This is a genomic window from Telluria sp. RB2R28 (genome assembly GCF_059685835.1).
This window is the reverse complement of record NZ_JCASIK010000001.1, coordinates 459,950-514,285: the sequence shown is the minus strand read 5'-3', so window position 1 is coordinate 514,285 and position 54,336 is coordinate 459,950. Positions and strand designations below refer to the sequence as shown.

59 protein-coding genes (2 of these 59 only partly in view) are annotated in these 54,336 nt (G+C 63.5%); 30 read left to right on the top strand and 29 right to left on the bottom strand.

The annotated features are described in order from the left end of the window. On the bottom strand, positions 1-433 hold the 5' portion of the coding sequence (locus tag AC56LV_RS02250; protein ID WP_499555702.1) for a transporter. The gene continues 362 nt to the left of window position 1, outside the view; only the first 433 of its 795 coding nucleotides appear in the window; the start codon lies at positions 431-433; the stop codon falls past the left edge of the window. A gap of 316 nt (positions 434-749) precedes the next feature. Then, a complete protein-coding gene (gene rpoD, locus AC56LV_RS02245) occupies positions 750-3,488 on the bottom strand; it encodes an RNA polymerase sigma factor RpoD (protein WP_499555700.1) in 2,739 nt (912 codons plus the stop codon). 555 nt (positions 3,489-4,043) lie between these two features. Here rpoD and AC56LV_RS02240 point away from each other — a divergent pair. From AC56LV_RS02240 to AC56LV_RS02225, 4 genes are all read left to right on the top strand, one after another. Then, positions 4,044-4,574: a ProQ/FINO family protein gene (locus AC56LV_RS02240; protein ID WP_499555698.1), complete on the top strand. Its 531-nt coding sequence runs from the start codon at positions 4,044-4,046 to the stop codon at positions 4,572-4,574. Continuing rightward, a complete protein-coding gene (locus tag AC56LV_RS02235; protein ID WP_499555696.1) occupies positions 4,571-5,212 on the top strand; it encodes a 3'-5' exonuclease in 642 nt (213 codons plus the stop codon). The genes AC56LV_RS02240 and AC56LV_RS02235 overlap by 4 nt, the downstream gene beginning before the upstream one ends. A 61-nt stretch (positions 5,213-5,273) precedes the next feature. Beyond that, a complete protein-coding gene (locus AC56LV_RS02230; protein ID WP_499555694.1) occupies positions 5,274-5,984 on the top strand; it encodes a c-type cytochrome in 711 nt (236 codons plus the stop codon). Then, positions 5,984-7,258, top strand: a complete 1,275-nt coding sequence (locus tag AC56LV_RS02225) for a cytochrome c (RefSeq protein ID WP_499556767.1) — start codon at positions 5,984-5,986, stop codon at positions 7,256-7,258. The genes AC56LV_RS02230 and AC56LV_RS02225 overlap by 1 nt, the downstream gene beginning before the upstream one ends. Before the next feature lie 12 nt (positions 7,259-7,270). Here AC56LV_RS02225 and AC56LV_RS02220 read toward each other — a convergent pair whose 3' ends face one another. Both AC56LV_RS02220 and AC56LV_RS02215 read right to left on the bottom strand, forming a co-directional pair. Further along, entirely contained in the window at positions 7,271-8,392 is a 1,122-nt protein-coding gene (locus tag AC56LV_RS02220; protein WP_499555693.1) for a type IV pilus twitching motility protein PilT, read from the bottom strand. 72 nt (positions 8,393-8,464) lie between these two features. After that, a complete protein-coding gene (locus AC56LV_RS02215; protein ID WP_499555691.1) occupies positions 8,465-8,947 on the bottom strand; it encodes a DMT family transporter in 483 nt (160 codons plus the stop codon). A 195-nt stretch (positions 8,948-9,142) separates the two neighbouring features. Between AC56LV_RS02215 and AC56LV_RS02210 the strand changes: the two genes are divergently transcribed. Then, complete coding sequence (locus AC56LV_RS02210; protein WP_499555689.1) at positions 9,143-9,916, top strand: head GIN domain-containing protein; 774 nt, start codon at positions 9,143-9,145, stop codon at positions 9,914-9,916. A 37-nt stretch (positions 9,917-9,953) separates the two neighbouring features. Here the strand turns inward: AC56LV_RS02210 and AC56LV_RS02205 are convergent, their stop codons facing one another. Together AC56LV_RS02205 and AC56LV_RS02200 are read right to left on the bottom strand one after the other, a co-directional pair. After that, positions 9,954-10,442 (bottom strand): copper chaperone PCu(A)C, encoded by a 489-nt coding sequence (locus AC56LV_RS02205; protein WP_499555687.1) that lies wholly within the window; start codon positions 10,440-10,442, stop codon positions 9,954-9,956. A 40-nt stretch (positions 10,443-10,482) separates the two neighbouring features. Then, positions 10,483-11,025, bottom strand: a complete 543-nt coding sequence (locus AC56LV_RS02200) for a YaeQ family protein (protein ID WP_499555685.1) — start codon at positions 11,023-11,025, stop codon at positions 10,483-10,485. Positions 11,026-11,152: 127 nt separating this feature from the next. Here AC56LV_RS02200 and AC56LV_RS02195 point away from each other — a divergent pair, with 127 nt between their 5' ends. The 7 genes from AC56LV_RS02195 (at position 11,153) to AC56LV_RS02165 (ending at position 19,113) form a co-directional block, all read left to right on the top strand. After that, on the top strand, positions 11,153-12,184 hold the full coding sequence (locus tag AC56LV_RS02195; protein ID WP_499555683.1) for an NADP-dependent oxidoreductase: 1,032 nt from the start codon (positions 11,153-11,155) through the stop codon (positions 12,182-12,184). Between the two features lie 153 nt (positions 12,185-12,337). After that, positions 12,338-12,682 carry a KGG domain-containing protein gene (locus AC56LV_RS02190; RefSeq protein WP_499555681.1) on the top strand — a complete coding sequence of 115 codons (345 nt, stop codon included), beginning with the start codon at positions 12,338-12,340 and terminating at the stop codon, positions 12,680-12,682. Positions 12,683-12,821: 139 nt separating this feature from the next. Next, complete coding sequence (locus AC56LV_RS02185; RefSeq protein WP_499555679.1) at positions 12,822-13,355, top strand: YgjP-like metallopeptidase domain-containing protein; 534 nt, start codon at positions 12,822-12,824, stop codon at positions 13,353-13,355. A 165-nt stretch (positions 13,356-13,520) separates the two neighbouring features. Beyond that, the gene (locus AC56LV_RS02180; RefSeq protein WP_499555677.1) at positions 13,521-14,813 is read left to right on the top strand and encodes a hypothetical protein; all 1,293 of its coding nucleotides are present in this window, start codon (positions 13,521-13,523) and stop codon (positions 14,811-14,813) included. A gap of 5 nt (positions 14,814-14,818) precedes the next feature. After that, on the top strand, positions 14,819-15,259 hold the full coding sequence (locus AC56LV_RS02175) for a phosphate ABC transporter substrate-binding protein (RefSeq protein WP_332529913.1): 441 nt from the start codon (positions 14,819-14,821) through the stop codon (positions 15,257-15,259). 7 nt (positions 15,260-15,266) lie between these two features. Beyond that, the gene (locus AC56LV_RS02170; RefSeq protein ID WP_499555674.1) at positions 15,267-18,026 is read left to right on the top strand and encodes a bifunctional diguanylate cyclase/phosphodiesterase; all 2,760 of its coding nucleotides are present in this window, start codon (positions 15,267-15,269) and stop codon (positions 18,024-18,026) included. After that, the gene (locus tag AC56LV_RS02165; RefSeq protein WP_499555672.1) at positions 18,007-19,113 is read left to right on the top strand and encodes a diguanylate cyclase domain-containing protein; all 1,107 of its coding nucleotides are present in this window, start codon (positions 18,007-18,009) and stop codon (positions 19,111-19,113) included. Before AC56LV_RS02170 ends, AC56LV_RS02165 begins: the two co-directional genes overlap by 20 nt. Positions 19,114-19,136: 23 nt before the next feature. Here the strand turns inward: AC56LV_RS02165 and AC56LV_RS02160 are convergent, their stop codons facing one another. The 5 genes from AC56LV_RS02160 to AC56LV_RS02140 form a co-directional block, all read right to left on the bottom strand. Beyond that, a complete protein-coding gene (locus AC56LV_RS02160; protein WP_499555670.1) occupies positions 19,137-19,733 on the bottom strand; it encodes an LOG family protein in 597 nt (198 codons plus the stop codon). Positions 19,734-19,744: 11 nt separating this feature from the next. Further along, a complete protein-coding gene (locus AC56LV_RS02155) occupies positions 19,745-20,440 on the bottom strand; it encodes a TetR/AcrR family transcriptional regulator (RefSeq protein WP_183550752.1) in 696 nt (231 codons plus the stop codon). A 91-nt stretch (positions 20,441-20,531) separates the two neighbouring features. Then, the gene (locus AC56LV_RS02150) at positions 20,532-21,389 is read right to left on the bottom strand and encodes a response regulator (protein WP_499555668.1); all 858 of its coding nucleotides are present in this window, start codon (positions 21,387-21,389) and stop codon (positions 20,532-20,534) included. Between the two features lie 29 nt (positions 21,390-21,418). After that, positions 21,419-22,402, bottom strand: coding sequence for an esterase/lipase family protein (locus AC56LV_RS02145; protein WP_499555666.1), 984 nt, complete (start codon positions 22,400-22,402; stop codon positions 21,419-21,421). Between the two features lie 94 nt (positions 22,403-22,496). Next, on the bottom strand, positions 22,497-23,276 hold the full coding sequence (locus tag AC56LV_RS02140; protein ID WP_499555664.1) for an RNA methyltransferase: 780 nt from the start codon (positions 23,274-23,276) through the stop codon (positions 22,497-22,499). 181 nt (positions 23,277-23,457) lie between these two features. On the opposite strand from AC56LV_RS02140, the gene AC56LV_RS02135 reads away from it, so the two are divergent. From AC56LV_RS02135 to AC56LV_RS02120, 4 genes are all read left to right on the top strand, one after another. Continuing rightward, entirely contained in the window at positions 23,458-24,237 is a 780-nt protein-coding gene (locus tag AC56LV_RS02135; protein WP_183553544.1) for an inositol monophosphatase family protein, read from the top strand. Positions 24,238-24,483: 246 nt separating this feature from the next. Beyond that, entirely contained in the window at positions 24,484-25,860 is a 1,377-nt protein-coding gene (locus AC56LV_RS02130) for a DEAD/DEAH box helicase (protein ID WP_499555662.1), read from the top strand. 558 nt (positions 25,861-26,418) lie between these two features. Continuing rightward, on the top strand, positions 26,419-27,258 hold the full coding sequence (locus tag AC56LV_RS02125) for a hypothetical protein (RefSeq protein ID WP_499555660.1): 840 nt from the start codon (positions 26,419-26,421) through the stop codon (positions 27,256-27,258). Positions 27,259-27,269: 11 nt separating this feature from the next. Beyond that, positions 27,270-27,938 (top strand): hypothetical protein, encoded by a 669-nt coding sequence (locus tag AC56LV_RS02120; RefSeq protein WP_499555658.1) that lies wholly within the window; start codon positions 27,270-27,272, stop codon positions 27,936-27,938. Positions 27,939-27,988: 50 nt separating this feature from the next. Here the strand turns inward: AC56LV_RS02120 and AC56LV_RS02115 are convergent, their stop codons facing one another. The 4 genes from AC56LV_RS02115 to AC56LV_RS02100 all read right to left on the bottom strand — a co-directional run bounded on the left by AC56LV_RS02115 (position 27,989) and on the right by AC56LV_RS02100 (position 31,112). Continuing rightward, complete coding sequence (locus AC56LV_RS02115; RefSeq protein ID WP_499555656.1) at positions 27,989-28,543, bottom strand: hypothetical protein; 555 nt, start codon at positions 28,541-28,543, stop codon at positions 27,989-27,991. Between the two features lie 114 nt (positions 28,544-28,657). After that, positions 28,658-29,545, bottom strand: coding sequence for a M90 family metallopeptidase (locus AC56LV_RS02110; RefSeq protein ID WP_499555654.1), 888 nt, complete (start codon positions 29,543-29,545; stop codon positions 28,658-28,660). Between the two features lie 2 nt (positions 29,546-29,547). Next, the gene (locus AC56LV_RS02105) at positions 29,548-30,294 is read right to left on the bottom strand and encodes a glutathione peroxidase (RefSeq protein WP_499555652.1); all 747 of its coding nucleotides are present in this window, start codon (positions 30,292-30,294) and stop codon (positions 29,548-29,550) included. Between the two features lie 215 nt (positions 30,295-30,509). Beyond that, on the bottom strand, positions 30,510-31,112 hold the full coding sequence (locus tag AC56LV_RS02100) for a winged helix-turn-helix domain-containing protein (protein WP_183550722.1): 603 nt from the start codon (positions 31,110-31,112) through the stop codon (positions 30,510-30,512). Between the two features lie 525 nt (positions 31,113-31,637). On the opposite strand from AC56LV_RS02100, the gene AC56LV_RS02095 reads away from it, so the two are divergent. Together AC56LV_RS02095 and AC56LV_RS02090 are read left to right on the top strand one after the other, a co-directional pair. Further along, entirely contained in the window at positions 31,638-32,666 is a 1,029-nt protein-coding gene (locus tag AC56LV_RS02095) for an OmpA family protein (RefSeq protein WP_499452995.1), read from the top strand. A gap of 86 nt (positions 32,667-32,752) precedes the next feature. Further along, positions 32,753-33,667 carry a YihY/virulence factor BrkB family protein gene (locus AC56LV_RS02090; RefSeq protein ID WP_499555650.1) on the top strand — a complete coding sequence of 305 codons (915 nt, stop codon included), beginning with the start codon at positions 32,753-32,755 and terminating at the stop codon, positions 33,665-33,667. A 37-nt stretch (positions 33,668-33,704) separates the two neighbouring features. Here the strand turns inward: AC56LV_RS02090 and AC56LV_RS02085 are convergent, their stop codons facing one another. From AC56LV_RS02085 to AC56LV_RS02075, 3 genes are all read right to left on the bottom strand, one after another. Next, the gene (locus AC56LV_RS02085; protein WP_332529896.1) at positions 33,705-34,961 is read right to left on the bottom strand and encodes an AI-2E family transporter; all 1,257 of its coding nucleotides are present in this window, start codon (positions 34,959-34,961) and stop codon (positions 33,705-33,707) included. 45 nt (positions 34,962-35,006) lie between these two features. Next, on the bottom strand, positions 35,007-35,321 hold the full coding sequence (locus tag AC56LV_RS02080) for a BON domain-containing protein (RefSeq protein WP_183550710.1): 315 nt from the start codon (positions 35,319-35,321) through the stop codon (positions 35,007-35,009). A gap of 78 nt (positions 35,322-35,399) precedes the next feature. Next, complete coding sequence (locus AC56LV_RS02075; RefSeq protein WP_499555648.1) at positions 35,400-35,951, bottom strand: hypothetical protein; 552 nt, start codon at positions 35,949-35,951, stop codon at positions 35,400-35,402. A gap of 248 nt (positions 35,952-36,199) precedes the next feature. On the opposite strand from AC56LV_RS02075, the gene AC56LV_RS02070 reads away from it, so the two are divergent. Together AC56LV_RS02070 and AC56LV_RS02065 are read left to right on the top strand one after the other, a co-directional pair. Then, a complete protein-coding gene (locus tag AC56LV_RS02070) occupies positions 36,200-36,658 on the top strand; it encodes an outer membrane lipoprotein (protein WP_499501662.1) in 459 nt (152 codons plus the stop codon). Between the two features lie 111 nt (positions 36,659-36,769). Continuing rightward, on the top strand, positions 36,770-37,120 hold the full coding sequence (locus tag AC56LV_RS02065; RefSeq protein WP_499555646.1) for a hypothetical protein: 351 nt from the start codon (positions 36,770-36,772) through the stop codon (positions 37,118-37,120). Positions 37,121-37,148: 28 nt separating this feature from the next. On the opposite strand, the gene AC56LV_RS02060 is transcribed toward AC56LV_RS02065, so the two are convergent. The 7 genes from AC56LV_RS02060 to AC56LV_RS02030 all read right to left on the bottom strand — a co-directional run bounded on the left by AC56LV_RS02060 (position 37,149) and on the right by AC56LV_RS02030 (position 41,701). After that, entirely contained in the window at positions 37,149-38,291 is a 1,143-nt protein-coding gene (locus tag AC56LV_RS02060) for a DUF3616 domain-containing protein (protein ID WP_499555645.1), read from the bottom strand. A gap of 192 nt (positions 38,292-38,483) precedes the next feature. Continuing rightward, positions 38,484-38,879 (bottom strand): hypothetical protein, encoded by a 396-nt coding sequence (locus AC56LV_RS02055; protein ID WP_499555643.1) that lies wholly within the window; start codon positions 38,877-38,879, stop codon positions 38,484-38,486. 23 nt (positions 38,880-38,902) lie between these two features. After that, positions 38,903-39,289, bottom strand: coding sequence for a phage holin family protein (locus AC56LV_RS02050; protein ID WP_499555641.1), 387 nt, complete (start codon positions 39,287-39,289; stop codon positions 38,903-38,905). Between the two features lie 13 nt (positions 39,290-39,302). Next, the gene (locus AC56LV_RS02045) at positions 39,303-39,647 is read right to left on the bottom strand and encodes an ElaB/YgaM/YqjD family protein (protein ID WP_332529889.1); all 345 of its coding nucleotides are present in this window, start codon (positions 39,645-39,647) and stop codon (positions 39,303-39,305) included. Positions 39,648-39,713: 66 nt separating this feature from the next. Further along, positions 39,714-40,247, bottom strand: coding sequence for a ferritin-like domain-containing protein (locus AC56LV_RS02040; RefSeq protein ID WP_499555639.1), 534 nt, complete (start codon positions 40,245-40,247; stop codon positions 39,714-39,716). A gap of 37 nt (positions 40,248-40,284) precedes the next feature. Next, positions 40,285-41,208, bottom strand: coding sequence for an OmpA family protein (locus AC56LV_RS02035; protein WP_499555637.1), 924 nt, complete (start codon positions 41,206-41,208; stop codon positions 40,285-40,287). Between the two features lie 103 nt (positions 41,209-41,311). Further along, on the bottom strand, positions 41,312-41,701 hold the full coding sequence (locus tag AC56LV_RS02030; protein WP_183550666.1) for a DUF4398 domain-containing protein: 390 nt from the start codon (positions 41,699-41,701) through the stop codon (positions 41,312-41,314). Positions 41,702-41,911: 210 nt separating this feature from the next. On the opposite strand from AC56LV_RS02030, the gene AC56LV_RS02025 reads away from it, so the two are divergent. From AC56LV_RS02025 to AC56LV_RS02015, 3 genes are all read left to right on the top strand, one after another. Beyond that, on the top strand, positions 41,912-43,981 hold the full coding sequence (locus tag AC56LV_RS02025; RefSeq protein ID WP_499555635.1) for an AsmA family protein: 2,070 nt from the start codon (positions 41,912-41,914) through the stop codon (positions 43,979-43,981). A 119-nt stretch (positions 43,982-44,100) separates the two neighbouring features. After that, positions 44,101-44,427 carry a BON domain-containing protein gene (locus AC56LV_RS02020; protein ID WP_499555633.1) on the top strand — a complete coding sequence of 109 codons (327 nt, stop codon included), beginning with the start codon at positions 44,101-44,103 and terminating at the stop codon, positions 44,425-44,427. Between the two features lie 20 nt (positions 44,428-44,447). Next, positions 44,448-44,669: a YMGG-like glycine zipper-containing protein gene (locus tag AC56LV_RS02015; protein ID WP_332529884.1), complete on the top strand. Its 222-nt coding sequence runs from the start codon at positions 44,448-44,450 to the stop codon at positions 44,667-44,669. Between the two features lie 101 nt (positions 44,670-44,770). Here AC56LV_RS02015 and AC56LV_RS02010 read toward each other — a convergent pair whose 3' ends face one another. Next, positions 44,771-45,499, bottom strand: coding sequence for a Crp/Fnr family transcriptional regulator (locus tag AC56LV_RS02010; RefSeq protein WP_499555632.1), 729 nt, complete (start codon positions 45,497-45,499; stop codon positions 44,771-44,773). 185 nt (positions 45,500-45,684) lie between these two features. Between AC56LV_RS02010 and AC56LV_RS02005 the strand changes: the two genes are divergently transcribed. The 4 genes from AC56LV_RS02005 (at position 45,685) to AC56LV_RS01990 (ending at position 47,790) form a co-directional block, all read left to right on the top strand. Next, positions 45,685-46,383, top strand: a complete 699-nt coding sequence (locus AC56LV_RS02005; protein WP_499555630.1) for a glycine zipper 2TM domain-containing protein — start codon at positions 45,685-45,687, stop codon at positions 46,381-46,383. Positions 46,384-46,555: 172 nt separating this feature from the next. After that, positions 46,556-46,780 (top strand): hypothetical protein, encoded by a 225-nt coding sequence (locus tag AC56LV_RS02000; protein WP_499555628.1) that lies wholly within the window; start codon positions 46,556-46,558, stop codon positions 46,778-46,780. Between the two features lie 86 nt (positions 46,781-46,866). Then, positions 46,867-47,013 carry a lmo0937 family membrane protein gene (locus AC56LV_RS01995; protein ID WP_005671362.1) on the top strand — a complete coding sequence of 49 codons (147 nt, stop codon included), beginning with the start codon at positions 46,867-46,869 and terminating at the stop codon, positions 47,011-47,013. 108 nt (positions 47,014-47,121) lie between these two features. Beyond that, complete coding sequence (locus AC56LV_RS01990) at positions 47,122-47,790, top strand: YiaD family glycine zipper/OmpA-like lipoprotein (protein WP_499501654.1); 669 nt, start codon at positions 47,122-47,124, stop codon at positions 47,788-47,790. Between the two features lie 71 nt (positions 47,791-47,861). Here AC56LV_RS01990 and AC56LV_RS01985 read toward each other — a convergent pair whose 3' ends face one another. Then, positions 47,862-48,698: a branched-chain amino acid aminotransferase gene (locus tag AC56LV_RS01985; RefSeq protein WP_499555626.1), complete on the bottom strand. Its 837-nt coding sequence runs from the start codon at positions 48,696-48,698 to the stop codon at positions 47,862-47,864. 196 nt (positions 48,699-48,894) lie between these two features. On the opposite strand from AC56LV_RS01985, the gene AC56LV_RS01980 reads away from it, so the two are divergent. Further along, positions 48,895-51,093, top strand: a complete 2,199-nt coding sequence (locus AC56LV_RS01980; protein WP_499555624.1) for a site-specific recombinase — start codon at positions 48,895-48,897, stop codon at positions 51,091-51,093. After that, complete coding sequence (cls, locus tag AC56LV_RS01975; protein ID WP_499555623.1) at positions 51,090-52,478, top strand: cardiolipin synthase; 1,389 nt, start codon at positions 51,090-51,092, stop codon at positions 52,476-52,478. Before AC56LV_RS01980 ends, cls begins: the two co-directional genes overlap by 4 nt. Positions 52,479-52,495: 17 nt before the next feature. Here cls and AC56LV_RS01970 read toward each other — a convergent pair whose 3' ends face one another. Continuing rightward, positions 52,496-53,332 (bottom strand): metallophosphoesterase family protein, encoded by an 837-nt coding sequence (locus tag AC56LV_RS01970; protein ID WP_499555621.1) that lies wholly within the window; start codon positions 53,330-53,332, stop codon positions 52,496-52,498. 11 nt (positions 53,333-53,343) lie between these two features. After that, positions 53,344-54,093 carry a phosphatase PAP2 family protein gene (locus AC56LV_RS01965; RefSeq protein ID WP_499555619.1) on the bottom strand — a complete coding sequence of 250 codons (750 nt, stop codon included), beginning with the start codon at positions 54,091-54,093 and terminating at the stop codon, positions 53,344-53,346. Between the two features lie 140 nt (positions 54,094-54,233). On the opposite strand from AC56LV_RS01965, the gene AC56LV_RS01960 reads away from it, so the two are divergent. Further along, positions 54,234-54,336 carry the start of a hypothetical protein gene (locus AC56LV_RS01960; protein ID WP_183550633.1) on the top strand. Its footprint extends 110 nt past the window's final position, so 103 of the gene's 213 nt are visible here — the first part of the coding sequence; the start codon lies at positions 54,234-54,236; its stop codon lies beyond the right edge, outside the window.

Below are 54,336 nucleotides of genomic sequence, written 5' to 3'. Positions count from 1 at the left end.
AGGCCCGCGACCCGCTGTCCAGGTCGGCATGCAGCAGCACACCGACCGAAGGCCGGCCTGGCGCCTCGTCCTGCACATGCCACTTCACGCCCAGCGCAGTGTCGGCGTAGCCGGCTGTCGTGCCATCACTGCCGGCGTGCTGGACCGTGCGGCCGTCGGTCTCGAGCCGCAGTTCAAGCACGTCGCCCACGCCATAGCGCAGCAGCGTCGGCATGCTGTAGGTTCGTGCGCGCACGCCGTCGGTCTTGTCCCGCTCGACCAGCACGCTGGTCTCGATCTGGAACCGGCCGCGGCCGACCACATTGCTGGACTCGACGAAATCGGGCCGGTCGGTAACGATCCCGTCGTCGGCAGCGGTGGCAGACAGCGGGGCCAGCAGTGCCAGGCTGGCAAGACAGGTAAAGGTGAGGCGTGGGTATGGGGAGCTAGGCATGTTGCGGTCTTTCAGGAAAGGAGGTCTGCACCTGGAATGCAGATCGAGTATTGCAAAAATTTGCCGGCGTAGAACACATGTCTGCATTTATTTCTTGTGTTCAACAAGTGATGTGTATTGACAGCCACGGCGTGCTTGAAACCGAGATAATGAACTGCGGTTTTTGAAGAACGGCGACGTATTCTGGAAGGTCGTTCGCAAAAATAGCGCCACCGCAAATGGGGTCGACAACGGGGGGTCGACAACGCGAAAAAAAGCCGCCCGGCGCGAACCGGGCGGCTTTCATGTCGACAGCGTCGACGCGGCATCTGCCAGCTTACTGATTGTGCAGGAACGTCTTGAGCTTGTCCGAGCGCGACGGCTGGCGCAGCTTGCTCATCGCCTTGGCTTCGATCTGGCGAATGCGCTCGCGGGTCACGTCGAACTGCTTGCCCACTTCTTCCAGCGTATGGTCGTTCGACATCTCGACGCCGTAACGCATGCGCAGCACCTTTGCTTCGCGCGGGGTCAGCGAGTCGAGCACTTCCTTGATCACGTTGCGCATCGATGCGTGCAGCGCCGCGTCCAGCGGGGCCAGCGTGGCGTTGTCTTCGATGAAGTCGCCCAGCTGCGAATCGCCGTCCTCGCCCATCGGCGTTTCCATCGAAATCGGCTCTTTCGCGATCTTCATGATCTCGCGAACCTTGTTCTCTGGCATTTCCATCTTCAGGGCCAGCGTCGGCAGATCCGGCTCGCTGCCCGTTTCCTGCATGATCTGGCGCGAGATGCGGTTCATCTTGTTGATCGTCTCGATCATGTGTACCGGCACGCGGATCGTGCGGGCCATGTCGGCGATCGAACGCGTGATCGCCTGGCGGATCCACCACGTCGCATACGTCGAGAACTTGTAGCCGCGACGGTATTCGAACTTGTCGACCGCCTTCAGCAGGCCGATATTGCCTTCCTGGATCAGGTCCAGGAACTGCAGGCCGCGGTTGATGTATTTCTTGGCAATCGAGATCACCAGGCGCAGGTTGGCCACGGTCATTTCGCGCTTGGCCTGGCGGGCACGCTTCTCGCCCGCCGCCATCTGCTTGTTGATCTTGCGCAGGTCGGCCAGCGGCAGCGCCACGCGCGCCTGCAGGTCGATCATGCGCTGCTGCAGTTCCTTGATCGCTGGCAGGTTACGGCTCAGCACCGCGCTGTACGGATAGGCGCAGTCGACTTCGCGGTCGCCCCATTGCAGATCGGTTTCATTGCCCGGGAAGACCTTGATGAAGTGGGCGCGCGGCATGCCGCAGCGGTTCACGCAGATGTCCAGCACGGCGCGCTCGATCGAACGCACTTCGTCCATCTGGCCGCGCAGCGTGTCGCACAGCTTCTCGACGACCTTGGCAGTAAAGCGGATGCCCAGCAGCTCGTACGAGATGACGGCCTGCGCATCTTCGTAGGCAGCCGAACCATAGCCCTTGTTCTTGAACGCGTGGCCCATCAGGTCGAACTGCTGCTCGATCAGTGCAAATTTCTCGAGCGCGCTTTTCTTGAGCTGCGCAAGCTGCTCGGGCGAGTAGCCGGCGGCGGCGCCGCTGTTGACGTCGCCCTCTTCTTCTTCGACTTCTTCCTCTTCTTCTTCGTCGTCCTCTTCGCTGATGGCAGCGGCGTGGGCGACCGAGGCAGCAGGCGCCGGGGTGTCGTTCATGTCGACGAAGCCATCGACCACGTCGTCGATCTTCAGTTCATCGTTGGCGATCTTGTGCGACAGCGCGATGATTTCCGAGATCGTCGTCGGGCACGCCGAGATCGCCTGGACCATGTCCTTCAGGCCCTGCTCGATGCGCTTGGCGATTTCGATTTCGCCTTCGCGCGTCAGCAGCGACACGGCGCCCATTTCACGCATGTACATGCGCACCGGGTCGGTCGTGCGGCCGAAGTCCGAGTCGGCGGTCGACAGCGCGGTTGCGGCGGCCGCTTCCACTTCGTCTTCGCTCGTCGGCGTCACGGCCTGGTCCGACAACAGCATCATTTCGGCTTCAGGGGCGCGCTCGTAGACGGCGATGCCCATGTCGTTGAAGGTCGCGATGATGCCTTCGATCGCTTCCGGATCGATGATGTTTTCCGGCAAATGGTCGTTGATCTCGGCGTGAGTCAGGAAGCCCCGCTCCTTGCCCATGTTGATCAGGTTCTTCAGCTGCTGGCGACGGCGCTCGAGTTCGGTCTCCGAGAAGCCTTCTTCCTTCAGCAGCGCAATGCCCTTGGCCTTGCGCTCACGCACTTTCGATGCAGCCTTCATTTCGGCGCGCTCGACGGCGTTCAGCGCCGCGACTTCGTCGTTTTCCGGCACGAATTCGCTTGGCTTGCGGCCACGGCGGCCAGGCACCTTCACCTGCGGCAGCAGGTAGCCCGACGTGTCGATCGCAGCCAGTGCAGCGGCGTCGGTGGTCTTGCTGACGGTGCCGACGGCATTGGTCTGGGCGACTGGCACCGAAGCCGGGCTGGCGTCGACACGGCGCGCGGTGCGGGTGCGCACGACTTTCGGCGCTTCCTCGGCCACCGGGGCAGGCTCGGCAACGGCGGCAGCCACGGCGTCGGCTGGTGCGGCTTCGGCAGCGACGTCGCTTTCCGGCTCGGCGTTTTTCAGTGCTGCCAGACGGCCGCGCTTGCGCACGATGACCGGTGGCGCGGCCGGCTTGGCCTGCGTTGGCATGTAGTCGTCGGCGGGATCGTGCGCGTCGGGTGCATCGGCTGCGCTGTCGGCTGCAATAGCGGCAGGCTCGGGCAAGCTGACCTCGGCCGTCGCTGCAGCTTCCACTGGCGCGGCGGCCACTGGTGCAGGTGCGGCTTCAGCGAGGGCTGGGGCGGCAACCGGCTCGGCTGCGGGGCCACCGGCGGCCAGGATCGCGTCGGCCTGGGCTTTGAGCGTCGCCAGGCGCGAACGGGTCTTGACCACCGTGACCTTGGCCGCCGCTTCCGTTTCGAGGAAGTAGGAAGTGGCGGTTTTAGGCACTGCCAGCGGGGCCGATGCTTTGGCAGGGGCTTTTTTCGCTGTCAGTGTCAATGTCTTGGCGGTGTTTTTCATAGCTTAAAACTCTCCAGTCGAGGCGAGTAGCGCGCCTGCGAAGTCAATAATCCAGCGGGCCCCGCGTACGGGACCTGGGAATGGGGAACGGAAGTGGCCCTACCTTAGGGCGGACATGCCAGACTTCAAGCTCGACCTGCCCTTCGGTGCGCGCGCCGGCGTAATATCGGGGCTGCGGGCAGGTGGCGTTGGTCGCTGTTCAATGTCGTGCTGTGCATGTCGGAACGAAAAAAAGCCCGCTGATACGGGCTTGCATCTATTTTTCTAGAAGAATAGGAGATGGGGCCATTACGCCCCAATGCAAGTTTTGGTGATCATCGCTTGATCCGGTGAAGGATCTGCACGTGTCACCGGGTGCATTGCCCCGGCATGATGACCTTCTTGCTGGTCTGCGCCGGCGCAAGCCGGACTCAAGGCAAGAGGCGGATCATACACGATTTCGCGTTTCAATGCTTCATCGCAGTGCGTCTTTCTCAACATTTATTAGTGGAACTAGTACAATGCGGCTTTTAGCGCCGTGCTATCCTTCGCAATCCTGTTCTTACCATGAAGTCAATGAATACCAATACCCCTGCAGAGTCCGTCGACACCAACGCCGCGCCGGCCACCCCGGATGCACAGCAGCCATCGCAGTCGCCAGCCGAGCCGGCAACGCCAGCAGCCCAGGCTGCGGTCCCGGCCCCGGCGTCAGGCCAGTCGGCGCGCTCGCTGCTCAAGCAACTCCAGCAGGAGTATCCCGCCTTCCGTGACTGCCTGCCGCTGTCGATCGGAATCGACAAGCAGTTGCAGGCACGCATGCCGGGCCTGGACAAGAAGACGATGCGCGCCGCCCTCGGCATCCACACCGGCTCGATGCGCTACCTGCGCGCGATGGAAAAAGCCAAGGTCCGCTACGACCTTGACGGCACCGCCGGCGCCGAAGTGCCTGAAGCGCACCGCCTGCACGCCAAAGAGCAGTTGCAGCAGCGCTTCAAGAAAGAAGCCGACCGCAAGAAGGCCGAGCGCGACGCCGCCCTCGAAGAAGAAAACAACCGCAAGCGCCAGGAAAAGCTGCAGGCGCTGGCGTCCAAGTTCTCGAAGACTTGAATTCGGGCGACGCCTTGAAGGACGTGGTGGCAGATGGCCTGCAAGCTGGTCTGCCACCCGAGCTGCCCGCCTACATCGGCATCGACCCGGCCCATGTGCGGCTGGTACGCTCCGACGCCGACGCGCAGCAGGCGCTCGCGGCGCTGCTCGCGGCCGACGTCATCGGCTTCGACACCGAATCCAAGCCAACGTTCGCCAAAGGCGAAGTTTCGACCGGGCCGCATCTGGTGCAATTGGCCACCGACGAATTCGCCTTCCTGTTCCAGACCGCCACGCCGGCTGGCAACGCCCTCGCCTTCACCGTGCTGGAACCCGTGCTGGCCTCCGGGAGCATTCTCAAGGTGGGTTTTGGCCTTGGTGACGACGTCAAGCGGCTGAAGTCCAAATTCGGCATCGAGCTGCGCAACGTGCTCGATCTGTCGACGGCGCTGCGCCGGCGCGGCGAAAAGAATCCGCTGGGCGCCAGGAGCGCCGTGGAGCGCTTCTTCGGCCAGCGCCTGCAAAAATCCAAGCGCATCACGACCACCAACTGGTCGCTGCCGCACCTGTCCGACAAGCAGCTGCAGTACGCGGCCGACGACGCGCATGCAGCGCTGCGGATCTACCGGCGCTGGAAAGCGGAAATGCCGGCAGGCTGAATCCCGCGCGGCGTCCAGTATTCGCGCTATCATCGTCAGCGTCCATGTTGCCGGTGAATCCATGATTTCTCGATGCTTCCGTTGGCCCGCTGCTGCTCTCCTGTGCGCCGCAACTTTCCTGGCCAACGCCGCGCCACACCCCGTTCCCGACACCCTCACCCAGCGCCTGCTCGCCTGCGCCACCTGCCACGCGCGCGTCGATGCACGCGGCAACCCTGTCAACGACAGCTTCTATCCCCGCATCGGGGGCAAGCCGGCCGGCTACCTGTATCACCAGCTGCGCAACTTCCAGGATGGCCGGCGCCACTATCCCGTGATGACGTACCTCACCGGGCACCTGCCCGACGCCTACCTGCGCGAGATTGCCGCGCACTTTGCGGCGCAAGCGCCCACCGTGCTGCCGCCCACGCCGATGAACCTGTTGCCAGCGCAGCGTGAGCGGGGCCGCCAGCTCGTGCACCAGGGCGACCCGGGACGCGGCATCCCGGCGTGCATCGCCTGCCACGGGGCGCGCCTGACCGGCGTGCAGCCCGCGATCCCGGGCCTGCTTGGCCTGCCGCGCGATTACATCAACGCGCAGTTCGGCGCCTGGCGCAACGGCGTGCGGCGCGCCCATGCGCCCGATTGCATGGGCCAGGTGGCCGCGCGCCTGTCGCCCGACGATGTCGCCGCCGTCTCGGGCTGGCTGGCGGCGCAGCCAATGCCGCCCGACCCGCGGCCGGCCGACGCCGTCGCCCGGCCGCTGCCAATCCTCTGCGGCAGCGCGCCATGATGAAGACCGTGCGCATCGTCCTGCTGGCGATAGTGGCCGCCGTCGGCGTCGCGATCGCCCTGGCGTGGCCACGCGCCGACTTTGTACCGGCCAGCTCGCCCGCGGACTGGGCGTCCACACCCGCCAATATCGCGCGCGGCGCGTATCTGGCGCGGGCCGGCGACTGCATCGCCTGCCACACGGCGCGTGGCGGCGTGGCGTATGCGGGCGGGCGCGCGCTCGATACGCCGTTCGGGCGCTTTTACGGCCCGAACCTCACGCCCGACCGCGACACCGGCATCGGCGCCTGGAGCGCCGACGATTTCTGGAATGCGCTGCACAATGGCATCGCGCCAAGCGGCCGCCTGCTGTATCCGGCCTTCCCGTACACGAACTACACGAAGGTCACGCGCGCCGATGCCGATGCGCTGTATGCGTATTTTCGCAGCCTGCCGCCGCAGCGCCAGGCAAACCGGCCGCACGACATCCGCTTCCCGTACGACCAGCAGGCATTGCTGGCCGGCTGGCGCCTGCTGTATTTCCGGCCCGCCGAATATGCCGCGCAACCGGCGCGCAGCGCCAGCTGGAACCGGGGCGCGTACCTGGTCGAAGGCCTTGGCCATTGCAGCGCATGCCACAGCACCCGCAACAGCCTGGGCGCGGCGGATGGGGCGCTGGCTGGCGGCATGATCCCCACCCTCGGCTGGTATGCGCCATCGCTGACCGCCAGCCACGAGGCGGGCCTGGGTAACTGGAGCGACGCGGATATCGTGGCGCTCCTGGGCACCGGCATCTCGCCGCGTGGCGCGGCGACCGGTCCGATGGCCGAAGTGGTGGCGCGCAGCCTGCAGTACCTGACACCCGACGATCTGGGCGCGATGGCGGGCTACCTGAAGTCGCTCGCCGCCACGCCCGTGAGTGCGCAGCCCGCGCCGGCATTGCTGCCTGCTGCTGAACAGGTACTGGCCGAAGGTGGGCGGATCTACGCTGCGCAGTGCGCGGCATGTCATGGCGACGATGGCAAGGGAAGAATGCCGGCCTACCCGCCGCTGGCCGGCAACCGCGCCGTAACCATGACGCCGGCCGTGAACGCGATCCGGATGACGGTCAACGGCGGCTTCCCGCCTGGCACGCCCGGCAATCCACGGCCGTACGGGATGCCGCCGTTCGGGCATGAACTCGATGATGCACAGGTCGCGGCGGTGCTGACCTGGATCCGCACCAGCTGGGGCAATGCTGGCGCGCCGGTGACGGCGACCGAGGTCAATCGCTATCGGGCGGTCTCGCTCGACTGAGTCACCAGGGACTCACACCATATCGGCAAACGCCACCCGATCGGTCGTCGCATTGCGCGCATCTTCGAGGCGCACCTTGTGCGACGCCAGCAAGCCTTCGAGCGACGCATTCATCGTGTGGCAACCGGCATCGATGCCGCGATTCATGTGCGCGCGGATGCTGCCCAGGTCCCCTGCTTCGAGCATGCGCACGACGGCAGGACTCGGGGTCAGGCATTCGGTGGCCAGGTGGTAGCGGTTGCCCTCCACCGACGGTAGCAGCGCCTGGCACAGCACGCCGCGCAGCGCGTGCGCCAGCGCTTGTGCCTGGGCGTCCGTGTTACCCAGCAGGCGCAGCATCTTTTGCAGGCCCAGCTCGGTCGAGCGCGCATGCAGCGACGCCAGCACCAGCGGGCCGGACTCGGCCAGCGCCAGCGCTTCCTGCGCCGTCTGGGCGTCGCGGATCTCGCCGATGACGATCACGTCCGGCCGCTCGCGCAGTGCGTCCAGGGCGCCCAGGTAGTAGCTGTCGACGTCGCCATCTTCGCCCACTTCGCGCTGCGTGATGATGCATTTGCGCTGCGGGATCAGCGTTTCGACCGGGTCTTCGATGGTGATGATGTGGCCCGAGCGGTGGCGGTTGATCTCGTCGAGGATCGACGCGATCGTCGTCGACTTGCCCTGGCAGGTGTCGCCGATGATCAGGACCAGGCCACTGGTCAGGCTCGCGAATTCGCGCTCGTCGTCCCACAGGCCCAGATCGGCCAGCGGGATCGGCTCTTTCGGAAAGCGGCGGATCACGCAGCCGATCCGCTTGCCGCCCTGGAAGCGGAAGCAGTTGGCGCGGATGCGCGCCGTGTGCAGGTCGATGGAACGGTCAAATGCGCGCGAGGCGATGCGCTGTGGCCAGTTTGGCTCGATGACGTCGAAGAATTCTTCCAGCTCTTCCTTCGTGATCGGCGAATCGGTCACCGCCACCAGGCCCTTCGGCTGGCGCAGCATCAGCGGGCTGTTCTGGTGGATGATGATGTCCGAAAACACCAGCTTCGAGTTCAGCAGATGCAGGATCTGCTGGACCAGCGTTTCGAATACCGGATGGTCTTCATTCTCGATATACGACAGGGTGGGAATCTGCGAGGACTGGTGATGTTCCATCTGGCCGATGCTGGTAAAAGATCAAGTGTCGACCATTATAGAACCTGAATATTGCAGAAAAGAAAAAAATCTTCAGCGTGACATGGTAGCAACAATGCGCTCGCCGAACACCGTGATCGTTACCCCGACCACCACCACCAGCGCACCAAAAATGCGCACGCCCGACACCTTGCGGGTCGCCATATTGATCAGGCCAAAGTGGTCGATCGCCATCGAGCTGAGCAGTTGACCGGCAATCACCAGCACGATCAGGCTGAGCAGCCCGATGCGCGGCGCCAGGAACACGGTCCCGAACACGAATGCTGCGCCGAGAAAGCCACCCAGGAACTTCCAGGCGGGCTGCGACGGCAACGCTGCCAGCGTCGCGCCCAGGCCACCGACGCCGCTCTTGGCCAGCGCCACGGCCAGCAATACCGCCGTACCGCAGCTGAACGACACCAATGCCGCCATCACCGAATTGGCCCCGATCGAATGGGCCAGCTGGCTGTTGACTGCCGCCTGCACCGACATGGCCATGCCCACACAGAAGGCCATCGCCAATAAAATCACGTTCATCGCACTACTCCGTTGCAAAAAGCGCACTATCTTAGTGCATCTTGCGTATGCGTGTTGGATCGTCCGAAGCATGCGGCTTAATCCATGCAGTTGCATTTCACACCACGCCGCGCGCAATCTGTCGCAAACGGCTCGGCAGCACGGGCCCGCCCTGCCAGGATGTGCAGCATTCCCACGCTTTCAAGGAGACCCACCATGTCGCGTAACGTCTATTCCATCCCCGCCCTGCGCGCCCTGATGCTCGCCGCCGTCCTCGCCTGCAGCATGGCGCCCCCTGCGGCCATCGCCTGGCCATTCGGCAGCGAACAAGTCGAAGGCAACGGCAACGTCACGCGCCAGGCGCGCAAGGTCGGGTCGTTCAATGGCATCGCGCTGGGCCTGCCGGGCCGGCTGGAACTGCGTAGTGGCAACGTCGACAGCATCACGGTCGAAACCGATGCCAATCTGCAGGCGCTGATCGAGACGCGCGTCGAAGACGGCATGCTGCGCATCCGTCCCGCCAAGCGCAACCTGAACCTGCGCACCCGCAACCTCAAGATTGTCGTGACGGCGCGCCAGATCGATCGTCTGTCACTGGGCGGCTCGGGGACCATCGACGCGGATGTCCTGCGCGGCAAGCGCCTGGACCTGGACGTCGGCGGCTCGGGCAAGATCCAGATCGCGCGCCTGGAAGCCGACACGGTCGCGGCCAGCGTGGCCGGCAGTGGCGACCTGCGCGCCGATGGCGGCGCGGTACGCGAACTGTCGGTGTCGATCGGTGGTTCGGGCAATGTCGACCTGGGCAAGATCGCCGCCGATACGGCGCGCGTCAGCATCGCCGGATCCGGCGACGTGGCGGTATGGGCAAAGAACGACCTGCGCGCGAGCATCGCCGGGTCGGGCGATGTCGGCTATTACGGCGATCCGAAGGTGAGCCGCAGCGTGGCGGGCTCGGGAGAAGTGCGACGCATCGGAAACGCGCCGCGCTGATAGAACAGGAAGCCGCTGCGCTCAGCGGCTTAGCAGCTCAGTGACCGGCGTGGCCCGCGTGCGCGCCGTGCGCATCCTGCGCTGCCGGCTTGCCGCTGTGCGTCAGCGGCATGACCGGCAGCGACACTTTCACTTCCTGGCGCTTGGCGGCGGCGTCCTGCACCACCAGGGTCAGATCGACATTCTCGCCTTCTTTCAGCTGGCGCTTCAGGTCCAGCAGCATCACGTGATAGCCGCCCGAGGCCAGCACGACTGGCTTGCCGGCCGGCAGATCGATGCTCTTCACCTGACGCATGCGCATCACCTGGCCTTCCATCGCCATCTCGTGGATTTCGGCGCGGCCGGCCACCGGCGTGCGCACTTCGAGCAGACGCGCAGGCGTGGCCGATTGCAGCTGCATGAAGGCGCCCGTGCTTTTCTGGGCCGGCACGGTGGCGCGCACCCAGGGCTCGGTCACGGTGACCTGGGCCAGCGCGGAGACGGAAAACAGGCCCGCGGCAAGCGCGGCGATCAGGTGACGGGTCATGGCAATCCTTGGCAAAGTAGAGTCAGTGAAAAATACAATCTTACACTGCGCCGCGCAAGGCTTCACGCTCGACCAGCACGGTGTCGGTGCCGTCAGTCAGCCACACCTGGCCATCCTGGATCGTGCATTGCAGCGCCATCGAGCGCGACGCCATTTTTTCGAGCTGGGCGCTGATGTCGGCCGGGATATTGATCACGCTGACGTTTTTCGCGCGCTCGATCTTGTTGGCGATGCCCTTGAACCAGATGCTGCTGGTTGCGCTGTAGCTGTAGACGATCACTTTCTCGGCCCGGCCGGCCGCTTTCAGCAGGCGCTTTTCGTCGGGCTGGCCCACTTCGATCCACAGGTCGATGGCGCCGGTGAGGTCCTTGAGCCACAGCGCCGGCTCGTCGACGTCGAACAGGTCTTTCGTAAACGCCAGCGCCGGGTCGGCGTGCAGCGCGTAGGCCAGCACGCGGATCATCACGCGCTCATCGGTCTCGGACGGATGCCGGGCGATCGTCAGGCTGTGTTCCTGGTAATAGTTGCGGTCCATGTCTGCAATCGACAGGTCAGCCTTGTAGATGGTCGCTTTGATAGCCATTGGTGCGGTGCTTTGAACGGATTGATCGGTGGGGGAACCCGCTATTGTCGCATGCGCAGCGCGCGCCGGGCGACGGCGCGGTATAGACTTCCTGGCAGAGATCATTCAACCAGCCAGGGAGACCCGCATGACCGACACCTTTCCACCCAATCAGCAATTCCTGCTCGCTGCCCGCCCGGTCGGGCTGCCGCAGGCCCACGACTGGCAACTGCACGAACAGGCGGTGCCGGCGCCCGCTGAGGGCGAAATCGTGGTCAAGGTGCTGTACCTCTCGCTCGACCCGGCCATGCGCGGCTGGATGAACGAAGGCAAATCGTATATCCGCCCGGTCGCCATCGGCGAAGTCATGCGCGCCGGTGGGCTGGGCGTCGTGGTGGCGTCGCGCTCGCCCCGCTTTGCGGTGGGCGACCATATTGCCGGCGGCACCGGCGTGCAGCGCTACTGGTCCGGAACCGCCGATGACAAGAACGCCGGCTTCGTCAAAATCGATCCACGCATCGGCAACCTTACGGCGTGGCTCAACCTGCTCGGCATGCCGGGCATGACGGCGTACTTCGGCCTGCGCGACGTGGGCCAGGCCAAGGCCGGCGACACGGTCGTGGTCTCGGGCGCCGCCGGCGCCGTCGGCATGACCGTGGGCCAGGTCGCCAAACGCATGGGCTGCCGCGTGGTCGGCATTGCGGGCGGCGCCGAGAAATGCCGCTTCGTCGTCGAGCAACTGGGCTTTGATGCCTGCATCGACTACAAGGCCGGCGGCCTGCACGCGGCGCTCAAGCAGCATTGCCCGCAGGGCGTGGACGTTTATTTCGACAATGTCGGCGGCGACATCCTCGACGCCGTCCTCACGCGCATCAACATGAAGGCGCGGATCGTGATCTGCGGGGCGATCTCGCAATACAACGCCACCGCGCCCGTGAAGGGACCGGCGAACTACCTGGCGTTGCTGGTGAACCGCGCGCGGATGGAAGGCATGGTGGTGTTCGACTACGCCCCACGCTACCATGAGGCAGTCGCAGAACTGGGCGCGTGGCTGGCGGCCGGCGAGATCGCCAGTCACGAGCACGTGGTCGACGGCTTCGAGCAATTCCCGCAGGCGCTCCTGATGCTGTTTGAAGGGCGCAATCTGGGCAAGCTGGTACTGAAGGTGGCCGACGCCTAGTCGCACCAATACCGTCTCTGGCCCCCCTCGCGTGAAAACGGCGGAACTAACGCTCACCACGTTTCTCTAAACACGAGAGCGCATCCTGTGTGCGCTCGTGGCATCGGGCACGACCTCTTCCACTGACAGCCCCACGGGCACAAGGAGATCGACATGGCGAGCAAAGAGAACGGCAGCAAAGGTACCGGCACTGGTACCGGCAGTGCCCAGAAGAGCGGGCAACCGGCCAAGCGGGGTTTCGCAGCAATGGACCAGAACCAGCAACGTGAAATCGCCAGCAAGGGCGGCCAGGCGGCGCATCAAAAAGGGACGGCGCACGAATTCGATTCCGAAGAAGCGCGCCGCGCCGGCCAGAAAGGCGGCGAAGCCGTCAGCCGCAACCGCGCGCACATGGCCGACATCGGCCGCAAGGGCGGCGAAAGCCGGCAGTCGGCGCAGCGCGCGGCGGCAGCGGCCATGGCCGACAAAGGCAATCGCCAGAGCAGCAAGGACACCTAGTCCTGGCAGCGTCGTTCCCCCCCGGTGCGGGAACGACGCTTTTATCTGGCGTCGCCCATATTGGGCGCCTGGGCCGCTTGTGTCGGCTCTGTTTACACGCCAGGCACGGCGCCACCCCCTGTGGTACATTGCCCGGCTTATGCACACCCTGAAATACCTGACCGCCTATCCCGAGCAACTGCGCACGCAGGTCAGCGGCCTGATCGCGCAAGACCGTCTTGGCGACACGCTGCGCCAGCGCTATCCGGCGCCGCACGGCATCCGCACCGACCGCGCGCTGTACGACTACGTCCAGGACCTGAAAGACGAGTACCTGCGCCAGGCCGCGCCCGTCTCGAAAGTCGCCTTCGACAGCAAGATCCAGGTGGTCCAGCATGCGCTCGGCCTGCATACGGCCATCTCGCGCGTCCAGGGCGGGCGCCTCAAGGCCAAGCACGAAATCCGCATTGCCAGCCTGTTTCGCGATGCACCGCTGCCATTCCTGCGCATGATTGCCGTACACGAGCTGGCGCACCTGAAGGAAAAAGAACACGACAAGGCGTTCTACAAGCTGTGCTGCTGGATGGAACCGGCCTATCACCAGCTGGAATTCGACGTGCGGCTGTATCTGACGTGGCTCGATCTGGCGGGCGCACGCCTGTGGAATGCCGAGCCAGCGCCGCTAGCGCGTTGATGTTACCATGTGCAACTGTCGTTGCACATGCGCAACAGAATCACTGCCATTCGTCTGTCCTGTTGAGCACTGCTCGACATTGCAGGTACGCTTCGCTAGAGTCCTCGGATTCTGGTCCGGCGTCACCCGACACCGCACAGGTCCACGGCGCCAATATCACATCACATGCTTTCGCACTATTTTCCCGGCACGCTATTGCCTGCCGCACTTGCCACTTGTGTGCTCGCCTGCACGCCCCTTCAGGCACAGGCACAGACACAAGAAGAGGCACAGGCCGCCGACCCGGCACCTGATACCGCCGCAGGTCCCACGTGGAAGCTGTCCGGCTTCGGCACGCTCGGCGTCGTCCATTCGAACAACCGCGATGCCGATTTCACCTCGTCCATCCTGCGCGCCAGCGGCGCCGGCGTATCCGGCTCCTGGAGCCCCAACGTCGACAGCCGCCTCGGCGCCCAGCTCGACGTGGGCCAGGGCGCCTGGTCGGGCGTGCTGCAGGTGATCAGCGAGCAGCGCCTGAATGGCAGTTACCGTCCACGCGTCGAATGGGCCAATATCAAGTACCAGATCACGCCCGATCTCGACGTGCGCGTCGGCCGTATCGCACTGCCCGTCTTTCTTGGCGCCGAATCGCGCAAGGTCGGCTACACCATTCCGTGGGTGCGCACGCCGGTCGAAGTCTACGGCGCATTGCCGATTTCAAGCAGCGACGGCGTCGACGCGACCTGGCGCTGGAACGCGGGCGCCGTGCGTCACGCAACGCAGGTGTTTTCGGGCAGCACCGACCAGGACCTGGGCTTTGGCCTGCAAATCGACGCCGAAAACATCCTGGGCCTGTCGCACAGCATCGACTACGGCTCCCTGACCGTGCGTCTGTCAGCGGCGCGTGCGCGCCTGAACACCGACATTGCCGCCGACCTGTTCGCGGGCCTGCGCATGTTCGGCCCGCAGGGCCAGATGCTGGCCGAGCGCTACGCCATCGTTGACAAGCGCGTGACGATGATCAGCGCCGGCGCCAGCTACGATCCCGGCGCCTGGTTCGTCACTGCCGAAACGGGACGCACCCGCACCGACTCCCTGCTCGGCGGCGGAACGTCGGTGTATGTCGGCGCCGGCTGGCGCCAGGGCGCTTTCACGCCGTACATCGGCTATGCACAGATCCGCGCCGATGTGGCGACGTCCGACCCCGGCCTGTCACTGCAAGGCCTGCCCCCGCCGGTCGCCGCCGGCGCCGCCCAGATCAACGGCGCGCTGAACACGCTGCTGGCGACGATTCCGATCCAGACCACCTGGAGCACCGGCGTACGCTGGGACGTCGCCACCGACGTCGCCCTCAAGCTGCAATTCGAGAGCGTGCGGCCGCGCGGCGGCTCGCGCGGCACCCTGATCAATTCCACGCCTGCGTTTCGTTCGGATCGCACGACTAACGTGACCAGCATTGCGCTGGACTTTGTCTTTTGACGCCGATGAAAACACGCCTCGGTACCTATTCCCGCCACATGCTGGCCCTGTGCACGCTGTGCTTCGTCGCCACGAGCGCGTCGGCCGAACTGGTCGTCATCGTCTCGAGCCGCAACCCGAACCCGGTGCTCAACGCCGAGCAGGTCAGCGCCATCTTCCTCGGCCAGACGGGCCGCTTCCCGGATGGCGCGGCCGCCGTCGCCATCGACCAGGGGCTGGGCGCGGCGCAGCGCGACCTGTTCTATCGCCAGCTCACCGGCAAGACCCCGGCGCTGCTCAAGGCCCACTGGTCCAAGATGGTGTTCACCGGCCGCGGCCAGCCACCGCGCGAAGCCGCAAGCGACGCCGCCGTGCGCCGCATGGTGGCCGACAACCCGTCGATGATCGGCTACATCGAGCGCGCCGCGCTCGACCCGTCCGTGCGCCCCGTGCTGGTGCTGCAGTGAGCACGCCATGAACATGCTTGCGCGTCCCAGCGGGCCGTCGCTCGCCAGCGACGGCGAGTCGCCGGCAGGCGCGCCGCGCGTGCGCGGCCTGCTCGCGCGCTGGCTTGGCCTGGCGCTCGAGACGCACATCTCGCTGCCGCTGTTCGCGCTGGCGCTGCTGGGCGCAATGTGGTTCGGCACGCTGCACGTGATCGACTCCGAGCGCCGCGCCGCTGTCGTGGCCACGCGCGACGCGACCCAGGAACTGCTCGACACCTATGAAGCGCAACTGGCGCGCAGCCTGAGCGCGATCGACCAGACCCTGCGCGTGCTGAAGTACGCGGTCGAACAGAATGGCCCGACCGGCGCCCTGCCCGCCCTCGAAGCCAAGGGTCTGCTGCCACCCGGCCTCGTGTTCCAGGTCGAGATCAGCGACGCCAGCGGACACATCGTCGCCAGCAATCCCGCATCGAAGAAGCATGACCTGGCACGCACCGCCTGGTTCGAGTTTCATCGCCAGTCCCGCGACGACGTGCCGTTCGTCAGCCTGACCAGCCTGAGCGAGTACTCAAGGGAACCGACCGTCCACTTTTCGCGCCGCATCAACGATGCGGCCGGGCGCTTCTCCGGCGTGGCCGTCGTCGCGCTCGATCCGGCCTATTTCACCAGCGGCTACGAGCGCTCGCGCCAGGGCGATCGCGGCCTGCTTGGCATGGCCGGCACCGACGGCATGCTGCGCGCGCTGCGCGTGGGCGACACGGTATCGTGGGGCCAGCGCTTCGTGCCGGGCGCAAACGGTGGCGTGGCGGCCGGCACGACCGCGCGCGGTGCACCCGTGCTCGACGCCGAAGCCCGTACTGTCGCCAGCCGGCCGATGAACAGCTTCCCGCTGGTCGCAGTGGCCGGCCTGTCCGAAGCGGAGCAGATGGCCGGGTTCTACCAGGGCCGGCGCGCCTGGCTGCTTGGCGCGGGTGCGGCCAGCGCACTCCTGATTGCCGTCGTGATCCTGGTCAGCGCATGGTCGTGGCAGCTGGCCAAGGCGCGCCGGCGCGAACGGCTGGCGCAGGAAACCTACGCGGCTGCATCCGAAGCCAGTCCCGACGCTTTCTTTGTGCTGCGCACCGTGTTCGGTCCGCGCGGCGAAGTGCGTGATTTCGTGGTTGCCACCACCAATAGCCGCGCCGAGCGCTTCACCAGCCTGACCAAGCAGCAGATGGCAGCCAAGCCGATATCGGGCCTGCTGCCACCGTCGATCAGTCAATCCGTCTTCGACGACCTGTCGGCGGTAGCGCGCGACGGCATTGCGCGCGAAACGGAGTGGCAGGCGCAGACCCTGCCCCAGCCCGGTGTCTGGCTGCACCGCCAGGCGGTGGCGGTCGAGGATGGCGTCGTCGTGATCGTGCGCGACATCACCGAGCGCAAGATGGGCGAGCAGCGCATCCGCCATCTGGCGCACCACGACGACCTGACCGGCCTGCCCAACCGCAGCCTGCTGCGCGAGCGCCTGGGCCAGGCGATCGTCACCGCTGCCGAAGCGGGCCGCGCGGTTGGTCTCGCGTTCATCGACCTTGATGGTTTTAAACTGGTCAACGACACGCTGGGCCACAACGCCGGCGACGAACTGCTCAAGGTGGTCGGCGCGCGCATGCATCGCTGCCTGCGCAGCGACGATACGCTGGCGCGCTTTGGCGGCGATGAATTCGTGATCCTGCTGCCGGACCTCGCGGGCGACCCGATGGCGATCGCGCCGCTGCTTGAGCGGGTGCGCGAAGCTGTGACCGAGCCGGTGCTGGTCGAGGGCCAGGAGGTCCAAGTGAGCTGCAGCGTCGGCGTGACGTTCTACCCGCGCGACGGCGCCAGCGCCAACGCCCTCATGATGCACGCCGACGTGGCCATGTACCGCGCCAAGGAACTGGGCAGCAACAACGTGCAGTACTACGTCAGCGAAATGAACGAGAGCGTCGACGAAAAGCTCGTGCTGCTCGAAGGCCTGCGCGCGGCGATCGACACCTGCGCCGAAGACTATCCGGGCCCCTGCCAGTTCCAGCTGCTGTACCAGCCCAAGGTCGACCTGCGCACGAATTGCCTGTTCGGCGTCGAGGCGCTGATTCGCTGGCACCACCCAGAGCAGGGCCTGGTCTCGCCGCTGCGCTTCATCGGCCTGGCCGAAGAGAGTGGCCTGATCGTGCAGATCGGCGACTGGGTGCTGCGCACCGCCTGCGCCCAGGCCCAGGCCTGGCGCACGGCGGGCCTGCCCCCGGTCAGCGTGTCGGTGAATGTCTCGGCGCGCCAGTTCGAAGACAAGCGCCTCGTCGAACGCGTCGCCGATGCCCTGCGCATCAGCGGCCTGCCGGCCGACGGCCTCGAAGTCGAGGTCACCGAAAGCCTGATCATGCGCGACCTGGGCCGCTCGGTCGACAAGATGCGCGAACTCGAAGCAATGGGCGTGGCGCTGTCGATCGACGACTTCGGCACCGGCTATTCGAGCCTGTCGGCGCTCAAGTCGTTCCCGATCAGCCGCCTCAAGATCGACAAGTCATTTGTCGCCGACCTGGCCGACTCGCCCGACGACCAGGCGATCGCGATGGCCGTGATCTCGCTGGGCCACAAGCTCGACCTGCGCGTGATTGCCGAAGGCGTCGAGACCGAACAGCAGCGCGACTTCCTGCGCGCCAACGACTGCGACGAAATGCAGGGTTACCTGTTCAGCCGGCCGCTCCCGGCCGGCGACATTGCACGCCTGCTCGCAGGCAGCGCAGGAGGCGCGCATGACCCGTGCGCCGAATAGCACCGGGACGACCGCTGCGCCGGCCCATGAGGCGCTCATGCAGCGCCGCATGCGCAACTACTGGATCGCCACTGCCATGCTGTATCTGGCCACCATGGGCCTGCTGGCGGCGCAAGTCGGGGCCGGCTACACGCCGCGCGGCCCTGCGCTGGCGCTGAGCGTCGTCGCAGCATGCGGCACGCTTGCGTTCTATGCCCTGATCCATTTCAGCACGCGGCTGAAGATTGCGCCCGACATGCTCGCTGCGCTGCAATCGCTGTTCGCGATCGGCTGCACCATTGCCGGCTATGCGATCGCCGGCCCCCTGCGCTCCTCGCTCCTGAGCATGCTGGTGGTGGCCATCGCCTTCTGCACGTTCGCCATGCACCCGCGCCGCGCACTGCTGCTGGCCGGCGCCGCGCTGGGCGGCATGGCCGGCATCATGTGGTATTTGCAGGCAATCGATCCCTTGGGCCACCCGCCCGCCGTCGAAGCGATGAGCTTCGGCTACCTGGCCGCGGCATTGCTGGCGACCACGCTGCTGGCCAGCGAAATGACCAAGCTGCGCCGGCGCATGAAGGCCAGCAGGCAGGAGCTGCTGACGGCCCTCGACACCATCCGTACGCTTGCCACCGTCGACGAATTGACGTCGCTGGCCAATCGCCGCTACATGAACGAGTTGCTGGGCGCCGAAGAACGGCGCTCGGCGTCCTCCGCCAGCTGTGTGGCGCTGCTCGACCTCGACCTGTTCAAGCAAGTGAACGACCAGTATGGGCACGCCGTGGGCGACGCCGTGCTGCGCGGCTTTGCCGGCGCAGCACATGGCGCGCTGCGCGAGCACGACACGCTGGCGCGCTGGGGCGGCGAAGAATTTCTGCTGCTGCTGCCGGACGCCACACCGCAGGCGGCGCGCCATGTACTGGAACGCATCGTCACGCGCGTGCACGCGCTGCAGATCGACGGCATGACGCCGGCGCGGCGGATCAGTTTTTCGGCCGGCCTGGCCGAACGGCGCGATGGGGAACCGTTCACGGAAGCGATCAGCCGCGCCGACAAGGCGCTGTACCGGGCCAAGGCGGCCGGACGCGACCGGATCGAAGTCGCCTGACCTTTCAGGCTCGCCTTTCAGCACTAGCCTTTCAACTCGTCGGCCGCCGCCGCTGGCAGGCTCGACTCCAGCACGACCGGTACTGCCGCGCGCAGGCGCTGGATCAGCATGTCGGGATCGCTGTCGGCGATCATCAGGTCTTCGTGCTCGGGCCGCACGAACCCTTCGGCCACCTGGTGGCCCACGAAGGCACGCAGGCCGTCATAGAAGCCGTTCACGTTCAACAGGCCAATTGGCTTGGCGTGGATGCCCAATTGGGCCCAGGTCACCATCTCGAACAGTTCCTCCAGCGTGCCCATCCCGCCCGGCATGGCGATGAAGCCTTCGGACAGGTCGGCCATCATGGCTTTGCGCTCGTGCATGTCCTTGACGACGAACAGGCGCGTCAGGCCCGCGTGGCCCACTTCGCGTTCAACGAGGGCGCGCGGGATGACGCCGGTGGCTTCGCCGCCCAGGCGCAGCACTTCATCGGCAATCACGCCCATCAGGCCGACCTTGCCGCCGCCGTAGACGAGGCTGATATTGTGGTCGACCATTGCGCGCGCCAGCAGGCGCGCCGCATTGGCGTGGACAGGGTTGACGCCTTGCGCGGCGCCGCAGTAGACAGCAAGGGTTTTCATCGTGTGCATTTTCAAAGGAAGTCGGCGCCGGGCCTGGCGTCGGCCGACAGTTTTTTAAGGTAGTCGTCAGACAGTTTCTCGAACAGGACGCGCGTCTCGCCATTCAGGTAGGGGCCGACCATCGACAGCACCTGGTAGCAGCCGCGCGCGAGCGCGTCGGCGATGGCCTGCTGCTCGCTGTACTTGCGGGGGTTGCGCACGTACTCGAACGAGAGCCAGTAGGTCGCCACGACCACCATATTGGTGGCCATGGCGCCGATCTGCTGGTCGGACGCGTCGAGCGAGCCTTCGCTGCGCAAGTCTTCGCACAGCTGGCGCGCCACCTTGATCTTGTGCGCGTGGATGGCCTTGAAGTGCAGTTCGAGCTTGCGGTTGCGCGACAGCAGATCGTTCAGGTCGCGGTAGAAGAAGCGGTAGCGCCAGATCAGCTTGAACATGTGGTGCAGGTACAGCCACACGTCTTCCATGTTCGAGCGGCGCCCGGCCGGCACCGTCAGGATGCGCTCGATCTCCGCCTCGAACTGGACGAAGATCGAATTGACGATGTCGTCCTTGTTGCGGAAATGGTAGTACAGATTGCCGGGCGAGATATTCATCTCCTCGGCAATGACGGTGGTCGTGATGTTGGGCTCGCCGAACTCGTTGAACAGCCTGAGCGAGAGCTCGAGGATACGTTCACGGGTCCGGCGCGGTGCTTTTTGTTGCATGTAGGCCGCTGTTCGTGTTTGTTCCCGCAAGGATATCATCGAACGGTCGTTCTATCGAGCCATCTGCCGGTTGACTGGCCGGCGATTCGTGTTAGCCGGTCCTGCGCGCGCTCTGCAGGCGGAAGGCTTCGCCGAGCTGCTCGCGCAGTGCCCGCGCGCCGAGCGGCTTGATGTAATGGCCATCGGCCACGCCGCTCTTGATGGCCGCTTCGATGTCGGTCAGGTCGGGCTGGCCCGACAGCATCAGGCGCACCGTCTTCGGATAGCGTGCTGCCGCCTCGGCCAGCACCTCGGTGCCGCGCATGCCGGGCATGGCCTGGTCGCACAGGATGACTTCGACCGGCTCGTGCGACAGCACCTGGAGCGCTTCCTCGCCCGAGCAGGCGCTGAGCACCCGGTACGGCTGGCCGACGAGCATGTCGTTGAGCACCCCGAGCATGAAGCGGTCGTCGTCGACCAGCAGCAGCGTGCGTGCGCCGGCATGCGGCGTGGCTGCAGCATCGATTGACGCGGTTGCCGCGGTTGACTGGGTTTGAGCCGGGGCTGGAGGCGTGGCCGCTGCCGGCGCCGGAGCCGACGCTGGTGTGGTTGTCAGAAAGGCTTCGAGCTCCGCGACGAAACTTTCGGGTTCGATCGGCTTGCTGATATAGCCATCGAAGCCGGCAGCCAGCACTTTTTCACGGTCGCCCGTCATTGCCAGCGCGGTCACGGCCAGGATCGGCACACCGGCCAGCGCCGGATCGCCCTTGAGCTCGGCCAGCACGGCAAAACCGTCCATGCCGGGCAGATTCACGTCACAGGCGATCAGGTCGGGGCGCTCGCTGCGCGCAGCGGCCACGCCGCGGGGGCCATCGGCCGCACTCAATGGCGCGTGGCCGTAGGCGCTGAGCAGGAACGACATCAGTTCGATGTTCGCCGGGTTGTCTTCGATGATCAGGATGCGCGCCACTGGGTGCTCCAAAGGATGCGTTATTGACATCACTGTACCACGCTGGGGCGCGGGGTGGATTCACGCAAAACGGGGGGTGCCGGACTGGCTGTCGGCACGCGTCCGATCTCGTCCATGACAAGCGCCAGCACGCGCCGGTTGCGGCCCAGCGCGACGTGGCCGACGCCGCCCAGTTCGAGGTTGCGTGCACCCTCCAGGTGTCCCGATGTCTGCGGCGCCACGATATTGTCGTGGTGCGTGTAGATCGACGTGATGCGCGCGCGCGTGGCGGCATCTTCGTGCGCGGCGAGCGCGCGTAACCATGTGCAGGCGGGCCCATCGACACCCGCGCGCTGCATCTGCATGGCGTTGATACCGATCCCGAACGCCGCCAGGCATGTGCCGTGATGCGGCGTGCCAAGCGTGATGACGCGCGCCGCATGCGCGCTGCCATGCCGGCGCAGCCAGGCGCGCGCGGCCAGGCCGCCCATGCTGTGGCCGACGACGATGACCTGCTGCGCGCCGGCTGCGCGCCGCAAGCGTGTTGCGCCCTTTTCGATCGCATCGGCAAAGCCGTCGATGTCGCCGGTGAGCGGCTCCAGATCGAGCGTGGCGTGGCTGATGCCGGCCGCCTCAAGCAGCGGCGTCAGGTGCGCCCAGTAGCCGCTGTTGCAGCCGTAGCCGTGCAGCAGCAGGACCGGGGGCGTGCGGCAATCAGGATGGATGCGTGTATGGGGCCGCGCGCGCGGCATGTGCCAGGAACTGGCCAGCATGCTGGCGCCGAATTCTTCGCCGAGCATGCGCACCGCGGCGGCTGGCCCGAGCTGGTGCCGGGGCGGCGTGGGACTGGCGACGCGCCGGCTCATCACAAAATTGTTTGCGTTGATCGCAAGGCGCACCAGCACCACGCTCATGACGCCGATGGCAATGGCTTGCCACGACCCGGCGCCGGCCCGGGCGGCACCTGCGGCGATGGCACAGGCGATCAGCGCCTGCACGAGCAGGACCAGGCGCAGCAGCAGGCGCGAACTCATGTCGGCAACCTGTTCGAAGAGCGGGCGCGGCGCAGGATTGGGGCGATGCGGTCGGTGTCCATGAGACGAGTATAGGCCTGGCGCGGCAAGCGCATCAACGGGGTGGCGCGTCCTTCAGGATTGCGCGGGCGATGCCGCGCAGGATGTTGACTTCTTCGAGTTCCAGGCCACCGCGCGCGAACATGCGCTTGATGCGCGGCATGAGCTTTTTCGGGTTGTCGGCATTCAGAAACCCGATGGCGACCAGGGCCTGCTCGAGGTGCGCGTACATGCCGTCGATCTGGGTCACGCTGGCAGCGTCGCCCTGGAAGCCGACGCCACGCGTAGCGGGCGCGCCGCTGACAGAGGCCATGCGCGCCTCGTAGGCCAGCACCTGGGCCGCCTGCGACAGGTTCAACGACGAATAATCAGGATTGGCCGGGATGTTGATCAAGACATTGCAGCGCTCGACGATGTCGTTCGGCAGTCCGACGCGCTCGTTGCCAAACACGATCGCTGCCCGTAGTTCAGGCGCAGCGCCGGCGTGTTCGGCAAACGCGCGCGGGGTCCAGACGGGGGGCGAGAATTCACGCAATCTGGCCGAGACCGCGGCGGCGAAGTTGCAGCCGTCAAGGGCCGCGCCGATATCGGGCACGACCCGCGCGTTGTTCAGGACATCCCCCGCGCCGCTGGCAAAGGCGATTGCCTCGGGATCGTTGACGAAGTCGGCGCACTTCGGCGTGACCAGCACCAGATCGGTAAAGCCCATCGTTTTCATTGCGCGCGCGACCGAGCCGATGTTGCCGGCGCGGCTCGTTTCGACGAGGACGAATCGCAAACGGCCGAACAGCGGCTGCGCTCTGAAAGAAGAAGTGTCGGTTTGGGTCGGGTTCATTTACAATAGCGACCATCGCGTGGTGCGGACGGTTTTACGGTAGCGGGGGCAAGCCCCGGATTGTAACGGGTTCCGGCGCCACCCTGCTCTTTAATCACTCTTCAATAGCTGATCGTTCACGGCGCCCCATCGGTGCGTGAGTGGGCGTTCGCGTTCTTACGGAAAAGCCTCCATGCACCCAATGCTCAACACGGCCATCAAGGCCGCCCGCCGCGCCGCCACCGTCATCAACCGTGCGTCCTTCGACATCGACCGCATCGTCGTTTCGGAAAAGCAACACAACGATTTCGTCACCGACGTCGACCAGGCGGCGGAGCATGAAATCGTCGAAACGCTGCTCAAGGCGTATCCGGGCCATGCCATCCTGGCCGAGGAAAGCGGTGCATCAGCCAATCTGAACGACGAGAGTGAAAACGTGTGGATCATCGACCCGATCGATGGCACCACCAACTTCCTGCACGGCTACCCTAACTACTGCATCTCGATCGCGCTCAAGCAGCGCGGCGTGATCACCAACGGCCTGGTCTACGACCCGGTCCGCAACGACCTGTTTACCGCCACCAAGGGCGGCGGCGCCTACCTGAACGACAAGCGTATCCGCGTGCGCAGCACCGAGCGCATCGGCCGCGCGCTGCTGTCGTCGGGCCACGGTCCGGATCCACGCGCACTGGCTGAATACCTGCGCATGTACGAAGTTGTCGCCTCGCGCAGCCATGGCGTGCGCAGCGGCGGTTCGGCAGCGCTGGAACTGGCCAACGTGGCCGCCGGCCGCATCGACGGCTTCTTTGAAAAGAACCTGAAAATCTGGGACATCGCCGCCGGCGCCCTCCTGGTGACGGAAGCTGGCGGCATCGTCGGCGAGTTCAGCGGCGAGTCCGATTACCTGAACAAGGGCGACGTGATCGCCGCCGGCCCGAAGGTTTTCGGCGCGCTTGTCCCGCTGTTGTCGCCTTTCGCGTAAAATACACGTTGTAACAGTCAGGCCACTCGCAGGCGGTGCTTGCCAGTGGCCTGTGTTTTTGTACAATACGTTACAGAGTTCCGCATCAAATACTTTCTACAGTGAAATACACTTCACTATAATCCCTGCCAGCCGCCTTTGCGGCAGCGTCCGGGCGCCCGCTAGCTTGCGCGCCTGCATCGATCAATCCGATTCCAGGACTGCCGCCAAGCATGGCGACGGGCCGCTTTTTTACTGAAAAAATCTATGTCATTTTCTTCACTTGGTCTTTCTGACGCGATCGTGCGCGCGGTAACCGAACAAGGCTATACCGCCCCGACCCCGATCCAGAGCCAGGCCATCCCTACCGTGCTGAACGGCGGCGACCTGCTCGCCGGCGCCCAGACCGGTACCGGCAAGACGGCTGGCTTCACGCTGCCGATCCTGCATCGCCTGTCGAACGACACGATCGGCGCAGCGCAGAAAAACAAGACCTCGCCACGCGTGATCCGCGCGCTGGTGCTGACCCCGACCCGCGAACTCGCGGCCCAGGTCGAGGAAAGCGTGCGCCTGTATGGCACGTACACGAACCTGAATTCGGCCGTCATCTTTGGCGGCGTCGGTATCAATCCCCAGATCAAGCTGCTCAAGCATGGCGTCGACATTCTGGTCGCCACGCCTGGCCGCCTGCTGGACCACGCTGGCCAGGGCACCGTCGACCTGTCGAAGGTGGAAATCCTGATCCTGGACGAAGCCGACCGCATGCTGGACATGGGCTTCATCCACGACATCCGCAAAGTGCTGGCGCTGCTGCCGGCCAAGCGCCAGAACCTGCTGTTCTCGGCCACGTTCTCGGAAGAGATCAAGACACTGGCCGATCGCCTGCTGAACAACCCGCAGATGATCGAAGTGGCGCGCCGCAACTCGACCGTTGAAGTCATCGCGCAAAAGATCCACCCGGTCGACCGCGACAAGAAGCACCCGCTGCTGTCCCACCTGATCAAGGCGAACAACTGGACCCAGGTGCTGGTCTTCACGCGCACCAAGCACGGCGCCAACAAGCTGGTCGAACAGCTGGGCAAGGACAGCATCGGCGCGATGGCGATCCACGGCAACAAGAGCCAGTCGGCACGCACCAAGGCGCTGGCCGAGTTCAAGGACGGCAGCCTGCAAGTGCTGGTGGCCACCGACATCGCTGCGCGCGGCATCGACATCGACCAGTTGCCACACGTGGTGAACTACGACCTGCCGAACATCCCGGAAGACTACGTCCACCGCATCGGCCGCACGGGCCGTGCCGGCGCGACGGGCGAAGCCGTATCGCTGGTGTGCGTCGACGAACACCAGATGTTGAAAGACATCGAAAAGCTGATCAAGCAAACGCTGCCACGCGAAGTGATCGAAGGCTTCGAGCCGGACATGAACGCCAAGCCACAACCAATCCAGCTGCGCAGCGGCGCCCCAGGCCACACCGGCCGCGGCGGTCGTCCGGGCGGCGGCAACGGCGGTGGCCGTGGTAACGGCGGCGGCGGCGGTGGTGGTAACGGCGGCGGCGGCAACAAGCCCCGTGCCCCCGGCGGCGCCCCCGCAGCCGCGAAACGCAGCGGCCCACGCCCCGCCTCCGCAGTACGCCGCGACCGCTAACCTAATCAGGGTCCTAATCAGGGTCAGAGTCGAATTATCGAGAAACTTTGTTACATCACTCGCTAATTCGATGTCACCTGAAGGTTAATATCGCCAGAGCTCTTACCCAACAATGAGGGTCAGTGTCGAATTGTTTGACAACTTTAAAAGTTGTCATTTAATTCGACTCTGACCCTCATTGTTTTTGCTGCTGCAGATTCCCGAAACTGGCAGAAGTTCGCGAATCAATATCAAATAAAAAATAGCTTCCTCTGCGAGGCCCTTTTATTACCGCTTAGCTGCTTTTGGCCTTGTATTTAATGAGGGTCAGAGTCGAATTATTGAGCAACATACGGGAATCAATTCACCAGAAGATTGTTGCATTATCGACTTCCTCAAAATCAATTACTTATCAATTAGGGTCAGAGTCGAATTGTTTGATAACTTTTAAAGTTGTCATTTAATTCGACTCTGACCCTCATTTTTATTTTGGTGATGTTAATGGGTGGATATTGAGGAAAAACAAAGTTGTGTGGCAGGTGGGTGGGAAGAATGGGCTTTTGTGGTACGGGAGGTCGTATGACGCGCAGGGTGCTGGTACTGGTGGGGGTGTTGGTGGCCGGGTGTGCTTCTACGGGGCAGGTCAGCTTGGGTGAGGTGCGGGAATTTGCGGATGCGTCGGCCAGGCTGGGCGGGTATGCGGAGTTGTCGCGCCGGTATCGGGATACCTATGAGCGCGAGTTGCCGTATCTGTCGCCGCAGGCCGAGCGCGTGGCGCGCGATACCGATGCACGGCGGCGGGCGGTGTTTGATGATTTTATTGCGATTCAGAAAACACTCGTGTTGTATATGCAGACATTGAGCTCGCTGGCGGGCGATGGCCGGTACGACTTGTCCGGGCGCATCGATGATCTGGGAAGCGGTCTCAAGGCGATGACGGACTCGGGCTTGCAGCAGCGGCACGTGGCAGCCTATACAGGGATGACCCGACTGCTGACGCGGGTGATCACTTCCCGCTACCAGAACCGCAGCGTCGACACCATGGTGCGCGATGGGAATGCCGATGTGCAGACGCTGATCGATGCAATGATCGTGCTGACCCGCATCTATGAAAAGGCCAACGAGAATGAACGGAAGACCGTGCTGGGCCTCTTCAATGCCGAAATTCCGATGGCCAACCGCAATGCCGATCGCATGCTGGTGACGCTGGCCAAGGTGCATTTGCAAAACAAGACAGCCGAGTACAAACTGATCGACCGCCGCTACAAGCTGGCCCAGCAGGGCCTGACCAAGGTGGCACTGGGCCACCAGAAAATGCGTGAGAACATGGATAAGCTCAGCAGCGAGGAAACGCGCCATATGCTGGCGGGCTATGTTCACGACCTGAATCTGATCCGCGACGCTCTCAGCGGCGAATAATGGGGAATATCATGGCGACATCTTCACACAGCAATCCTGACCACGGCGCATCCGACGAAGCAAACACGCCACCACCACCGGCCGCTCCGCGCCAGCAGGCGGCATCGCCTCTGCCCAACCAGCCATCCACGCCCGACGCGATCGTCGCAACAGTGACGCCTGGCATGCCGCCAGCTGCACAGCAAGCCGCCGCAACCGGGTTCGATACAGACGGCGCCAATCGCGCCAATGCGCTATCGACCATGCAATGCGTCGTTGACCTGGCCGACAGTGTGGTCTGTATCGCCGATGATCTGCACGAACGTATCCTGCAAGAGATTGCGGGTTACAACGATCGCACCATGCCGGATGCGCAAAAGGCCCTGATGCGCGCATTGACCGACGATGAGCGGTTGCTGCGCCAGTACGCCCATGCGCTGTACGCCGACGCGGCCACCTTCGTGATCCAGGATCTAAAAGAGCCACAACATCGGCTGATGGCCCTGACGGCAGAGGCTGCCGAAAAGATCCGCCGCATCGGTGTCATCGGCGAAGTCACCGGGCTCGTTGGCGGGATTCTGTTATTGGTCGGCAGCATCGCCAGGGGCCAGTTTTCGCAGGTGAGCGCTGCGCTGGAGAGAATACAGCTCCACAACGCCACACTCAAGACGCTCAAGCCGGGTTCGCCCGCCAAGACCTGATCTGCCCCGTGCACTGACACAAGGACGTCAGCCGAACCCCACTAACACGCTCAGGCAATCACGTCCGGCAGGCTCGACGGATCGAAATCGGCCCAGTCCCCGGCAACGATATTGCCCTGCGCACGCTCGATATGATGTGCGCCGAGCCCGCGCAGCAGGTCGACCGCGCGGGCTTCCAGCGCGGGATCGGTAAATGCGACCGCCACCAGCATGCCGGCCGTGCGCGGCGCTACTGCGTTTTCGCCGCCCTCTTCCGGTTCGCCCCGGTCTTTCATCTTTGAAAAACTGAACAGCGAACCGATGTGCCCGCCCACGAGCCCGCCGACGATCGGCCCGATCGGCCCGGTAACAGGTGACGTTGCCGCGCCAACGGCTACGCCCACCGCACCACCCGTCGCCATGCCCTGGACAACACCTTCGGGCGTATCCTTCGCACCGGGCGACTGCAAATTGTCGCCCCCGATGGGCGTCATATCGTGCTGGCCCGGCTGGCTCAGATAGAAGCCGCTGATGCGATCGGCTTCAAAACCGGCGTCGACCAGTGCGCTGCACGCGCGGTCGACCTCCTCCTGAAGCTGGAAACGTCCTGCGATGATCATAGACATGGGCAAGTTCTCCTGGATAGAGAGGCCAGCATGCGCCCGCAGCAGCGACCCATCTGTACGGCGCCGCACGCACCCTGTCGCAGGCGATCGCTACAGATCTGACGGCTTCAGCGTTCAGCGCCACTGCCCACAGACCACGCCATACTGCGGCGGTTCCTCCACGGGCGCAGGTGGGGTGCTTTGCCATTGACGTGGATCGATCCTGTAATACTTGAGGAATTCGTCATACAACGCAGGATGGCGCGCAGCGAGCTGATGCGGTTGCTCAAAGAAGCTCTCCGTGGCGACAGCGAAAAATTCCGCGGGATTGGTGGCGCCGTAATGGTCGAGCACACCCTGCCTGCCCCACATGGCATCGTGCTGCAAGTTCGCGTAATCGCGCGACAGCACCTCGGACCAACTGCGGTAGCGCTCGCTACTGCCCAGATACGGCGCACCATTGGTATTGCCAGACTCGCTATCCAGCTGATGCGCAAATTCGTGCAGCACGACGTTGTGGCCAGGCGCATCCAGAGTACCGCCGCGCCGCACATGGTCCCACGACAGGATGACGCGCCCATCGCCCCACGATTCGCCCAGCAAGTCCTGCCGCTCTTCGGTCACCACGCCGGAGGCATCGATCTGCTTGCGCGGCGCCAGAAACGCCCCCGGATACACCAGGACCATCTCGAGCGTCGGATAACTGACCGGCTTTTCGTGGCCGCCGACACGGCCCAGCAGCAGCAAGCACGCCTGGCCCGCGATCGTCACGCGCATCTCGTCAGTCAACTCGAGACCGGCGCAGCCGACAAACTTCTTTTGATGCAGAAAATGCTGGACCATCCGCGCCAGCTGTTGCCGCTGCAGATCGTCCATGCCGCTGTATTGCATGACATTGCGCGCCAGGATCGCAACATGCCCTGGCGGCAGCGGCCGGGATACGGCGCGGCGCAGGCGCCACTTGGGCACCAGCCAGGCGGCCAGGATGACGACGCCCAGCAACCCGACAGCAAGCGCTTCCATCATCAGGTCCGGCTGGCGAGCCAGGCTTGCACGTCGTCGGCGCCGCCGATCAATTCACCACCAACGAATACTTGTGGCCACGTCATCCGGCCGCTGATGCCGCGCAAGACGATAGAATTGATCTTCTGGTCTTCGGAAATGTCGGTGAAATGGATGTCCTGTTCCTGCAGCGCTTGCCGTGCGCGCGCGCAGTGCGGGCAGCCGGGCCGCGAAAACATCACCACTGGCTCAGGCACCTGGGCCTGGGGCGCAACATAGTCAAGCATCGTGTCGGCATCCGACACCTCGAACGGATCGCCCTCTTTGTCGGCCTCGATGAAGATCTTGTCGATCACGCCATCGCGCACGAGCATCGAATAGCGCCACGAGCGGCTGCCGAAACCAAGGTCGCGCTTGTCGACCAGCATGCCCATTCCGGTCGTGAAGTCACCGTTGCCGTCCGGGATGACGGTGATGTTGGCGGCGTCCTGCCCTGCTTTCCATTGGTTCATGACGAAGGCGTCGTTCACCGAAATACAGAGGACCTCATCGACACCATGCGAGCGCAGCACGGGCGCCAGCTCGTTGTAGCGCGGCAGATGGGTCGAGGAACAGGTTGGCGTGAACGCCCCGGGCAGCGAAAAGACCACCACGGTGCGGCCCTTGAACAATTCATCGGACGTCACATCGCGCCACTGATCGTCGGGGCGCGCCTTGAACGTCACCTTGGGTACGGGTTTGCCTTCCAGCGATTCGGCACTCGGTAACATCGATACTCCTATCTGGTTGATTGTGCATCGCGCAAACACAGCGACATGGCACGTCAGTTGAGGACTATTGATTTGTTTTCAACACACGCCATGCAAAAAACGCGGCCCAAAAAACAAAACCGCGCAAAATGCGCGGCGAAGGACGACAGCGTTCGTCAGGACCGTGGCCAGTGCGGGTCTCGACCGCACCAGCCCGGGGGCGCAACTACGGCGCCTTACTTGACTGCAGGTTGGCCTGGTGGCGGGCCGAACAGTGCTGCAACGAGTGGATCGCGTGCCACAGGGCTGCGATTGACGCGGATGGCGTAATGGGTGTCATCGGCCAGGATATGGAAGTGACGACCGCTGCCAGCCATGTTCTGCTCGCGCAGGCCTGGACGCTCCTTGCGTGGGGCGACGCCTTCGCGCTTTGGCTGGCAGATCGCTGCCAGGAACGCCTTGACGCGGTCTGGATCCGGCGAAATCTGGTACACAGCCTTGCCCAGGTAGGTCGCGGTGCCTTCGATGTAGCGGGCCAATTCGATCACGCCGGCTTCACGCAGATCGCGGATGTACTTGCGGGCGCCGGACGGCGAAAACTTGAGGAACCAGGCGATCTCATCGGCCAGCATTTCATGGCTCGAGAGCTCGTTGATCAGCTTTTGCATGTTTTCAATGCGGCGCTGGGTGGCAGACGTCGAACGCACGCGCTCGATCGGGGCCAGCGAAATCGGTGCGCGCTCGGTTGGCTGTGGTGGGACGCGTTCGATCAGCGCCGAATTGCCGGAGGTGTGCACTGCGCCGGTCTCGGCTGCGTTGTGCTGTGTCGTTGCATGCATATTGATTAGCTCCAATAGAGAGTGAGACTGTGTGGTCCGGGTCGCTGTGTGTCGTGTGACACCCTGACAACATCTCGGTTCCGCTTAACTAGCCTCAAGATTGCCTGCATCAGACACCATGGTCTGTGCGCCATCCAACATTCGACAAGATTCCTGAAAGCACCATGGTGCAGAGCACAAAACACGTTGTTTTGGCGCCGCTGGTGGAACTCTTTGCAATCTTGTAAACTCTCTAAGTCATGACGACGCTGCCGCCTCATGTCATCTGCACAAGCAACACTATACCTGCATGACTGCAACATGACATTCTGCAGTGTGCACCCTTCTCACTCGCAACATGACAGCGTCGTTACAGTTCGTTTCACCTTAGAAATGTGCGAATTTGACCACTGTTGTAAAATCGCACAGCGTTTTTGGATTAGGTGCGGTAGCGCACCGAGGATTCGGAACTGGCACTGTTAAGCTTTATCCAACTTAGCTGCTGACGCATGCTTTGTCATCAATTTTAACCAACGGGAGTTACCTGTGAACAACACCAAGAAAATCGCCCTGGCTGCTGCACTGCTGTGCGCATCCGGCGCCACCCTCGCTCAAGAGATCAACCCATCGTGGTATATCCAGCCTAGCGTGAACCACGTTAAGCCAGATGCAGACTTCGGCGTTGATGACCGCGACACGGGTGGCGGCCTGAAGTTCGGTAAGGCGGTCAGTCAGAACTGGGACATCCAGGTCGGCGCCAGCCAGACCCGTTTCGAACAGGGTCGCAGCGAATACCGCCAGACCCTGCTGGGCGCGGACGCTCTGCTGATGCTGAGCCGTGAGCGTTTCCGTCCATTCATCCTGTTCGGTCTGGGTGTTGAGCGTGATAAGGTCAACAATCCACTGCGTAACGTCGAGAAAAACTCGCCGTACGGTACCGTTGGTATCGGTTTCCAAGCAAGCCTGACCCCGCAATGGTCGCTGCAAGCTGACCTGCGCACCGTGCGTGGCTTCCTGCGTGATGACGAACTGTTCGGCTTCAAGCGCAGCAACAACAAAATGCTGACCGTCGGCGTGAACTACGCGTTCAACCCACCACCAGCAGCACCAATGCCAGCACCGGCACCAGTGGTCGAAGCACCAGCTCCAGCACCTGAGCCAGTCGCACCGCCACCACCACCAGCACCACGCTTCCAGAAAGTCACCCTCGAAGCGACCAAGATGTTCGCCTTCGACAAGGCTGTCGTGATCACCCCAGCACCTAAGCTGGACGAAATCGCTGCTGCCCTGCAAGCTGACACCAGCGTCACCAACGTCGAAATCACCGGTTACACCGACCGTCTGGGTTCGGAAACCTACAACCAGAAGCTGTCGGAGCGTCGCGCCATGGCTGTGCGTGAGTATCTGATCGGCAAAGGCATCGACGGCAACCGTCTGCGCGCTATCGGCAAGGGCGAAGCTAACCCAGTCGTCGAGTGCAACCAGAAAGGCCGCGCTCAGCTGATCGCTTGCCTGGAACCTAACCGTCGCGTCGAAGTCGACCAGATCACGGTTGAAGTCCCAGTCCAGCGTTAATACCTGAAGCTGTCACTGCCGTATGTCGGCGGTGACCATGCGAGATCGAGGGGGCTTCGGCCCCCTTTTCTTTTGGAGAAGCGGTTATGGCAGTGAATAAATGGTTCCCGTACACGCACCAGATCTACAAGGTGCTGCGCGCTGCAGTCATGGATTGGATCGATCACCGGGCGTCCAGCAAAGGGGCTGCGCTGGCGTTCTATACATTGTTTTCACTGGCACCGATCCTGGTGCTCGTGATTGCCGTTGCCGGTTTTTTCTACGGTGCGGAAGCAGCTCAAGGGCAATTGCTCAATGAATTGCGCGGTCTCGTCGGCGCCCAGGGTGCGGATACCATCCAGGCCATCCTGGCCGGTGCGCAAAACAAGGAAACAGGCATGTTTGCCACAATCGTGGCCACATTGCTGCTGATCGTCGGTGCAACGACGGTATTTTCAGAACTCAAGGACAGCCTGGATGAAATCTGGAACCTGCCAGCGCCACCAAATGGCGGCGTGTGGAACCTGATCCGCACTCGTCTGCTGTCGTTTGGCGTGATTCTGGTGCTGGGTTTCCTGCTGATGGTGTCACTGGTGATCAGCGCCGCCACAACGGTGGCCGAGAAATTTATCAGCGGTATGTGGCAAGACGCTGCGATCGTCATGGGCTGGATTGCTTCGGGCCTGGGCTTTCTGGTCATCGCGACCCTGTTCGGCGTGATCTACAAGCTGCTGCCGCGCGTGAAACTGTCGTGGAAAGACGTGGCCATCGGCGCGCTTGGCACGGCGGCGATGTTCACGCTGGGTAAGTTCGGAATTGGCCTGTACATCGGCAACAGCGGCACCACCGACAGCTTTGGCGCCGCCGGTTCGCTGATCGCCTTGCTGCTGTGGGTATATTACTCGGCGCAGATCTTTTTCCTGGGCGCAGAATTCGCGCGCCAGTATGCGTTGCAGATGGGTAGCTTGCGTAACAAGCCAAAGTCGGTAACGGGCGTGGACCCGAAACCCAAGGCGGAATAACGTTGTACCCCGAAGGTCGGCGGCCTGGCTGTCGACCTTATTCTCCCAGCAGCTCCGACACCACTTCCATCCCCTCGACACGCTCGGCCACGACCTTGAGCACCATCACGAGCGGCACGCCCAGCAGCAAGCCCCAGACGCCCCAGAGCCAGCCCCAGAACAACAGGCTGACGAAGACCGCCGCCGGATTCATGCGCGCGATCTTTCCGGTCATCCAGGTCGCCACGACCATGCCGACCAGTGTCGCGATGCCGAGCGAAGCGCCCGCCACCAGCGTCACCATGCCCACGGTTTCAAACTGCAGGAATGCGGCCATGCCGGTGGCAACCGTGATCACGAGCGGACCAAAATACGGCATCAGGTGCGCCACACCGGCAAATGCCGCCCAGGCGCCGGCATTTTCCAGACCGATCGCGCGCAGCGTGCCCCACATCAGCAGCGCCAGCAGGACGTTGGTCACCAGCAGCATGAACATATAGCTCTGGATCGATGTATTGATGTCGTCCAGGATATGGACCGTGACTTTCTTGCGCGAGAGCGAAGGCCCCGTCAGCTTGACAAGCTTGCGCTTGAATGTGTCGCCCGCCAGGAGCAGGAAGAACACAAGGAAGATCACCATCGTGGCCTGCGACATGAAGGCAGCCAGGCTCATCGAGCCGGCCAGCACCCAGTCCATCACACGAATTGGCGAGCTCGACGACGCATCGCCGGCATTCTGGCGTCGCTGCTGCGTCACGCGGCGGGCGTCCGAGCCGACATTGCTGGCCGCACGTTCGATCTCGGCCGCGGCCGCCTGCATCTGCTGCAGCGTCGAGCGCTCGCCCGTGGTATTGGACAGGATGCGCGTGACCTTCGATGTCAGCGTCGGCAGATCGTCGATGATGTTGAAGAATTCACCCTGCAGCCGGTACACGGTACCGGCCATCGCGCCCACGATCACGACGGTGACCAGTGTGGCGCCGACGATGCGGCGGATATGCCAGCGCTCGAGCCAGCGTACGACAGGATTGAGGGTATACGCGATCAGAATGCCGAGCAGAAGCGGCACGAAGAATTTTTGCGCCCATTGGAGCGCGAAGACAAAAGCGATGGTAGCGAGGACGCCGAGCGCGAGGCCGCGTGCGTTGACGTGCAGTGGTACGCGTAGCGCACCGATGTGAAGCGCGAGATCGTCGCCGGTGGAACGCACCTCGGGATGGAGGGCGTCACCGTTGCTGCTTGGGGGCAAAGCCCCCGGGGCGGCAGTATCAGGCGGGGTTGCCGGCATGGCCGGATCAGATTGAGCTAGCTGCATATGTGTGCCTGAACAAAAGACCGGGCCGCCCCGGCGATCCGACTATTATTTCACGCGGATGTCGTTCTTGACTGCGGTGACGCCTTTGACGCCACGTGCGATCTCGACAGCGCGCTGTGCATCGCGTGCATCAGCAACAAAGCCCGACAACTGAACGTCGCCCTTGAAGGTTTCGACGTTGACTTCACGTGCTTTCACGTTCGGGTCGTTGATCAGGGCAGCCTTGACCTTGGTGGTGATCACTGCGTCGTCGACGTATTCGCCGGTGCTGGCTTGCTTGTTGGTCGACGAGCAACCGACAGCGGTGATAGCGACGGTAGCGAAGATGGCAGCGGAGATGATGCTTTTAGCGATTTTCATGATGGCTCCTAATAATGATCATGTTAAAACTTACCCTTGCGGGCGGATTGCGCGGCGCCGGCAAGCCGGCCCGCAGGTTTATTTGCCGTACGCCGTCCGGGCGGTGCTCACGCACTCGTCCTTGACAGCGCCGGCGAAGGCATCGCACTTCTGCAGTGCGACGCGATATTCGGCTTCGATCTTGACGTCATTGGCATCCAGACGTGCTTCGATCGCCTTGCGGTCAGCCCGGGCATCAGCCTGAAGCGCAACCAGTGTCGCCTTGGCCTGGGCCAGGCAGACTTCGCGGTCGTTACCTACCAATGCACCACAGCGCGTCTTGTCGCGTTCATGAAACGCGGTCGCGATGCGCATGCGTGCCTGCGTATAGGCCGCGAGCGTGTTCTTGTGGGCGGCCGTTGCCTCTTCTTCGATCCGCACCCGTGCTGCACGGGCATCGGCAACGCAGATCTCGTGCGGCACGCCAGCCATGGTGTCGCACCTGGCCTTGGCCGCATCGTAGCCGGCTTCGGCAGTGTCCATCGCGTATTGATAAGCGGCCTTCGCATCCTGCCCTGCCTGTTGGGCCAGAGCCGGTACAGTCCAGGCCATGGCAACAGCAATCAGGAACGTCAGATGCGGAGTCTTCATTATTTTTGTTCACCATTTGTCAACACTGACGTTATCTTTACATGCGCTACACCCGCCTTCTGTACGCTGGCGAACACAAGACGCAGAGTGTTGGGCTGTGTCACGCAAACAACGCCAATTGCCTGACATATTCACGCCCGCATGACGAAACAGCGGAGGCAGTAGCAGAACAAGATGGGTGCGGCAACGCACAGACCCCCATCTCCAGGGTGTCTATTCTGAGTAAAACCTTTTGTCAGGAGAACAATATGAATGCAAACCGTAAACTTATCGCCGTCGTACTTGCCACCGGTGCCCTGCTCACCGGTTGCGCCAGCAACAGCCAGCAGCCATTCGGCGGGGGCTACAACAATGCCAGCAGCAGCGCCTCGGCTGGTTACGGCGTGATCGATTCGATCCAGGTCGCACAAGGTGAAAACCGCACGAGCGGTGCCGGCGCCATCCTGGGTGGTGTGGTCGGTGCACTGGCCGGTAACCAGATCGGTAGCGGCAGCGGCCGTACTGCAGCCACCGTGGCTGCCGGTGTTGCCGGTGCTGCGCTGGGTAACAATGTAGAAAAGAACCGCAATGCACAGGGCCCTGAGCAGTATCAGATCAATATCCGCATGGATAACGGCGAATACCGCGCCGTGATGCAGGACAGCGTCTACGATCTGCGCGTGGGCAACCGCGTTCGCATCGTCGACGGCCGCGTGTACCGTTACTGATCCACAGATCGATCCGGCAGCACGGGAGCGGAAGCGGAGATGGGGCATACGCCCCTCCCCGCTTCCGCTTCGTCAGAACGACCATCTTTTGCACCGCTTCTGGAGACCATCATGGCCTACGTCATTCGCTCCACCACCGCCGCCTGCCTGCTCGCGCTTGCAACTTCCCTGACTTGCCTGAGCGCTGCCGCGCAATCGACGCCGGCCACCGGTGGCGACGCCAATGTCAGCCAGGTCGCCGCGCGCCAGCAAGCCCAGGAAATTGCCAAAGGCGATCCGGCACGCTGGTACCGCAACGATCCCGAGCAGCAGACGCTGCGCAAGGAACTGCGCGCCGCATTGCAGGAAGCGCAGAACGCTTGCAAGCAACAGCCTGCCGCCGACCGCAAGGCATGCGTGGCCCAAGCACACGCAACGTTCCAGCGCGATTCGGCGCTGCTGGCCAAGGCGCCATCGAACTGACGCCGAAGTTGCCCAGCGCCTGCTGGCCTCAGCGCTTTTTCTTGCGCGACGGTAGCGGATACACATCCGCTACCAGCGTACTCTCCCCGATCTGCCGGCTTGGCGACGCCGAATCGTGTACTACCAGTAAACCTTCGTCAGCCCCGTCCCGACTGGCAAACAGTGCGATGCCTTCCGGGTGATCGACGCCCTGCCCGAACGGCAGGTTCAGCACGTGCTCCAGAACCTCGGCGGAGACGACCGTTTCGCCATCCGGCTGGGCGCCGCCAACCCACCGGAACAGCGTCACGGGGCCGTCCAGATCCATCGTCGGCCCGGCCAGGATCAGCAGATCCCTGCCCTGCTTGCACAGATCGCGAATACCCAGCCCGCCCAGGTCGAGGAAGTGCTTGCGGTACAGATTGCCATCGGCATCGAGCGGCGCCAGGCACAGCGAACCCGCTGTCTCGTCATCAACGGGGGCGACTTCGATAATGGTGGCCCAGCCCCGCAGCACCGGCCCGCGCAGGCCCAGCAGTACGTGCTTGCCTGCCAGCGCGATGCCCTCGATATCAAAGCCATTGTCCTTGCCGGGAATGGCCAGGAACGGGCCGAGGTGTTCATCCTGCCTGAGCTGCGCCGTCAGTTCGTTGCCATGCGCATCGCCGCGCAGCAGCGCGGCAGTGCGGCGCTTGCCCTTGTGCTCGACCTCCTTGAGCAAGGTGGGCACGCCATCCTGTTCGCCCATCGGAATGCGGCCCAGCAAATAGCGGTTGCCGTCGGCGCTGACTGTCGCCAGGCGCTTGTGCGTGCGCTTGTTGCCGTCCAGCGGGTCGGGCTTCTTGCGGCGCAGGCTGTGCGAGCCAGTCACCCACATATACTTGCCATCGCAGGCCAGACCTTCGACGTCGGCTTCGTTGATACGGCCTTTTTCGGCATCGAAGGCGGGCAGCGGCAGGTCGAAGAAATCGTGCAGCGCGAACTGATGGTGCTGGCGCGCAAAGCTGCTCTGGCCGCGGCTGTCTTCTTCCACCAGCGTCAGGCGCTCGATGCTGACGGACTCATCGTTTGCCAGCCACAGCGTCTTGCCCATGCGCAGCGCCACCGACAAGCCATTGCGCAACTCCTTGTCGGGGCTGAGGTCATCGCGTTCCGGATGGAATTCGAGCAGGACAATATTCGAGGGATGCATGGGGTTCTCGTCGTGAAGGGATGGGTGCAGCATACTGGATCAGCGGGGCGCAGGCAGGACAAAAAAAGACGGCGTCCAACTTGCGATTGGAACGCCGTTCAAGCCCCACCAAAGCCGGTACAGCGCACTACCCTGCAGCGTTATTCGTGACGGTCAGATCGTGTGCCGGCGCTCGAAGGCGCCGGCACCGGTTCATGCTTCCTTGGCTGCCTTGGCCTTGCGGGTGCGCCGGCGATTCAGGTACCAGCCCAGAACGCCCACGCCAACTGCAGCGCCCGCTGCCTGCTTGCCCATACGACGCTGGCGCACGAAGTTCACTGCGGTCATCGCATACGGCATCAGCATCGACACATTGGTGCCGGTCGGCTTGAGCAGCGCGTCGGCCCTGGTGCGCAGCGCCACGGTCGTGTGGTCGAACGCCGAGCGCAGCATGACCTCAGGCTTCATGCCATGCTGGATGCTGGCCTTGGCATGGGCCACGCCAGCGCGGAAGAACTCGCCTTCACGCAGCAGTTCCTGCTTGCGGCTTGCCGGGTCCAGGCTGTGTTGATGACCGGCCAACCCGGTCGTCTTGTCGTGTTTGTGCATGTTGGCCTCTTTGGGTGCGCCGCTCACAGCAGCATCTCGCGGTCGTTTTTCAGTTCTTTCATCGTGGCCGGGAAGCCCAGCTTGTTCTGCTTGATCAGCGCCATGCCCTTGGCCACGAGAATGGCCGTGATCAGTGCAAACACCGCGAACATGATCAACAGGATGGTCCAGCCCATCGATTCCCATGCCAGCGCGACGATGGTCATTGCACCGAAGGCGATGGCAAACCAGACCGCCAGCGCGGCCGCGGCAAAGATGGCCACCAGCTCGATGATGTGATTGCGGATGTCGGCCAGTTCCAGCGCGGCGAGTTCGACGCGCGAAACGGCCAGGCCAAACAGACTCTTGAACAGACTGGAAATGCCGGCGAATACGCCGGGGTTATGCACGACTGCTTCTTCTTTATCCACGTAGCCCCCAACCTTAATGTTTGCGGCTAAGTAGCACGCCGATGAGCACGCCGACACCTGCCGCTACTGCCACGATGCGCCACGGGTTGTCCTTGACATAGACATCAGCGGTATGAACCAGTTCCTTGCCCTTGACCACGGCCTGGGTCGGGACCAGGCTGGCGCCGCCCAGGACGGTGTCAAGCAGCGCCATGCCACGCTCGCGCAGCTCTTCGGCTTTCTCGCCGGTGAGCGATGCGGCGGCGGTCAGCATCGACTGCGCGTCACGCACGAGGGCCTTCATATCGGACTGGGTGGCATAGGTGCTGCCGCTGATCGGGTGCATGCTGCCGTTGCTGTTGCGGGAAGTGTCTAGCATGTTCTACTCCTGTCACTAATCAATCATCGAAACTGACCCGCCGCACGGGGCGGGTCACCATCAGGCTCAGGCCATCAGGTCGCGCATGTCGTCGGCGTGTTCTTCTTCAACGGCCATGATTTCAACCAGCATATTGCGCGTGGTTGGATCCTTGTCGCCAATGGCCACGATCATCTGGCGATACGATTCGATCGCCACGCGCTCGGCGATCAGGTCGGCGCGAACCATGTCCTGCGCTTCGAGCGATTCATCGTATTCGGCGTGGCTGCGTGCCGCAAAGGTGGCCGGGTTGAAGTTTGGCGAACCATTCAGTTGCACGATGCGTTCGGCGATGCGGTCAGCATGCTCCTGCTCCTGTTGCGCGTGCTCGAGAAACTCGGCCTTGATCTGGCCGGTGCCCGGGCCGCTGACGGTGTAGTAATGGCGCTTGTAGCGCATCACGCACAGCAGTTCGGTCGCCAGTGCATCGTTCAGCATCGCGATGACCGCTTCACGGTCGGCCTGATAACCATCGGTAACGGCGCCGTCGTCGAGGTTGGCGGCTGCCTTGCGAATTGCCGAGACATCGAAGCCGTGGGCGAGGTTGCTGGTTTGTTCCATTGTCATTCCTTAATTCAGAGTCGGTTCAAAAATGTGTTCAACGTGCTGCTGCGCGTGGCGGAATGGCGGCGCCTTCGTTCGACAGAACGATTTCGACGCGACGGTTCTGCTGACGGCTTGCAGCGGTGTCATTCGATGCAACAGGGAAGGCTTCGCCGTAGGCGCGCATCGCAATGCGCTCGCGTGGCACACCCTGGCCGGCCAGCGCGGTGGCGACGGCGCTGGCGCGGCGCTCCGACAATTGCTGGTTGTGGCTATCGCTGCCGGTGCTGTCGGTGAAGCCTTCGATCAGCACGGTGCGCTGCGGGTTCTGCGCCATCACGTCGGCCAGTTTGCGCAGCGTCGAGACGCCATTCGCATTCAGTACGGCCTGGTCGGTAGCGAACAGGACGTCGCCGATCGTGACGACAAAGCCGCGTTCGGTTTTCACGGCCTGCAGGTCGACCAGCAGCGCTTCAAGCTTGGCCGCGCGTTCGGCCATGGCAGCCGTCTCAGCCTGGGCTGCCTGTGCCTGCATCTGGGCTTGCTGCGCCTGACCCTGGGCCTGCTGGGCAGCAGCCTGGGCGGCTTCAGCGTCGCGCTTGGCGCGATCGGCCTCCGCGGTGCGGGCATCCAGGCGCACCATGTCGCGCTGGCGCGTTGCGTCGGCGATATTCGCTTCGGCGGCCTTGCCCTTGGCGACTTCTTGCGCCGTGGCGATGCGCTGCTTGGCCACGTAGGCCAGGCGGTCGATGTCGCTCAGGCTTTCGCGGCGGGCCGCGGCCTGATTGGCCTGGTCGAGGGCTTCGCTGGCCTGCTTGAATTCGAGGGGTGCGTAGGTCGAGACCTGCGAATTATTGTTGGCGCTGACAAAGTCGGCGCGCGCCTGGTCGAGCGTCGGCGTGGTCATCGGTGCGCTGGCGCAGGCAGCGGCCAGCACAGCGGCGGCCAGAATCGATACGGCGGATTTGCGGTTTTTCATGTTGTTATTCCTTTTATTTTCCAAAAGGCGCCGGATCGTCGGCGCGAACTCCTGTCTGCATCAGACAGGAAGCAGTGCAATTGCTTGCTGAGTTTTTTTGACCTTAGTTGGTGTTGGCGCGGTCGACTTCTTCGCGCAGCACGCGCAAATCTTCATTCAGCTGGGTCGACGCAGCAGTCGCCTTGCTCGACACGGCCTTGCTCTGGGCGAGCTTGGCGTCGGCCTGGGCCTGCACTGCCAATTCGCGTGCCAGCTTGTAGTCGCGCGCGGCCAGGGCCTGGTTGGCCTTGCCCATCTTTTCACGTGCCGCCGTGATCTCCGCCGGCGCCAGGTCAGCTGCACCTGCCGACACCGCGTTCTCAATGGCGTTGCGCGAGACAGCCACGTCCGCGGTCGCAGGCGCCTTGTCAGGACTTGCGCAGGCCGTCAGTGCCAGCAGAGCGGCAACGCAGCCAAGGCGGGCAAACCCGGTCATCGATTGATGTTTATTCATTACATTTTCTCCTCGGAAGTGGTGTAGATAACGTTATAAACCTGTTATGGAATGCGCTCAGTTCGGTGACGCACATTGCCTGCAGCGATGCGCACCCCGGCTGCATGCGGCGCTTATCGCCGGCACTGGGTGCGCCATCGCACGTTGACACAGACCAGCGTAGGCTACCCTCGCCGCACGCATCACATCCACTACTGACAAAGGACTTTCATGGCCGAGACAATGCCGCTGCCGGCGCAGCGCCCACCGGGGCCGCGCCGCAGCAAGAAGAAGATCGGCTTGTGGCTCCTTGCCGTGCTGATCGCACTGCCCGTCATTGCCATCATCGTCATCGCGACCTTCGACTGGAACCGCGCGCGGCCGTGGATCAACAACAAGGTCAGCGACGCCATCGACCGCCCGTTTGCCATCCATGGCGACCTGACCGTCTCGTGGGAGCGCCCTGCCGTGCGGCTGGCGCCGGCCGAGCGCACGTGGCGCGACCACATCCCCTGGCCCTACCTCGTGGCGCGCAACACCACGATTGGCAATCCCGCCGGCATGGCGACTGGGAACATGGCCAGCGTGGGCCAGTTTTCATTCTCGCTCGATCCGCTTGCACTGCTGGACAAGCGCATCGGTATCCCGCTGCTGCGCTTCGACGCGCCCAGCGTCGACCTGCTGCGCCTTGATGCGGCCACGAATAACTGGACCTTCCGGCGCAACGAGCAACCATCGCGCTGGAATCTCGACCTCGAGCGCGTCGAGCTGACCGACGGCGTCATTCACGTCAAGGATGCGGTCACGAAGGCCGATGTCACGGCCCGGGTGCGCACGCTCGAGCGCGATCCGGTCTATGGCGTGGCGTTCACGCTGGACGGCACCTACAACGGCGCGAAAGTAGGCGGCGGGGGCAAGCTCGGCTCGGTGTTTTCGCTGAAGGACGAGACCGCGCCCTACCCGATCCAGGGCGAATTCAAATCAGGCAAGACGCGCATCGCTATTGCCGGCACCGTCACCAATCCGGCCCGGCTTGCCGCGCTCGACGTGCAACTCGAACTGGCTGGCGCCAGCATGGCGCGCCTGTATCATTTTACCGGTGTGTTATTGCCGGAAACGCCGGCGTTTTCCACGTCGGGCCGCCTGACCGGCCGCCTGGCCAAGGGTGCAAGCCGCTGGGTGTACGACGGCTTCGCCGGCAAGGTTGGCGCGAGCGATATCGGCGGGCGCCTCGAATACGCGACCGGCGGCGCGCGACCGTTATTGTCGGGCAATGTGCGCTCGCGCCAGCTCGTGTTTGCCGATCTGGCGCCACTCGTCGGCGCCGATTCGAACGCCAGCAAGGCGGCGCGCGGCGTGGAGGCCAAGCAGCCGACCGGCAAGGTGTTGCCGGTGGAAGAATTCCACACCGAACGCTGGACGGCGCTGGACGCCGACGTGCGCTTTGCCGCGGACAATATCGTGCGTGACAAGGCGCTGCCGATCAGCAAGCTCAGCAGCCACATCAAGATGGACAACGGCGTGCTCCGGCTCGACCCACTCGAATTCGGCATGGCTGGCGGCACCGTGCGCACCACCATTCGCCTGGATGGCAGCGGCCGCAGCGGCAAGAACGCCATCAAGGCGATGGCAGACGTGCGGGCCCGCAAGATCGGCATCAAGCAATTGTTCCCGAAGATCGAGCAGATGCAGGCGACGGCTGGCCAGATCAATGCGGACGCCAAGCTGTCGGCCACCGGCAACTCGGTCGCGTCGCTGCTTGCGACATCGAATGGCGAACTCAAGGCCCTCGTCAGCGAAGGCACGGTAAGCAAGATGCTGCTCGAAATGGCCGGCTTGAACGTTGCAAACATCGTCGTCACCAAGCTGTTCGGCGACAAGCAGGTCGAACTCAACTGCGTGGCGGCCGACTTTGCCATCCAGGACGGCATCGCACGCACGCGCAGCTTCATCGTCGACACCGAGGAAGCCATCATTACCGTCGACGGTGCCATCAACCTGGCAGGCGAGCAGATGGAACTGCGCATCCGGCCCGAAACCAAGGCGCTGCGCATCTTTTCGCTGCGCGCGCCACTGTATGTGCGCGGCCCGTTCAGCAAGCCGGACGTAGCCATCGACAAGGGCGTGCTGGCTATGAAGGCGGGCGGCGCCGCAGCACTGGCCGTCGTGGCCGCGCCACTGGCGGCCCTGCTCCCGTTGATCAATACGGGGCCGGGCGAAGACAGCGATTGCGCGCGCCTCTTGGCCCAGGCACGGCAGGCGCCCAGTGCGCCGCCACCAGGCCGGCGCCAGCGTCGCTGAAATAGCCTGACGGATACAACCTGTAACAACCTGGCACGGGCTCTGTGTGTTGCCGAACAGATCAATTTGGCAATCCTGACTATGATCAGAGCCAGGTCATCAAGAAAAGAAACACCCGCATGAACGGATCGAGCATCAAGCGTTTTGGCAGCATCCCCGTTTTACTGGTCGCACTGGCTGGTGGAGCACTGACGGGATGCACGTCCGGATTACCCGGTTTCGGCAAGGCCGAAGCGGTCCAGGACGATGTCATCACTGCCGGGGTGCACAGCGCCATCAGGCGCGATCCCGACCTGAAGGTGTCCGATCTGGATGTCAATACGTACCAAGGCATTGTCCGGTTGCAGGGATTCGTCTCTTCGGCCGACAGCGTCGCCGCAGCGGCTTCGGCCGCGCGAACCGTCAACGGCGTGAAATCGGTCAGGAATGACCTGCGCCTGAAATAACCCCATTAAAGGAGAACTTCATGAAACTCATCAAAAACCTGGTAGTGACGGCAACCCTGGCGACCGCCGCTTTCGGTATGGTCGGCTGCTCGAACATGTCGAAGCAAGACCGTAACACCGCAGTCGGCGCTGGCGCCGGTGCTGTTCTCGGTGGCGTCCTGACCGGCGGCAGCGCAATCGGCACCGTTGGCGGCGCAGCTGTTGGCGGCGTGGTCGGCAACCAAGTCAAGACCACCAACTGATTTCCGTTCGCTGGCAGCGATGCCAGCGAACTGTCAGTGAATGCAAAACGCCCGGCTTGCCGGGCGTTTTGCATTGGGGGACGCGCTACGGCTTGGCTAACTCAGACGGTATCGGTGGCCGGCGCAGCGCCTGCTTCGCGCACGATCTGGTAGCAGGTGCATGCCGCCGCCGCCAGGCGTTCCGGGTCGAGGATCTCGATATTGCCCCGGCTGTAGTTGATCAGGCCCTGCTGCTGCAATGCACTGGCCGCCTTGGTCACGCCGACCCGGCGCACGCCCAATGCATGCGCGAGAAACTCATGGGTCAGATGGAATTTATTCGACTGCAGCCGGTCGCGCGTGACGAGCAGCGACCGGGCCAGGCGCGCCTCGAGCACATGAAAGCGGCTGCACACGGCGATCTGGATCGCCTGCGCCAGCAAGGAGTCGGTGTAGCGATAGAGCACACGCTGCAGCGCCGGATTGCGCGAGACCTCGAGGCGAAAGCGGCCGCCTTCCATCCGGCTCGCGCTACCGGCGCGCTGCACGACGGCGCGCACCTGCGTGATGTCGTGGCCCAGCGCCGTGGTGGCGCCGAGCATGCCTTCACGCCCGACCTGGCCGACCTCGAGCGTCATGCGCCCTTCGGCCACGCCCAGCAGCGACACCAGGCAATCGTGGGGGAAATAGATATGAAGAATGGGATCGCCCGCTTCGCACAAGACCTGGCCAGCTTCCACTCTGACCTCATCGAGCTGCGGCAGCATCTGGGCGAGATCGTGCGGGGGAAGTGCTGCGAGTAACAAATTACTGTTGGGCTCGAAGACAGGCGGGTGGACGGCAGAATTCATTATTTCCTCACAGGTTGGTACGTGGGCCAGCCGGGACCGCTACGACCAGTTACATTTACAAACAATGTGGTGGAGCCTAATCGCACAGGGTGCGCAGGTATGTACGGTGACGCACGGAAGCATTAGTTGTTCCTGAGGACAATCATCGGACATCCGGCTTAATGCCTATACGAAAGGAACAAAAGATGACAACCCCTCCAACCATGCCGGTCAAGAACCGCACCCACCCGCTGCTGCTGCTGGCCGCCGCCGCTGTCGTGCTGTTCTCGCTGGTCGGCACCGCCGCCATCATGGGCTGGCTGCCATCGTCGGTCGGCGGCACGGCCAACCGTCAATTAACCGAAGCCGATCGCCTGGCGCTCGCGTCGACCCTGCCGCAAGGCGCCCCGCCACCTGGCTATGCCTACCCTGCAGACGCCCAGGCGCCCGCGCAAGCCTACGCCCCTGCGCCGGTTCCCGTACCTGCACCGGCGCCTGTAAAACAAGCTGCGCCTGTGACCCAGATCAAGGAAAGCGAGCCGACCCAAGTAGCAGCAAAGAGCAACTGGTGTGAAAACTGCGGCAACGTGGAATCGGTGCGCGCGATCAAGCAACGTGCCGAAGGCAGTGGCCTGGGCGCAGCCGGTGGCGCCGTCCTCGGCGGCTTGCTGGGTAACCAGATCGGCGGCGGCAATGGCAAGACGCTGGCCACCGCGGCTGGCGCCATCGGCGGCGCTGTCGTGGGCAATCAGGTCGAGGGCAATGTGAAGGCAACGACCAGCTATGAAATTCGGGTGCGCCTGGACGACGGCACGCTGCGTACGTTCCGCCAGACCAGCCAGCCACAATGGGGTAGCGGCGACCGTGTGCGCATCGTCAAGGGCCGTCTGCGCTCGGTGGCTTAACCAAGAATCAGCTTTTTTGCGGCAACACAGATGGCCGGGATCGCGCAAGCGTCCCGGTCAATTTTTTTCCTAATTGCAATGTGTGCCATCGCACGGAATTATTGATGAGCTAAGGCGACAATTGTTCCCATGCTGAATCGATTGGCGAACAGCATCAATCAGGGAGACGCGCATGACCACCTTGACCTGGATCGGCATCATCATTTGGGGAATCGTACTGACTTTGTTCGGCCTGCTGTCGGCCGGCCCGGCGCCTGCTGCGCAAGAGCTGGTGCAGGCGCATGACGTCGTCTTTCTGATCGCTGGCGGCCTGTTGACGTGTCTGATCGGCTTTACCGGCCTGATCGGGATGATGGGCTGGATCCCTGGCGTGCAAAAACAAAAAAGTTGCGTTTAATGTACGCCATCGTACGGTAGTCGCTCTCAGGAAACAACATACTGGTCTCACAGCGCAACCGGCGCACCCCTTCTAGGAGATTCATCATGCTGTACACAATTGCTGTTGTCCTCGTTATCCTCTGGCTGCTCGGCTTGGTGACCTCGTACACCATCGGCGGTTTCATCCACATCCTGCTCGTCGTCGCCGTCATCATGATCCTGGTTCGCCTGATCAGCGGTCGCGGTATATAGCATTTTTATGGCAAGTCTCTGCTTGTCGTAAAATCCAATCCGTTTCGCGGTCGCGCCCATTGCCGGTGTGACGGCGAAACGGATTTCTTACTTTTAAGGAGTTCCACCATGAACAAAAACTTCATCAAAACCACCGCAGCAGTCGCCATCGTCGTCATGACGGCCACCGGTTGCGCAGACATGACCGGCACCCAGCGCGGCACCGCAACCGGCGCCGGCATTGGCGCGGGCCTCGGCGGCCTGATCGGCGGCACGACCAGCGGCGGTGGCGGCGGCCGTGTGGCAGGCGGCGCAGCAATTGGCGCAGCAGCCGGCGCCGTGATCGGCAATATCTGGTCCAAGCGCATGGAACAGCAAAAACAAGCCATGGAACAAGCGACCCAGGGCACTGGCGTGCAAGTTACCCAGACCTCGGACAACCGCCTGAAGCTGGAAATCCCGAGCGACATCTCGTTCGACACGGGCCGCTCGGACATCAAGAGCAACTTCCAGCCAGTGCTGCAGCGCTTCGCTTCGACGCTGCAAGAAAACCCGAACACCAACGTCGTGATCATCGGCCACACCGACAGCACCGGCAGCGACAGCATCAACCAGCCATTGTCGGTCGATCGCGCATCGCGCACCCGTGACTACCTGGCAGGCCGCGGCGTGAACCCGAACCGCATCACCATCGAAGGCCGCGGTTCGCGCGAGCCAATCGCGTCGAACAACGACAACGCAGGCAAGGCGCGCAACCGTCGCGTCGAGATCTATGTCGCGGAACCAGCACGCGGCTAATCGCCACGTGCGGTAGCAATACAAAAGGCCGGCAATTGCCGGCCTTTGTCATTGGCACGGAACAGAACCGGTTACGCGGCCTGCGTGAACGCCATATACAGTTCGCGCGCCTTGCTTGCGACCGGACCCGCTTCCAGCACGTGGTCTTCATAGCGGGTACATGGCGTGACCTTGCCATAGTTACCGGTGCTGAAGATTTCACGCGCCGTGCGCAGCTCGGCTTCTTCGACCGTGCGTTCTTCGACCTCGATGCCCACGCCGGCCAGCAGCGCCATCACGCGCGCACGCGTAATGCCCGCGAGGAACGTGCCGTTCAAGCGGGGCGTGACCACCTTGCCGTCGGCCGTGACCAGGAACAGGTTCGAGGCGCCAAATTCAGCGACATGGCCTTCGCCGTCGAGCATGATCGCCTGCTCGAAGCCACGCGCCTTCACTTCGCGCATGGCGCGGGTCGAATTGGCGTACAGGGCCGATGCCTTGGCATCCGTTGGCGCCATGCTCGGCTGGGGACGCCGCATCGTCGACAGGCCGGCCGAAAATCCGACGAACGGTGGCAGCGGCGCATCGAACAGCGTCAGCGCAAACTGGCTTTTTTCGGCAACGGGAATCAGGAAGCCTTCCGTGCCAAACACGAGCGGGCGCACATACAGCTCGGCATCCGGTGCAAACTTCGCAACGCCTTCGTGCACCAGCGCTTCCATCTCGTCCACGCTCAGGGGGCAGGCCAGGCCCAGCTTTTCGGCGGAGCTGATCACGCGCTCGAGGTGCGGCCGCAGGTCGGGCAGCTTGCCGGCAAGCGAACGCGCGCCGTCGAAGACGGACGAACCCAGCCACAGGCTGTGGTCCATCGCGCCATACAGGGGCACATTGCCCTCGGCCCATTGGCCATTGAAATACGTGAGGTACATGGTTTCCTTCGTCACTGCAACATTGCAAATCCAGTCCAGTGTAGCGGGATTGCCCTGCCCTCGTCCAGCCGCCACCATTGCCAGTTCAGGCATTAAAAGTGCCATGCGGACATTTCCACCACGTTATTGTTCGTTGCCACACCATCCAGGCTGGGCGCCTCGCGTACACTGAGGCTTTCCAGTATCAATTTTTTTCATGCTTGCTACGCTCGAACGAATCGACCCCAACAGTGACAACATCGACCTGCTGGTCGAGTTGGTATGCCATCTGCGCCCGCGCCAGCGCTGGGTGTGGCAAACCGTGGACGATCCGGCCCAGTCCGTGCGTACGCTGACCCAGCTTCTCAAGGGCAATCCCGACCAGGCCTGGGCGCTGCGTCGCTACATCACCACGCTGCTCGAAAAGCGCCGCCACACCAGCCTGTACAGTGACATTGGCATCCTGTCGAACGATGGTTTCGTCACCGAGCTGAAAAGCCGCATCACGTACCGTTTCCTGCCGCCTGCACTGGAAGACCTGTACCTGTCCGATGCCCTCGACCAGGTGCTGTACCGCCAGGACGATTACGAGTGGATCCGCGCGGTGCCCGACACCGACTGGATGGCGCTGTTCCATGTGATCGAAAGCGCGCCGGTCCCGGCCGATGCGAATCCGGGCCGCGCACGCGTGGTCACGCTCAAGGGCTTGCTCGATGCGATCCGCACGCTGTCGTGCCGCGTCTGCGCACTGGGCCTGGAGCCGCGCCTGGTGCACAGCTACAGCCAGATCGAGAATTTCGATTCACCGTTCCTGATGCAGAACATCGAGGTCAACCGGTACCTCGATGAATACGCGCGCTTCCTGAACGGCGATATCCCGCGCCCGGACGACGCGCGCCACCTGCTCGTGATGCTCGACCAGTGCGAAGACGTGGTGCTCAAGATCCGCCGCCTGGCCCTGAGCAGTGGCACCAGCATCGCCTTGACCTACCTGCTGGTCGCGCTGCAGCAAAGTATCGACCGCCTGCAAAAGCTGCTGTTCCTGGTGGATGTGCCCGAGGTCGCGACGAACGCCGACACGACTGACAGCGAAGCCGCCACCCAGGGCGTGCTGAGCGCCATGGCGGCCGGGACCCCACAGCTTGCCGGTGCGGCTGCATCGGCCGTCACCCTGACGCCGCAAGGCAATGTCGCCGTCGTGGCTGACCAGCCGCCGCCCGAATTGACTGCACGCGAGCGCGCCGTGATCGAGCTGGCCGAAGAACTCATCGAAGCGCACAACACCAAATACCAGGTGACGAACCTGGTGCGCGACAACGTCGACCTGTTGGCGCGCAATGTCACCGAAAACGCCAGCCGCACCGGCGAGCACTACATCGCCGAAGACCGCAAGGGCTTGCGCAAGATGCTGTGGTCGTCGTCCGGCGCCGGCTTCATCGTCGGCTTCATGGCGCTGTTCAAGATTCTGCTGGGCTATCTGCACTCGCCGCCGCTGGTCCAGGCCTTTTTGTTCAGCATGAATTATTCGTTCGGCTTCGTGCTGATCCACATGCTGCACTTTACTGTCGCGACCAAGCAGCCGGCCATGACGGCCCAGCGCATCGCGGCCTCCCTGCACCGTTCGGCGACCGGGCGCGGCCTCGACGTCGACCGGCTTGCTGAGCTCGTCAATAAAGTGTTCCGCACCCAGATGGTGGCGGTGCTCGGCAACGTGCTGGTCGCGTTCCCGGTGGCCTGGGCCATTGCCGAGGGCGTGCGCTGGTACCGGGGCGAGCATCTGGTCGACCCGATCAAGGCGCTGCACCTGCTCAACGAGATCGATCCCGTCAATAGCCCCGCCCTGTTCTATGCAGCGGTGGCGGGTGTCTGGCTGTTCGTGGCCGGCCTGGTATCGGGCTACTACGACAACAAGGCCCTGTACACCCGCATGGGCCAGCGCGTCCAGCAGTTGCGCGGCCTGCGCACGCTGCTGGGTCCGGCACGGCTGGCGCGCCTGGGCGCGTATGTCGAGAACAACCTCGGCGGCCTGATGGGTAACTTCTTCTTCGGCATTTTGCTTGGCACCACGGGCACGGTCGGCTTCCTGCTGGGCCTGCCGATCGATATTCGTCACATCACATTCTCGGCCGCCAACTTCGCAACTGCGCTGGTGGCGCTCGATTACCAGATGACCGTGCCGCAACTCGTCAACGCGACGGCCGGTGTGCTGCTGATCGGCACGGTCAACCTCCTGGTCAGCTTCGGCCTGGCGCTGTGGGTTGCGCTGCGCGCACGCAAGATCCGCTTCAAGCGCGGCATCCTGCTGGTGCAGGCGCTGGGTCGCCGCTTTGCGTATTCGCCGGTGGAATTCTTCCTCGGCCCCAAGCACCGCCAACTGGCGCCCCCTGATGCAGAACCCGTACGAGGATCAAAATGATCAAACAGCGCTTCGCCGCCTGGTGTGCCATCGCCGCTCTTGCCTGCGCAGTGACGGCCTGCAAGTCACTGCCCGATGCCAGCACGATGACCGGGGCGCCTGGCCAGTCGACGCCGACGGTCACGACGCAGCATGGCGAACTCAAGCAGAAACAGGCGGCAGCGCTGCTCAAGCGGCGCTGGGCGCGCGCGTCGACCGACCTCAAGGCCCTGTCGGTGCTGGAAGAACAGGCCACCGGGGTGCCGATGATCGCCGGCAATGCCGTCACGCTACTGTTCGACGGCCCGGCCACAATGCGCGCGATGATGGAAGCAGCGCGCGGCGCCAAAAAATCGATCAACCTGGAAACCTATATCTTCGACCATGACGAGATCGGCGGCCAGTTTGCCGAGATCCTGATGCAAAAACGCAGCGAAGGCGTGGTGGTCAATATCATGGTCGACGGGGTCGGCACGCTGGCCACACCGAAGGAATTCTTCGACCGGCTGCGTCAGGCCGGCGTGAACGTGCTGGTCTTCAATCCGGTGGACCCGACCAAGCGTCCCGGCAAATGGGCGCTGAACAACCGCGATCACCGCAAGATCATGATCGTCGACGGCCTTGTGGCCTTCACCGGTGGTATCAATATCAGCAGCACCTACGCCAACAGTTCGCTGTTCCGCTCCAAGAAGCGCCCGGACGACGTGAGCCAGGACAAGGTCGGCTGGCGCGATACGCACATCAAGATCCAGGGGCCGGCCGTCGGCGCGCTGCAGTGGGCATTCATCGACAACTGGGTGCACCAGGACGCCGGTGAATTGCCGCAAATCGATTACTTCCCGCAACTGGCGCCTGCGGGCGACAAGGTGGTGCGGGTGCTGGCCACGTCGCCAGACCACGATTCGAGCATCTACAAGTCGCTCGTCGTCGCCATTGGCGAATCGAAGAAATCGATCCACCTGACGGCCGCCTACTTCGTGCCGGACCGCCAGATCGTCGACGGCCTGATCGCCGCCGCCAAACGTGGCGTGGACGTGCAGCTCGTGCTGCCGGGCGTGTCCGACCACGGCTTCATCCGGCATGCGGGCGAATCGTTCTACGAAGAGCTGCTCGAGGGCGGCGTGCGCATCCACCAGTTGCAGGTCGCCGTCCTGCACGCCAAGACGACGGTGATCGATGGCATGTGGTCATCCATCGGCTCGGCCAATATCGACCGCCGCAGTTTTATTCACAACTATGAAGTCAATGTGGTCGTGCTGGATCCGGCCTTCGGGCGCGAGATGGAAGCCGCGTTCAGGGAAGACGTCGTCCATTCGAAGGAAATCAAGCTCGACGCGTGGAAGCGGCGGCCGTGGTCCGACCGCCTGCGTGAGGCGATGGCGCGCCTGACCGAATACTGGATCTAAGTGGCTTTGGCGGGGCCTCAGAGCCCCGCTGCCAGCATGCCGTCAGTGTGCGGCGACCAGACGCTGCCTGCCTGCATGAACTTTTCGGTATTGAGCACTTCAAACTTGCCGCCCACCGCGTCCCAGCCGTAGCGGTCGATCTCGACCCGCTGGGCGTCCACCCGCACCACATTGAATGAATTGACTTCGCCACGCCCGCGCGTCGAGGTCGCCGTGCCCGCCTGGATCACCAGCGCCGCATAGGCGTCGATCTGGTAGCGCGCCGCCGTGCTGCCGGCGTGGCTGGCGTGCATATGCCCGGCCATCAGGATATCGACGCCGGTTTCGGCAAACACTTCCATCGCCAGCGGCGCACGTACGACCAGGTCGCGCTTTTCAAAATGATCGGGCAAGTCGAACGGGTGATGCGTGACCACGATGCGGGTGACGTCAGGGCTCAGGCCGCCCAGGCGCTCGCGCAGCGCAGCGATCTGCTCGTGGCTGACGCGCCCATCCTTGATCGTCAGCGAACGGGCCGTGTTGACGCCCACGACGGCGATCTCGTCGTCGATGAAGACCGGCTCGAGATTGTCGGTGATGTAGCGGCGGTAGCGCGACAACGGCCGGGCAAACCGGCGCAGAATGTTGTACAGCGAAATATCGTGGTTGCCAGGCACGACGATCTGCGGACCTGGCAGAGAATCGAGAAACGCACGCGCTTCCTCGAATTCTTCCACTTTGGCGCGCTGGGTCAGGTCGCCCGAAATGACGACGACGTCGGCCGCGATGCTGTGCACGAGCTCGCGCAATGGACCGAGCAGGGCCTGGTCGACACGGCCAAAGTGCAGGTCGGACAGGTGAACGAGAGTGCGCATCGAAAAATTCCTTACATGTCTTGTGGTGAGGCCGCACCGGACTGGCGCCGTTCACGGGCCCTGCGACGGCGATTGAGGGTAGTGGTGCCGCCGATGCAGATCGCGAGCCAGCCGCAGCCCTCCGTCAGTGCGGCGAGGATGTCGGTGAGATAGTGCGCGCCGAGATACATGCGCGAAAACGCCACCGCGCCAATCATCAGGGCTGCCAGCACGAACGGCAGCACCCTGCCCGGCCATGTCTGGGCGCGGCGCGCGAAATAGCAGGCCAGCACGCCATACAGCACGGTGGCTGCCATCGTGTGCCCGCTGGGGAAACTGTAGGTGGTCAACGTGACGATCGGCTCGTCGAAGTGCGGCCGGGCGCGCTCGAACGTGTGCTTGAGCGCGACGTTGAGCAGCATGCCGCCTGGTACGCTGGCGATGACCGCCATCGTCCAGTAACAGTGACCGGTGCGATACAGCCACAGCGCCGCGCAGAAGGCCATGATGAGGATGCCGGGCGTGCTATGGATGTGGGTAATGAGCAGGAGCACATCACGCAAGAGGCCGCCCTGGCGCGCGTGCAGGTGCAGCCAGTTGGCGATCTCGGCGTCGAACTGCGTGATCGGCGCACCGGCCACGACGGCGCCGGCAAGCTGGGCAAACACCGCCATCGCAGCGAGCAGCAGCGCCACGCCGATGGTCAGGTGCAGCCCGTATTCGCCCTCGGCAGAGAAGCGGTTGGCGGCAAAGCGGTGCAGGCGTGGCAGTGTTTTGGTCATGATCACCAGATTATGACTGACTTGGCGAAAATACCACACACGACAAAAACTACTGTATGCCCGAACAGTAACTGTTGATTCATACAGTAGTTATGGTATTCTTACCTCACTGCATAACCACTCGATACGAGGAAACGAACATGACCACGCTCAATAGCTCTTTTGGTATGGAACACGCCCCGACCCCTTTCATGGTCCGCATTGGCCGTCGCGAAATTCTGGTGACCCGCGACTTCCGCAAGC

What these genes read in the sequence shown, in the direction of transcription:
- rpoD (WP_499555700.1), bottom strand. Translation starts at nt 3,488, where the DNA reads ATGAAAAACACCGCCAAGACATTGACACTGACAGCGAAAAAAGCCCCT.
- AC56LV_RS02240 (WP_499555698.1), top strand. Translation starts at nt 4,044, where the DNA reads ATGAATACCAATACCCCTGCAGAGTCCGTCGACACCAACGCCGCGCCG.
- AC56LV_RS02230 (WP_499555694.1), top strand. Translation starts at nt 5,274, where the DNA reads ATGATTTCTCGATGCTTCCGTTGGCCCGCTGCTGCTCTCCTGTGCGCC.
- AC56LV_RS02225 (WP_499556767.1), top strand. Translation starts at nt 5,984, where the DNA reads ATGAAGACCGTGCGCATCGTCCTGCTGGCGATAGTGGCCGCCGTCGGC.
- AC56LV_RS02220 (WP_499555693.1), bottom strand. Translation starts at nt 8,392, where the DNA reads ATGGAACATCACCAGTCCTCGCAGATTCCCACCCTGTCGTATATCGAG.
- AC56LV_RS02215 (WP_499555691.1), bottom strand. Translation starts at nt 8,947, where the DNA reads ATGAACGTGATTTTATTGGCGATGGCCTTCTGTGTGGGCATGGCCATG.
- AC56LV_RS02210 (WP_499555689.1), top strand. Translation starts at nt 9,143, where the DNA reads ATGTCGCGTAACGTCTATTCCATCCCCGCCCTGCGCGCCCTGATGCTC.
- AC56LV_RS02205 (WP_499555687.1), bottom strand. Translation starts at nt 10,442, where the DNA reads ATGACCCGTCACCTGATCGCCGCGCTTGCCGCGGGCCTGTTTTCCGTC.
- AC56LV_RS02200 (WP_499555685.1), bottom strand. Translation starts at nt 11,025, where the DNA reads ATGGCTATCAAAGCGACCATCTACAAGGCTGACCTGTCGATTGCAGAC.
- AC56LV_RS02195 (WP_499555683.1), top strand. Translation starts at nt 11,153, where the DNA reads ATGACCGACACCTTTCCACCCAATCAGCAATTCCTGCTCGCTGCCCGC.
- AC56LV_RS02190 (WP_499555681.1), top strand. Translation starts at nt 12,338, where the DNA reads ATGGCGAGCAAAGAGAACGGCAGCAAAGGTACCGGCACTGGTACCGGC.
- AC56LV_RS02185 (WP_499555679.1), top strand. Translation starts at nt 12,822, where the DNA reads ATGCACACCCTGAAATACCTGACCGCCTATCCCGAGCAACTGCGCACG.
- AC56LV_RS02180 (WP_499555677.1), top strand. Translation starts at nt 13,521, where the DNA reads ATGCTTTCGCACTATTTTCCCGGCACGCTATTGCCTGCCGCACTTGCC.
- AC56LV_RS02175 (WP_332529913.1), top strand. Translation starts at nt 14,819, where the DNA reads ATGAAAACACGCCTCGGTACCTATTCCCGCCACATGCTGGCCCTGTGC.
- AC56LV_RS02170 (WP_499555674.1), top strand. Translation starts at nt 15,267, where the DNA reads ATGAACATGCTTGCGCGTCCCAGCGGGCCGTCGCTCGCCAGCGACGGC.
- AC56LV_RS02165 (WP_499555672.1), top strand. Translation starts at nt 18,007, where the DNA reads ATGACCCGTGCGCCGAATAGCACCGGGACGACCGCTGCGCCGGCCCAT.
- AC56LV_RS02160 (WP_499555670.1), bottom strand. Translation starts at nt 19,733, where the DNA reads ATGAAAACCCTTGCTGTCTACTGCGGCGCCGCGCAAGGCGTCAACCCT.
- AC56LV_RS02155 (WP_183550752.1), bottom strand. Translation starts at nt 20,440, where the DNA reads ATGCAACAAAAAGCACCGCGCCGGACCCGTGAACGTATCCTCGAGCTC.
- AC56LV_RS02145 (WP_499555666.1), bottom strand. Translation starts at nt 22,402, where the DNA reads ATGAGTTCGCGCCTGCTGCTGCGCCTGGTCCTGCTCGTGCAGGCGCTG.
- AC56LV_RS02140 (WP_499555664.1), bottom strand. Translation starts at nt 23,276, where the DNA reads ATGAACCCGACCCAAACCGACACTTCTTCTTTCAGAGCGCAGCCGCTG.
- AC56LV_RS02135 (WP_183553544.1), top strand. Translation starts at nt 23,458, where the DNA reads ATGCTCAACACGGCCATCAAGGCCGCCCGCCGCGCCGCCACCGTCATC.
- AC56LV_RS02130 (WP_499555662.1), top strand. Translation starts at nt 24,484, where the DNA reads ATGTCATTTTCTTCACTTGGTCTTTCTGACGCGATCGTGCGCGCGGTA.
- AC56LV_RS02125 (WP_499555660.1), top strand. Translation starts at nt 26,419, where the DNA reads ATGACGCGCAGGGTGCTGGTACTGGTGGGGGTGTTGGTGGCCGGGTGT.
- AC56LV_RS02120 (WP_499555658.1), top strand. Translation starts at nt 27,270, where the DNA reads ATGGCGACATCTTCACACAGCAATCCTGACCACGGCGCATCCGACGAA.
- AC56LV_RS02115 (WP_499555656.1), bottom strand. Translation starts at nt 28,543, where the DNA reads ATGTCTATGATCATCGCAGGACGTTTCCAGCTTCAGGAGGAGGTCGAC.
- AC56LV_RS02110 (WP_499555654.1), bottom strand. Translation starts at nt 29,545, where the DNA reads ATGGAAGCGCTTGCTGTCGGGTTGCTGGGCGTCGTCATCCTGGCCGCC.
- AC56LV_RS02105 (WP_499555652.1), bottom strand. Translation starts at nt 30,294, where the DNA reads ATGTTACCGAGTGCCGAATCGCTGGAAGGCAAACCCGTACCCAAGGTG.
- AC56LV_RS02100 (WP_183550722.1), bottom strand. Translation starts at nt 31,112, where the DNA reads ATGCATGCAACGACACAGCACAACGCAGCCGAGACCGGCGCAGTGCAC.
- AC56LV_RS02090 (WP_499555650.1), top strand. Translation starts at nt 32,753, where the DNA reads ATGGCAGTGAATAAATGGTTCCCGTACACGCACCAGATCTACAAGGTG.
- AC56LV_RS02085 (WP_332529896.1), bottom strand. Translation starts at nt 34,961, where the DNA reads ATGCAGCTAGCTCAATCTGATCCGGCCATGCCGGCAACCCCGCCTGAT.
- AC56LV_RS02080 (WP_183550710.1), bottom strand. Translation starts at nt 35,321, where the DNA reads ATGAAAATCGCTAAAAGCATCATCTCCGCTGCCATCTTCGCTACCGTC.
- AC56LV_RS02075 (WP_499555648.1), bottom strand. Translation starts at nt 35,951, where the DNA reads ATGAAGACTCCGCATCTGACGTTCCTGATTGCTGTTGCCATGGCCTGG.
- AC56LV_RS02070 (WP_499501662.1), top strand. Translation starts at nt 36,200, where the DNA reads ATGAATGCAAACCGTAAACTTATCGCCGTCGTACTTGCCACCGGTGCC.
- AC56LV_RS02065 (WP_499555646.1), top strand. Translation starts at nt 36,770, where the DNA reads ATGGCCTACGTCATTCGCTCCACCACCGCCGCCTGCCTGCTCGCGCTT.
- AC56LV_RS02060 (WP_499555645.1), bottom strand. Translation starts at nt 38,291, where the DNA reads ATGCATCCCTCGAATATTGTCCTGCTCGAATTCCATCCGGAACGCGAT.
- AC56LV_RS02055 (WP_499555643.1), bottom strand. Translation starts at nt 38,879, where the DNA reads ATGCACAAACACGACAAGACGACCGGGTTGGCCGGTCATCAACACAGC.
- AC56LV_RS02045 (WP_332529889.1), bottom strand. Translation starts at nt 39,647, where the DNA reads ATGCTAGACACTTCCCGCAACAGCAACGGCAGCATGCACCCGATCAGC.
- AC56LV_RS02040 (WP_499555639.1), bottom strand. Translation starts at nt 40,247, where the DNA reads ATGGAACAAACCAGCAACCTCGCCCACGGCTTCGATGTCTCGGCAATT.
- AC56LV_RS02035 (WP_499555637.1), bottom strand. Translation starts at nt 41,208, where the DNA reads ATGAAAAACCGCAAATCCGCCGTATCGATTCTGGCCGCCGCTGTGCTG.
- AC56LV_RS02030 (WP_183550666.1), bottom strand. Translation starts at nt 41,701, where the DNA reads ATGAATAAACATCAATCGATGACCGGGTTTGCCCGCCTTGGCTGCGTT.
- AC56LV_RS02025 (WP_499555635.1), top strand. Translation starts at nt 41,912, where the DNA reads ATGGCCGAGACAATGCCGCTGCCGGCGCAGCGCCCACCGGGGCCGCGC.
- AC56LV_RS02020 (WP_499555633.1), top strand. Translation starts at nt 44,101, where the DNA reads ATGAACGGATCGAGCATCAAGCGTTTTGGCAGCATCCCCGTTTTACTG.
- AC56LV_RS02015 (WP_332529884.1), top strand. Translation starts at nt 44,448, where the DNA reads ATGAAACTCATCAAAAACCTGGTAGTGACGGCAACCCTGGCGACCGCC.
- AC56LV_RS02010 (WP_499555632.1), bottom strand. Translation starts at nt 45,499, where the DNA reads ATGAATTCTGCCGTCCACCCGCCTGTCTTCGAGCCCAACAGTAATTTG.
- AC56LV_RS02005 (WP_499555630.1), top strand. Translation starts at nt 45,685, where the DNA reads ATGACAACCCCTCCAACCATGCCGGTCAAGAACCGCACCCACCCGCTG.
- AC56LV_RS02000 (WP_499555628.1), top strand. Translation starts at nt 46,556, where the DNA reads ATGACCACCTTGACCTGGATCGGCATCATCATTTGGGGAATCGTACTG.
- AC56LV_RS01995 (WP_005671362.1), top strand. Translation starts at nt 46,867, where the DNA reads ATGCTGTACACAATTGCTGTTGTCCTCGTTATCCTCTGGCTGCTCGGC.
- AC56LV_RS01990 (WP_499501654.1), top strand. Translation starts at nt 47,122, where the DNA reads ATGAACAAAAACTTCATCAAAACCACCGCAGCAGTCGCCATCGTCGTC.
- AC56LV_RS01985 (WP_499555626.1), bottom strand. Translation starts at nt 48,698, where the DNA reads ATGTACCTCACGTATTTCAATGGCCAATGGGCCGAGGGCAATGTGCCC.
- AC56LV_RS01980 (WP_499555624.1), top strand. Translation starts at nt 48,895, where the DNA reads ATGCTTGCTACGCTCGAACGAATCGACCCCAACAGTGACAACATCGAC.
- cls (WP_499555623.1), top strand. Translation starts at nt 51,090, where the DNA reads ATGATCAAACAGCGCTTCGCCGCCTGGTGTGCCATCGCCGCTCTTGCC.
- AC56LV_RS01970 (WP_499555621.1), bottom strand. Translation starts at nt 53,332, where the DNA reads ATGCGCACTCTCGTTCACCTGTCCGACCTGCACTTTGGCCGTGTCGAC.
- AC56LV_RS01965 (WP_499555619.1), bottom strand. Translation starts at nt 54,093, where the DNA reads ATGACCAAAACACTGCCACGCCTGCACCGCTTTGCCGCCAACCGCTTC.